The sequence below is a fragment of the Hymenobacter sp. UV11 genome, from assembly GCF_004684095.1.
GTDB lineage: Bacteria > Bacteroidota > Bacteroidia > Cytophagales > Hymenobacteraceae > Hymenobacter.
Genome location: NZ_SRII01000001.1, coordinates 57,672 through 115,342, shown reverse-complemented (window position 1 = coordinate 115,342; position 57,671 = coordinate 57,672). Strand labels below are relative to the sequence as shown.

45 protein-coding genes (2 of these 45 cut by a window edge) are annotated in these 57,671 nt (G+C 61.0%); 25 read left to right on the top strand and 20 right to left on the bottom strand.

The features are described from left to right. The 3 genes from E4631_RS00455 to E4631_RS00445 form a co-directional block, all read left to right on the top strand. Positions 1-778, top strand: the 3' portion of a protein-coding gene (locus E4631_RS00455) for a RagB/SusD family nutrient uptake outer membrane protein (RefSeq protein ID WP_133658143.1). The gene continues 638 nt to the left of window position 1, outside the view; the window shows 778 of its 1,416 coding nt (coding positions 639-1,416); its start codon lies beyond the left edge, outside the window; its stop codon occupies positions 776-778. Between the two features lie 322 nt (positions 779-1,100). Further along, entirely contained in the window at positions 1,101-4,169 is a 3,069-nt protein-coding gene (locus tag E4631_RS00450; RefSeq protein ID WP_133658142.1) for a TonB-dependent receptor, read from the top strand. Between the two features lie 21 nt (positions 4,170-4,190). Then, on the top strand, positions 4,191-5,606 hold the full coding sequence (locus tag E4631_RS00445; RefSeq protein ID WP_133658141.1) for a RagB/SusD family nutrient uptake outer membrane protein: 1,416 nt from the start codon (positions 4,191-4,193) through the stop codon (positions 5,604-5,606). A 102-nt stretch (positions 5,607-5,708) separates the two neighbouring features. Here E4631_RS00445 and E4631_RS00440 read toward each other — a convergent pair whose 3' ends face one another. From E4631_RS00440 to E4631_RS00430, 3 genes are all read right to left on the bottom strand, one after another. Then, complete coding sequence (locus tag E4631_RS00440; RefSeq protein ID WP_133658140.1) at positions 5,709-6,179, bottom strand: hypothetical protein; 471 nt, start codon at positions 6,177-6,179, stop codon at positions 5,709-5,711. A gap of 71 nt (positions 6,180-6,250) precedes the next feature. Further along, entirely contained in the window at positions 6,251-8,428 is a 2,178-nt protein-coding gene (gene feoB / locus E4631_RS00435; RefSeq protein WP_133658139.1) for a ferrous iron transport protein B, read from the bottom strand. A gap of 18 nt (positions 8,429-8,446) precedes the next feature. After that, positions 8,447-8,701, bottom strand: a complete 255-nt coding sequence (locus E4631_RS00430; protein WP_133658138.1) for a FeoA family protein — start codon at positions 8,699-8,701, stop codon at positions 8,447-8,449. A 349-nt stretch (positions 8,702-9,050) separates the two neighbouring features. On the opposite strand from E4631_RS00430, the gene E4631_RS00425 reads away from it, so the two are divergent. Next, positions 9,051-9,881, top strand: a complete 831-nt coding sequence (locus E4631_RS00425) for a carboxypeptidase-like regulatory domain-containing protein (protein WP_166648125.1) — start codon at positions 9,051-9,053, stop codon at positions 9,879-9,881. A 554-nt stretch (positions 9,882-10,435) separates the two neighbouring features. Then, positions 10,436-11,335 carry a carboxypeptidase-like regulatory domain-containing protein gene (locus tag E4631_RS00420; protein ID WP_133658136.1) on the top strand — a complete coding sequence of 300 codons (900 nt, stop codon included), beginning with the start codon at positions 10,436-10,438 and terminating at the stop codon, positions 11,333-11,335. A gap of 188 nt (positions 11,336-11,523) precedes the next feature. On the opposite strand, the gene E4631_RS00415 is transcribed toward E4631_RS00420, so the two are convergent. The 3 genes from E4631_RS00415 to E4631_RS00405 all read right to left on the bottom strand — a co-directional run bounded on the left by E4631_RS00415 (position 11,524) and on the right by E4631_RS00405 (position 16,433). Continuing rightward, a complete protein-coding gene (locus tag E4631_RS00415; RefSeq protein WP_133658135.1) occupies positions 11,524-12,177 on the bottom strand; it encodes an OmpA family protein in 654 nt (217 codons plus the stop codon). 90 nt (positions 12,178-12,267) lie between these two features. Beyond that, complete coding sequence (locus E4631_RS00410; RefSeq protein ID WP_133658134.1) at positions 12,268-13,662, bottom strand: S9 family peptidase; 1,395 nt, start codon at positions 13,660-13,662, stop codon at positions 12,268-12,270. Between the two features lie 137 nt (positions 13,663-13,799). Then, a complete protein-coding gene (locus E4631_RS00405) occupies positions 13,800-16,433 on the bottom strand; it encodes a bifunctional UDP-N-acetylmuramoyl-tripeptide:D-alanyl-D-alanine ligase/alanine racemase (RefSeq protein WP_133658133.1) in 2,634 nt (877 codons plus the stop codon). 223 nt (positions 16,434-16,656) lie between these two features. Here E4631_RS00405 and E4631_RS00400 point away from each other — a divergent pair, with 223 nt between their 5' ends. Both E4631_RS00400 and E4631_RS00395 read left to right on the top strand, forming a co-directional pair. Then, entirely contained in the window at positions 16,657-17,913 is a 1,257-nt protein-coding gene (locus E4631_RS00400; RefSeq protein WP_133658132.1) for a hypothetical protein, read from the top strand. Between the two features lie 22 nt (positions 17,914-17,935). Continuing rightward, positions 17,936-18,394: a HEAT repeat domain-containing protein gene (locus E4631_RS00395; protein WP_133658131.1), complete on the top strand. Its 459-nt coding sequence runs from the start codon at positions 17,936-17,938 to the stop codon at positions 18,392-18,394. Positions 18,395-18,443: 49 nt separating this feature from the next. Here E4631_RS00395 and E4631_RS00390 read toward each other — a convergent pair whose 3' ends face one another. Then, on the bottom strand, positions 18,444-19,280 hold the full coding sequence (locus E4631_RS00390) for an oxidoreductase (RefSeq protein ID WP_133658130.1): 837 nt from the start codon (positions 19,278-19,280) through the stop codon (positions 18,444-18,446). 66 nt (positions 19,281-19,346) lie between these two features. After that, complete coding sequence (locus E4631_RS00385; protein WP_133658129.1) at positions 19,347-19,748, bottom strand: hypothetical protein; 402 nt, start codon at positions 19,746-19,748, stop codon at positions 19,347-19,349. Between the two features lie 238 nt (positions 19,749-19,986). Between E4631_RS00385 and E4631_RS00380 the strand changes: the two genes are divergently transcribed. Together E4631_RS00380 and E4631_RS00375 are read left to right on the top strand one after the other, a co-directional pair. Continuing rightward, positions 19,987-22,560, top strand: a complete 2,574-nt coding sequence (locus E4631_RS00380) for a hypothetical protein (RefSeq protein WP_133658128.1) — start codon at positions 19,987-19,989, stop codon at positions 22,558-22,560. 41 nt (positions 22,561-22,601) lie between these two features. Then, entirely contained in the window at positions 22,602-23,513 is a 912-nt protein-coding gene (locus E4631_RS00375) for a 1-aminocyclopropane-1-carboxylate deaminase/D-cysteine desulfhydrase (protein ID WP_133658127.1), read from the top strand. Between the two features lie 4 nt (positions 23,514-23,517). On the opposite strand, the gene E4631_RS00370 is transcribed toward E4631_RS00375, so the two are convergent. Beyond that, positions 23,518-24,699: a hypothetical protein gene (locus tag E4631_RS00370; protein ID WP_133658126.1), complete on the bottom strand. Its 1,182-nt coding sequence runs from the start codon at positions 24,697-24,699 to the stop codon at positions 23,518-23,520. 123 nt (positions 24,700-24,822) lie between these two features. On the opposite strand from E4631_RS00370, the gene E4631_RS00365 reads away from it, so the two are divergent. Then, positions 24,823-25,458, top strand: coding sequence for a DUF4230 domain-containing protein (locus tag E4631_RS00365; RefSeq protein ID WP_133658125.1), 636 nt, complete (start codon positions 24,823-24,825; stop codon positions 25,456-25,458). A gap of 161 nt (positions 25,459-25,619) precedes the next feature. On the opposite strand, the gene E4631_RS00360 is transcribed toward E4631_RS00365, so the two are convergent. The 4 genes from E4631_RS00360 to E4631_RS00345 form a co-directional block, all read right to left on the bottom strand. Then, positions 25,620-25,982 carry a hypothetical protein gene (locus E4631_RS00360; RefSeq protein ID WP_133658124.1) on the bottom strand — a complete coding sequence of 121 codons (363 nt, stop codon included), beginning with the start codon at positions 25,980-25,982 and terminating at the stop codon, positions 25,620-25,622. A gap of 113 nt (positions 25,983-26,095) precedes the next feature. Then, the gene (locus tag E4631_RS00355; RefSeq protein ID WP_240734553.1) at positions 26,096-26,548 is read right to left on the bottom strand and encodes a response regulator; all 453 of its coding nucleotides are present in this window, start codon (positions 26,546-26,548) and stop codon (positions 26,096-26,098) included. 3 nt (positions 26,549-26,551) lie between these two features. Next, on the bottom strand, positions 26,552-29,062 hold the full coding sequence (locus E4631_RS00350; RefSeq protein ID WP_166648124.1) for a PAS domain S-box protein: 2,511 nt from the start codon (positions 29,060-29,062) through the stop codon (positions 26,552-26,554). A gap of 278 nt (positions 29,063-29,340) precedes the next feature. Further along, the gene (locus E4631_RS00345) at positions 29,341-29,832 is read right to left on the bottom strand and encodes a regulatory protein RecX (protein WP_133658122.1); all 492 of its coding nucleotides are present in this window, start codon (positions 29,830-29,832) and stop codon (positions 29,341-29,343) included. Between the two features lie 142 nt (positions 29,833-29,974). On the opposite strand from E4631_RS00345, the gene E4631_RS00340 reads away from it, so the two are divergent. Together E4631_RS00340 and E4631_RS00335 are read left to right on the top strand one after the other, a co-directional pair. Next, entirely contained in the window at positions 29,975-30,838 is an 864-nt protein-coding gene (locus E4631_RS00340) for a DMT family transporter (protein WP_133658121.1), read from the top strand. Between the two features lie 140 nt (positions 30,839-30,978). After that, positions 30,979-33,642 carry a DUF5686 and carboxypeptidase regulatory-like domain-containing protein gene (locus E4631_RS00335; protein ID WP_133658120.1) on the top strand — a complete coding sequence of 888 codons (2,664 nt, stop codon included), beginning with the start codon at positions 30,979-30,981 and terminating at the stop codon, positions 33,640-33,642. A 263-nt stretch (positions 33,643-33,905) separates the two neighbouring features. Here the strand turns inward: E4631_RS00335 and E4631_RS00330 are convergent, their stop codons facing one another. Further along, entirely contained in the window at positions 33,906-34,208 is a 303-nt protein-coding gene (locus E4631_RS00330; protein ID WP_133658119.1) for a DUF4834 family protein, read from the bottom strand. On the opposite strand from E4631_RS00330, the gene E4631_RS00325 reads away from it, so the two are divergent. Then, the gene (locus E4631_RS00325) at positions 34,207-35,508 is read left to right on the top strand and encodes a GWxTD domain-containing protein (RefSeq protein ID WP_133658118.1); all 1,302 of its coding nucleotides are present in this window, start codon (positions 34,207-34,209) and stop codon (positions 35,506-35,508) included. The genes E4631_RS00330 and E4631_RS00325 overlap by 2 nt on opposite strands. Continuing rightward, entirely contained in the window at positions 35,481-36,494 is a 1,014-nt protein-coding gene (gene rlmB / locus E4631_RS00320; RefSeq protein WP_133658117.1) for a 23S rRNA (guanosine(2251)-2'-O)-methyltransferase RlmB, read from the top strand. Before E4631_RS00325 ends, rlmB begins: the two co-directional genes overlap by 28 nt. 91 nt (positions 36,495-36,585) lie before the next feature. Here the strand turns inward: rlmB and E4631_RS00315 are convergent, their stop codons facing one another. Together E4631_RS00315 and E4631_RS00310 are read right to left on the bottom strand one after the other, a co-directional pair. Further along, positions 36,586-37,677, bottom strand: coding sequence for a mannose-1-phosphate guanylyltransferase (locus E4631_RS00315; RefSeq protein WP_133658116.1), 1,092 nt, complete (start codon positions 37,675-37,677; stop codon positions 36,586-36,588). 192 nt (positions 37,678-37,869) lie between these two features. Further along, positions 37,870-38,655 (bottom strand): dolichyl-phosphate beta-glucosyltransferase, encoded by a 786-nt coding sequence (locus E4631_RS00310; protein WP_166648123.1) that lies wholly within the window; start codon positions 38,653-38,655, stop codon positions 37,870-37,872. Positions 38,656-38,913: 258 nt separating this feature from the next. On the opposite strand from E4631_RS00310, the gene E4631_RS00305 reads away from it, so the two are divergent. Beyond that, a complete protein-coding gene (locus tag E4631_RS00305) occupies positions 38,914-40,581 on the top strand; it encodes a hypothetical protein (RefSeq protein ID WP_133658114.1) in 1,668 nt (555 codons plus the stop codon). On the opposite strand, the gene E4631_RS00300 is transcribed toward E4631_RS00305, so the two are convergent. Further along, the gene (locus E4631_RS00300) at positions 40,541-41,548 is read right to left on the bottom strand and encodes a KpsF/GutQ family sugar-phosphate isomerase (RefSeq protein WP_240734551.1); all 1,008 of its coding nucleotides are present in this window, start codon (positions 41,546-41,548) and stop codon (positions 40,541-40,543) included. The two genes, E4631_RS00305 and E4631_RS00300, sit on opposite strands and share 41 nt — an antisense overlap. A gap of 189 nt (positions 41,549-41,737) precedes the next feature. Here E4631_RS00300 and recQ point away from each other — a divergent pair, with 189 nt between their 5' ends. Together recQ and E4631_RS00290 are read left to right on the top strand one after the other, a co-directional pair. Then, positions 41,738-43,948, top strand: a complete 2,211-nt coding sequence (gene recQ, locus E4631_RS00295) for a DNA helicase RecQ (protein WP_174805465.1) — start codon at positions 41,738-41,740, stop codon at positions 43,946-43,948. A 105-nt stretch (positions 43,949-44,053) separates the two neighbouring features. Continuing rightward, positions 44,054-44,440 carry a GxxExxY protein gene (locus E4631_RS00290; RefSeq protein ID WP_133658113.1) on the top strand — a complete coding sequence of 129 codons (387 nt, stop codon included), beginning with the start codon at positions 44,054-44,056 and terminating at the stop codon, positions 44,438-44,440. A gap of 87 nt (positions 44,441-44,527) precedes the next feature. On the opposite strand, the gene E4631_RS00285 is transcribed toward E4631_RS00290, so the two are convergent. Continuing rightward, positions 44,528-44,929, bottom strand: coding sequence for a BrxA/BrxB family bacilliredoxin (locus E4631_RS00285; protein ID WP_302476328.1), 402 nt, complete (start codon positions 44,927-44,929; stop codon positions 44,528-44,530). Between the two features lie 447 nt (positions 44,930-45,376). Here E4631_RS00285 and E4631_RS00280 point away from each other — a divergent pair, with 447 nt between their 5' ends. The 3 genes from E4631_RS00280 to E4631_RS00270 all read left to right on the top strand — a co-directional run bounded on the left by E4631_RS00280 (position 45,377) and on the right by E4631_RS00270 (position 50,444). After that, on the top strand, positions 45,377-48,862 hold the full coding sequence (locus tag E4631_RS00280) for a hybrid sensor histidine kinase/response regulator (protein WP_133658111.1): 3,486 nt from the start codon (positions 45,377-45,379) through the stop codon (positions 48,860-48,862). A gap of 114 nt (positions 48,863-48,976) precedes the next feature. Further along, positions 48,977-49,741 carry a LytTR family DNA-binding domain-containing protein gene (locus tag E4631_RS00275; protein ID WP_133658110.1) on the top strand — a complete coding sequence of 255 codons (765 nt, stop codon included), beginning with the start codon at positions 48,977-48,979 and terminating at the stop codon, positions 49,739-49,741. A gap of 46 nt (positions 49,742-49,787) precedes the next feature. Continuing rightward, positions 49,788-50,444 carry a PKD domain-containing protein gene (locus E4631_RS00270; RefSeq protein ID WP_166648122.1) on the top strand — a complete coding sequence of 219 codons (657 nt, stop codon included), beginning with the start codon at positions 49,788-49,790 and terminating at the stop codon, positions 50,442-50,444. A 22-nt stretch (positions 50,445-50,466) separates the two neighbouring features. Here the strand turns inward: E4631_RS00270 and E4631_RS25770 are convergent, their stop codons facing one another. Continuing rightward, positions 50,467-51,780 carry a hypothetical protein gene (locus tag E4631_RS25770; protein WP_167797023.1) on the bottom strand — a complete coding sequence of 438 codons (1,314 nt, stop codon included), beginning with the start codon at positions 51,778-51,780 and terminating at the stop codon, positions 50,467-50,469. 558 nt (positions 51,781-52,338) lie between these two features. Between E4631_RS25770 and E4631_RS00260 the strand changes: the two genes are divergently transcribed. The 5 genes from E4631_RS00260 to E4631_RS00240 all read left to right on the top strand — a co-directional run bounded on the left by E4631_RS00260 (position 52,339) and on the right by E4631_RS00240 (position 57,007). Next, positions 52,339-52,632: a hypothetical protein gene (locus tag E4631_RS00260; protein ID WP_133658108.1), complete on the top strand. Its 294-nt coding sequence runs from the start codon at positions 52,339-52,341 to the stop codon at positions 52,630-52,632. 253 nt (positions 52,633-52,885) lie between these two features. After that, entirely contained in the window at positions 52,886-54,445 is a 1,560-nt protein-coding gene (locus E4631_RS00255; protein WP_166648120.1) for an ABC transporter substrate-binding protein, read from the top strand. Between the two features lie 2 nt (positions 54,446-54,447). Further along, positions 54,448-55,494, top strand: coding sequence for an ABC transporter permease (locus tag E4631_RS00250; protein ID WP_133658106.1), 1,047 nt, complete (start codon positions 54,448-54,450; stop codon positions 55,492-55,494). Between the two features lie 62 nt (positions 55,495-55,556). Next, positions 55,557-56,483, top strand: coding sequence for an ABC transporter permease (locus tag E4631_RS00245; protein ID WP_166648119.1), 927 nt, complete (start codon positions 55,557-55,559; stop codon positions 56,481-56,483). A 320-nt stretch (positions 56,484-56,803) separates the two neighbouring features. Then, a complete protein-coding gene (locus tag E4631_RS00240) occupies positions 56,804-57,007 on the top strand; it encodes a hypothetical protein (RefSeq protein WP_133658104.1) in 204 nt (67 codons plus the stop codon). A gap of 217 nt (positions 57,008-57,224) precedes the next feature. Here the strand turns inward: E4631_RS00240 and E4631_RS00235 are convergent, their stop codons facing one another. Next, positions 57,225-57,671 carry the 3' end of an SDR family oxidoreductase gene (locus E4631_RS00235; protein WP_133658103.1) on the bottom strand. It continues 468 nt past the right edge of the window, so the window shows 447 of its 915 coding nt (coding positions 469-915); the start codon falls outside the window, past its right edge; its stop codon occupies positions 57,225-57,227.

Here is a 57,671-nt window from a genome sequence, read left to right as displayed (position 1 = left end):
CGGCCTCAACTCTTTTTCGGCCACGCGCTACGCTTGCGCGGCACTGCTGGCGCGGGTGTATCTGCAGCAAGGCAACTACCCTGCGGCGGCGGCCGCCGCCAACCGGGCAGTGAGCACTACCTCGCTGGCTTTGAACGGCTTTTACGGCGCAAACTTTGGCTATACTACGGCCAACGTTTCGACGTCGTCTATCCCAGCCGGCCTTACTACCAACGCGAATACGGTTGAAGATATTTTCGCTATTCAGGTTACAGCGCAGAGCGGCACCAACCAGCTGAATACGTTCTACGCCCGCAATCGCCGGGCCGACGTAACTATTCAGCCCCAGTTTCTCACCCTATTTGAAGCCGGCGACTCACGCGCCCTGCTCTATACCACACCCACGGCTACTACCCCGGCCTACACCCGCAAGTACGATGCGCTGTATGGCAACATCAAGCTTATGCGCGTGGACGAGATGCTGTTAACCCGCGCCGAAGCCAACTTCCGGGCTGGCACCACCACGGGTGCTACCCCCCTGGCCGACGTTAACGCCATTCGGGCACGGGCCGGGCTACCAGCCCTCACTACCGTTACGCTAGCTGCCATTCTGAAAGAGCGCCGCATTGAGTTGGCCTTCGAAGGCTTCCGCCTCGGCGATATTAAGCGTAACATGGAATCGACGGCCGACCCACTCACGAATGCGACTATTGCGTGGAACGCTAATCGTTTGGTGTTTCCCATTCCCTTCCGCGAAATCAACGCCAACCCCAACCTGGTACAGAACGCGGGCTACTGAGTTTGCTCCCTACCCTACCCCCCCTCAAAGGCTCGCAACCACTGGTTGCGAGCCTTTTTTTTGAAGCTAAACTTAAATTTTCCTTAACCCTGAATAAACTCAACACAGGTAGATAGAGGCTATTCTTTTCAGGGAGTTATCACGCTTCAACCTGCGACCAAGGCTTAGTATGACCTTCATTTTATAACCATTGCGTAACAAATCAGTGCAATTTTGTCTTGCAAGCGTTTTATTTGTGAGCAGCTGTCCTGCTGTTTGCTAGGTAGGGTTGACAGCACGGCTAGTCCGCTTTAATATATCTTTTTCAATCATTAATCGCATTATGAGAAAATTTTTCACTCCCATCCTTGTGGTGGCTTCCCTACCGGTGCTGGCTCAGACCCAAGTGGTCAGCGGCCGAGTGGTGGGTTCAGATGGCGGCGCCCTACCGGGGGCGACCGTAGTGGAGCGCGGCACCACCAACGGAACCAGTAGCGGGGCAGATGGCAACTTTTCGCTAACTGTGCAGCCCAATGCCACGCTGATTATCAGTTCCATTGGCTACACTACCCAGACCCTGGCCGTGGCCGGCCGCAATACCCTCAACGTGACGCTGGCCGCCAGCGCCACCGACCTGGGCGAGGCCGTGGTGGTAGGCTACGGCACCCAAAGCAAGGCTGACCTGACGGGCGCCGTGACGCAGATTGCGGGTACAACCATTCAGAACCAGCCGGTTACTAGCTTCGAGCAATCTATTCAGGGCCGCACGCCGGGGGTGGTTATCAACCAAGGCAGTGGCAAGCTGGGCCAGGGCATCAACATTCAGGTGCGCGGCACTTCGTCGGTTACGGCGTCGAACCGCCCGCTGTATGTTATTGATGGTGTGCCGATTACCTTTCAAGACCAGTCGCAGGCCGGTGCTGAGCCGCTCAATCCGCTGGCTGACCTCAACCCCAATGATATTGAGAGCATCAGCATTCTGAAAGATGCTTCTTCAACGGCTATCTATGGTTCACGCGCCTCTAACGGGGTAGTACTCATTACAACCAAGAAGGGCCGCCAGGGCCAGACCAAGGTAACGGCTGGCTACTACTATGGCACTAGTGCCCCTACCCGCCTGCGCCAGTTCCTGAACGCCGACCAGTACAAGACGCTGCTTACTGAGTCGATAAATAATGGGTTATACATTGACCCCACTGACCCCGACGCCGACTATGCTACGGTAGCCGACGCCTTTGCGGGGGAAGCGGGCATCGACTACAACTCTACCTACAACACGGCCTGGGACCGCCTGGCTTTCCGCAACAACGGCAAGTACAAGCTCTTTGGCAGCGACGCGGCGAGCGTGTCGCAGTACGACTTCAGCGCGGCGGGCGGCGATGCCAAAACCCGCTTCTTTTTAAGCGGCACGTTTAACGACCAGAAGGGCATTATTATCGGCAACCGCTTCCGGCGGGGTAGCCTGCGCCTCAACCTGGACCACAGCGTAACCGACAACCTGCGCATTGGCCTCAATGTGTCGCTGGCCCGCACGGTCAACGACCGGGTATCGGGCGACAATGAGTTCTCAAACCCTTTGCAGCTAAACGCGCTCACGCCCATGCAGCCGCAGTTTGACCCCACTACGGGGCGGCTCAACCCGGCTACTATCTATTACAACAACCTGATTGACCAGGAGTTGGGCTCGAACCGGGCCGGTACTTACCGCTCGTTTAGCTCGGGCTATGTCAACTGGACGCCCCTCAAGGGCCTGACGCTGCGCTCGGAGCTGGGCGGCGACTTTCTGAACCTGAACGAAGACCTGGTGCGCGGCGCGGGCACCCAGGACGGCGGGGCCAATGGCTACGCCTACAATGCCCAGACGCAGACCGTTAACTACACCAACACCAACACAGCCACCTACAACTTCACGCTCAACGAAGACCATCACTTCGATGCGCTGCTGGGTGAGTCGTATCAGCGTGCCGACACCAAAGTGACGGCGGCCGAGGGCCGGGGCTTCCCCACCAATGAGTTTACGCGGGTGGCCAGCGCCGCCGTGAAAACGGGTGGCAATACGTCGTTTGGCACGGGCTACTCGTTCCTCTCCTACTTTGCCCGCCTCAACTATAACTTCCAGGGTAAGTACCTGCTGTCGGGTAGTGTGCGCCGCGACGGCTCCTCGCGCTTTGGGGCCAACAACCGCTACGGCACCTTCGGGGCTGGCTCGGTCGGCTACCTCATCTCGGAAGAGAGCTTTCTGAAGGGCAACACTACCATCAACTTATTGAAGCTGCGTGCCAGCTATGGTGTGACTGGCAATGGTGAAATCGGCGATTTCAACTCGCGCCGCCTCGTGTCGGCCCTACCCTACGCCGACCAGTCGGGTATTGCCCCCGGTTATGTATCGGGCGGTGCATACGTCACTGGCCTTGGCAACCCCAACCTGAGCTGGGAAACCACCAAGCAAGTTGACCTGGGCCTGGAGTTCGGCTTTTTCGACAACCGCATTTCGGGCGAGATTGACGTGTACCAGAAGAACACGACGGGCTTGCTGCTTAATCGCCAGCTGCAGCTCGTGAGCGGCTATACTACCATTACGGAAAACGTAGGCGCCCTGCAAAACAAAGGCCTGGAGCTGGCTCTGAACGGACGCATCTTTGATGGTGACTTTAAGTGGAGCCTGGGCGGCAACATGTCGTTCAACCGCAACCTGATTACCAGCCTGCCCACGCCCATCATCCCAACGGGCAACACCCTAAGCCGAGTGCAGCAAGGACAGCCGCTGGGCGTATTCTACGGCCGACGCTACGCCGGCGTGGACCCCGACAACGGCAACGCGCTCTACTACGCCGCCGACGGCTCGAAGACCAGTAGCTACGCTGCCGCCACCGTGCAGAAAATTGGTAACCCGAACCCCAAATTCACGGGGGGCATCAATACTAATTTCAGCTTCAAAGGCTTTGACCTAAGCGCCCTGGGCCAGTTTACCTACGGCAACGATATTTACAATGCGGCCGGTGTATACCAATCGGCCAATGCTGTATACTTTGACAACCAAACCGTTGACCAGCTCAACCGTTGGCAGAAGCCGGGCGACATCACCGACGTGCCTCAGGCTCGCCTCTACGGCAATAACGGCGGCGGTGGGGCCAATGCTACTTCGCGCTGGATTCAGGATGGCTCTTTCTTCCGCGTTAAGAACGTAACCCTGGGCTACAACCTACCCGCTACCCTGGTGAAGCGCGGCTACCTGCAAACGGTCCGCATCTACCTGACGGCGCAGAACCTGGCTACCTTCACCAAGTACACTGGCTACGACCCCGAGGTGAATACCTACGGCCTGGGCACTGCTGGCTACTTGCTGGGCCACGACTTCTACACGCCGCCGCTGGCTAAAACCTTCCTATTGGGCGCGAACCTGGGCTTTTAGTAACTTGTATAGCTGTTTTATATGAAAAATAACTTTATCTGGCCAGCCTGCGCGCTGGTGCTAGGCCTGAGCCTGTCGGGTTGCAAAGACTCGCTGGATATTACGCCCCAGCAAAGCATTGATGCCGCTACTTCCTACGATACGTCGCAGAAGGTAGCTGCGGCCGTAGTGGGTACCTACGCCCGCCTCGATGACCCCCGCCTCTATGGCACCGACCTGATTCTGGTGCCCGAGCTGTTGGCCGCTAACGGCTACGTAGCCTGGGTAGGCACCTTCCAGAACTACAGCCAGATTTCGCGCCATACCCAGACCTCCACGCTATCCAACGCGCAGGGTATCTGGACGCAAGCCTACGCCGCCATCAACCAGTGCAACCTGGTGCTGGCTAACTTGGGCGCCGTTACCGACATGGGGCAGCGCACCCAGTTTGAAGGGGAAGTCAAGTTTATCCGGGGCGTTATGTACTTCGAGCTGGTGCGCCTCTACGGCCAGCAGTACAAGGTAGGCGGTAACAACACGCAGCCCGGCGTACCCATCAACCTGACGGCCGTTACGACTACCGAGCAGGCCGATGTTCAATTGCCCCGCGCCAGCGTAGAAGCTGTGTACACTCAGGTTGTCACTGACCTGCTGGACGCCATCTCGAAGCTGCCAAAGCAGAACGTAACGCGGGCATCGAAGTATTCGGCCGAGGCGATGCTTGCTCGGGTATACCTGCAGCAGGGCAACTACACGGCGGCCCGTGCTATGGCCGACGATGTCATCAAGAATAGCGGAGCGGCTTTGCAGGGCTCGGTAGGGGCCATTTTTGCCAACCGCAACAGCGCCGAGAGCCTGTTTGAGATTCAGCAGAATGACCAGAACAATGCGGGCACCAGCAACGATGGCCTGGCCACGTACTTTGCCGGCTATAGCCCGACCGGCGACCAGAGCGTGCTCTATGGCCGGGGTGACTTGTATGCCCTGCCCGCCTTTGTGAACTTATACGGCGCTACTGACTTGCGCGGCTCCGATGGCCGCCCGGCGCTTACCACTCAAAAGCTCATTTATGTGAGCGATGGCAACAGCCGCACGGGCCGCTACCGCACCATTAAGTGGCGCACTTATGGCCAGAATATCCCGGTAGCCCGCTTGGCCGAGATGTACCTTATCCGAGCCGAAGCTGACGTACGCTCGGGCAACACGACGCAAGCCCTGCTCGATGTGAATGCCATTCGCCAGCGCTCCGGGGCTACCCCCCTTACCAGCGTGGCAGTGGCCGATGTGCTATTTGAGCGTCAATTGGAACTCGCCTTCGAGGGCTTCCGCATCCACGACCTGAAGCGGACGGGCCGCCCAGTGGGAACCTTGGATTCCAATGACCCTACACTCGTACTGCCCGTTCCGCAGCGCGAAATCAACAACAACCCTAACCTGACGCAAAACCCTGGTTACTAACAGCCTGGTATTAAGATTAAAAAAAGACCCGCGCCGGTGGCGCGGGTCTTTTTTTTGGGTCCCTACCCCCCTCTTTCAACTCGAAGCGCGGGGTAGGGATGGCTATTCGTCTTCGTCGGCGGGCCGGTCGAAGTCCAGCTCGCGGGCCAGGTCTACGGCTTCCTGCTGCACCTGGGCCAGCAGGTCGGGGGCGTCGGCGTCGAGGGTGCGGGCAAAGAGGTCGAGCAGCGCTTCGCCTTCGTCGTTGACGTAGAGGTTGGTGTAAATCTGCTCGAAGAGCTTGTTTTCCTTGCCGATTTGCTTGTCTATATCCTGCGGCGACCGGGCCGTGTTGAGGGCGCGGTGCAGCACCTCAGCGGCGCGGCGGGCCTCGTCGTGGTCGCCGAGGTCGGCCAGCAGGCGCAGCAGGCTGGCGGCCACGCCCAGCCGCCACTGCTCAAACCGAAACGGCTGCTCGGCCCGGCTTGCCTGCTCAAAGGTGGGGTAGGCGGCCAGCGTAGCCGGTGTGAGGTAGTGGGCCACATCGGCGGGCGCGCGATAGGCGAGGCGCAGCAGGGTTTCGTAGGTAGTCATAAGTAATGAACAGTGAGCAATGAACAGTGCGCAATGGGTGGATGAGCTACTTGCTCACTGGTCACTGTTCATTACTTAAATACTTGCCACACCAGCAGTGAAGCCGCGTAAGCCAGGCCGGTCATGTACACGAGCTGGCCCAGGGGCCAGCGCCAGCTTTTGGTTTCGCGGTAGGTCACGGCCAGCGTGCTCATGCACTGCATGGCAAATACGTAGAACACGAGCAGCGACAGCGCCCGCACCGGCGTGAAAAACGGCTGGCCCTGGGCGTCCTTTTCGCTGGCCAGCTTCTGCTGCACGGTGCCCAGGTCGGCATCCTGGCCCACGCTGTAGATGGTGCTCATGGTGCCCACGAATACCTCGCGGGCGGCAAAGGAAGTAAGCAGCGCAATGCCGATTTTCCAGTCGAAGCCCAGCGGCCGGATGGCCGGCTCAATGACGTGCCCGAAGGCCCCGGCGTAGGAAGTTTCGAGGCGGGCCGAGGCTACGCGGCGCTCGGTTTCGGCGGCGGGCCAGCCTTGGGCGGCGGCCTGCTGCTGCACCTGCGCGGCGGCCTGCTCCTGGCGCTGGCCGGGGCCGTAGCTGGCCAGCACCCACAGCAGCACCGAGATGGCGATAATCACCTTGCCCGCTTGCATCACAAAGGTCTTGACCTTCTCCACGATGGTCAGGCCCACGTTTTTCCAGCGCGGCCAGCGGTACACCGGAAACTCCATGATGAAATAGCTGCGCTCGCGGGCCTTGAGCACCGCCTTCAGCACCAGCGCCGAGAGCAGCGCCGAGCCTAGGCCCAGCAGGTAAAGGCCCATCAGCACCAGACCGCGCATGTTGAACAGGCCCAGCCACGACTCGTCGGGCACTACCAGCGCCACCAGCACCGTGTAGACCGGAATACGCGCCGAGCACGACATGAGCGGTGTCACGAAGATGGTCAGCATCCGGTCCTTCCAGCTCTCGATGGTGCGCGCGCCCATGATGGCCGGCACTGCGCAGGCCAGCCCCGAAATGAGCGGCACCACGCTTTTGCCGCTCAGCCCAAAAGGCCGCATCAGCTTGTCCATGAGGAAGGTAACGCGGGCCATGTAGCCCGTTTCTTCCAGCACGGCTAGGAAGGCAAACAGCAAGGCAATCTGCGGAATAAAAATCAAGACGCCACCCAGGCCGGCAATCACGCCTTCGGTGAGCAGCCGCACCAACGGCCCGTGAAACCGCGCCTGAATGGCCGCGCTCAGGGCCGAAATGCCCTGGTCAATCCACTCCATCGGGTACTGCGCCCAAGCAAAAATGGCCTGAAACAGCAGAAACAGAATGGCCAGAAAAATAGCGTAGCCAAACACGCGGTGCGTCAGCACCTTATCAATGCGGTTGGAGGCCGGCTCGCGGCGCTCGGTACGCGTCACGGTTACCACCTCCAGCAGCAGCTCGTTGATGCGGGCATAGCGGGCCACCGTTTCGGCCGCCTGCTGAGCCGTCGAGTCAAACTCGTAGCGCTCAGTCAGCTCCTGCAAATACGCCCGGTCGGCTTCGCCCAAAAAGTGCAGCTGCCGAAACTGGTGCGCGTAGTGCAGCGCCAGGTAATCGTTGGGCAGGCTGAAGTGCGTCCGAATATCCGCCAGCATCGGGCGCAGCGCAGCATCGGGCTGCCAAAAGCGGCCGGCCGGCGGCGCGGCGGCCAGGCGGTCGGCCATCACGATGCGCAGCGCGGCCAGCCCTACCCCCTTGCGGGCATTCATGGGCACCACCGGCACGCCTAGCTCGCGCTCCAGCGTCACCACGTCGAGCACGATACCGCGCTCGGCGGCCACATCAGTCATGTTCAGGGCCAGAATGGCGGGTAGGCCCAGGTCGGCGAGCTGCGAAAACAGCAGCAGGCTGCGGCGCAGGTTGCTGGCATCTACCGTCACCACCACAAAATCGGGGTAGTCGGGCGAGAGCGGGTTGTAGAGCAGGTCGGCAATCACGCGCTCATCGAGGCTCTTAGGGTAGAGCGAGTACGTGCCGGGCAGGTCCACTACTTCGGCGCGGCGCTGCCCGCCCAGCTGCGCAATGCCGGTTTTGCGGTCCACCGTCACGCCGGGGAAGTTACCTACCTTCTGGTTGAGGCCCGTAAGCTGATTGAACAGCGACGTTTTGCCCGAGTTGGGGTTACCAATGAGCGCCAGGCGGGGTAGGCGCTCCAGCGTGGGGGCAACGTTTCCGGCGCCAGATTGCGGCACTACCGGCCGCACATGCTGCGTAGCACCCGCCATAGCATAAGCTTTTCTTAGTTAATCTTTTAGCTGAATCGTTACGGCCTCACTCACGCGCAGCGATAGCGTGTATTCTTCATCGCCCAGCACCAGCATCAGCGGGTCGCCGAGGGGCGCACGGCCCGCCAAGCGCACCTGCGTACCCGGAATACAGCCCATTTCGAGCAGTTTCAGGGCCATCTGCGGGTCTTTAAGGCAGCAAACGGTAGCAGTCTCACCCCGCTTCAAATCGTTGGCAGTGCGGCGGGCAGGAGCCGGCTGCGAAGCAGCCACGGAAGTAGCGGAACGGCGAAAGAAGGCCACAGGCAAGGGACTAAGGTTATTTAGATTTAGTTCAAACAAAGATACAGCCGTTTAGTTGGCGCGGCTACTCCCTACCCCCTCTTTTTTGCCCCAAAGCGCCGGATTAGTTGTAATCAATCGGCTTTTTTTGGTATGTATCTGCGATAGCTAAAGCAAGCTAACTTCTCATAGTTGGCACTTTAAAATTTCCGCCTATTTTTGTATTAGCTAGTCCAAATTCTACTTACAAATGTTAAAACGCCTACTTTATTTTGCATTATTTTTATGCACTGCTAGCGGAGTTGCGCAAGCACAAACCGCTGCCACGCCAGCTGCCAGTATGCTCGCCGGCAAAATCATCGACAAGGCCACCAAGGAGCCTTTACCCTTCACTTCGCTCAGTTTGAAGGAGGAGCAGACCGGCTCTCTTAGCAACGAGTTTGGGGTGTTTCAGCTGCCTGGGCCATCCAAAAGCGAAACCGATTCGCTCATTGTTATGGCGCTGGGCTACGAGCACCTGGCCATTGCGGTGCAGCGCGGCAAGCCCATGGCCAATATGGTGCTGGAGGTGAGCCGCCGGGCCATTGCCCTGCAAGCCGTAGTAGTAAAAGGCGGCAAGCTTAAAAACCTGGACCTGGGTGCCACCGCCAGCCGCCCTAGCGAGGGCCTGATGCAAGGCCAGCCCGGTAGCCAGTGCGCCTTTTTTGTGAAGAATGATAAGAATAAGCGCTTAGGCAACATCCGCTCGGTATCGTTTTACATCGGCGAAAACGGCTTCCCGCGCGAGCCCTTCCGGGTGCGCCTGTATAAGGCCGACGGCAACTACAACGCACCCAGCACCGACATTCTCACCGACAACGTGGTAGTATCGGCGCCCCAGGGCGGCCAGTGGTACACCGTTGACCTGACGCCCTACAACGTGGTGGCGCCGGAAGAAGGCTTCTTCGTGGCAATGGAGTGGATTGTGAGCGGCGACAAGTTCTTTAATACCAACTTTATGGACGATAGCTACACGCCCTATGGCCAGATTATGCGCCCCACCTTCGAATTTAAGGAAAGCCGCACCTGGAACTTCAGCATCGGCAAGGGCTGGACACTGCTTACGATGGCCACCTCGGCCGGCCAGCACTACAATGCCATGATTAAGGCCGAAGTTGATATGATTAAGTAAGCGCGGCGCCTTACCCAGAGATAGCAGTAATAAATAGCCCTCAGCAGCGTAGAGGCGGGAAATCAATAAGTAGTCTTAAAAAAAATAAACTATTGCTAGTAGCTATGCGCTAGCACTTTATCAACTAGTGATGCTACCCCATTATCTATCTTCGATGTCAAATAGCCGTGTTGCATTCAATTGAATTACCGTGTGAATTAACCTACTGATGGCTGCCCTGCTTCGCTGGCATGAATCAGCCGAAGCAGGGCAGCTAGTATTAGCAAGCTTGGCCCTAAAGTTGAGAAGCAGCCTCCATCAATAAGTCAATTTATAATTACTAATTATTATTACCAAAATACCATTTGTATTATCTGTTTTATGTTATAATTTTTATTGTTATTTATTTTTTAAGATTTGATAATTTATTCTACTTTCTTACACTAGTTACTCATTTACATCACCTTAAATGAGCTTATTACAGGTTTGTATTAAAAACTTTATCTTACCGCTTTGCATATACATGCTAGCGATTAAATTTGTAAACCGGAGTTTTATCCATTTTCCTCTTTTCTATGCTTAAGCGTTTACTGATACTTTTATTAGCCACAAACCTGTGGCCCGCACTTAGCTGGGCACAGCAAGAGGGCCGCATTACGGGCCGCGTAGTAGATGAAAAAACGCAGGACCCTATTCCTTTTGCCTCCATCAACCTGCGAGAGGAACAGACCGGCGCTCTGACCAATGAATACGGGTATTTTCAGCTGGCCATGCCCACCAAAGTGACCGAAGACTCGGTTATCGTGATGGCGCTGGGCTACAAGCGGACGGCCCTGTTTGTGAAGCGTGGCACCAACATGGAGGAGATTATTCTCCAACTGCCCCGCCAGGCCATTGCCCTGTCCAACGTGCAGATTGAAGCCAGCAAAGTGCGCCCCCTGACGCTGGGTGCCCACTCCAACTCGCCGGGCGCGGGCATGATTCAGGGGATGCCCGGCAGCCAGTACGCGTTCATGTGCAAGAACGAGAAGTCTAAGAAGCTCGGGGCTATCCGCTCGGTATCGTTCTACATCGGCGAAAATGGCTTTCCGCGTGAGCCCTTCCGCGTGCGTATCTACAAAGCTAACGGCAACTACAACGCTCCCAACGAGGATATGCTCACGGAGAGCGTTATCGTATCGGCGGCCCGCGGCGGTGAGTGGTTTACGGTCGACCTGTCGCCCTACAACCTGATTGCCCCGGAAGAAGGATTCTACGTGGCGATGGAGTGGATTGTGAGCGGCGATAAGTTTTACACCACCAACTTTATGGACAACTACACGCCGTACGGCCAGATTTTGCGCCCCACGTTCGAGTTCAAAGACAGCCGCACCTGGAGCTACGCCATCGGCCGGGGCTGGAACCTGGTAACACTTGCTAACAATGGCTCACGCTTCAATGCGATGATGCGGGCCGAGGTAGATGCGTACAAATAAGACCACTGATTAGCACGAATTTTAGCGGATTTCACGGATTTTGTGGATGCCCGCTAACGTGAAAAGGCCACCCAACCGGGTGGCCTTTTTTGGTTTACCTATTTAAGTATTAACCGGATATGGTAGAGCGCCGCCAGCGCCGTCCACAAAATCCGTGAAATCCGCTAAAATTCGTGCTAATCAGTGGTCTACTTGAGATGCACGGCGATTTCGACGCGGCGGTTTTCTTGGCGGCCGCTGGGGGTAGCGTTGGTAGCTACGGGCTGGTTTTCACCGAAAGCCTCGGTGCTGAGGCGGTCGGCGGCCATTTTATCGGTCGTGACGAGGTAGCTTTTTACGGCCTCGGCGCGCTGCTTGCTCAGGTCGCGGTTATAGCTCTTGTCGCCGCGGGAGTCGGCAAAACCGAGCACGCGCACGTCCTTACCAGGGTAGCGCTTATTGATAGAGGCGCTAATCTGCTTCAGCGCCTCGGCAGCGCTGGGCTTGATAACGGCTTTATCGGTATCGAAAAGCACTTTCTCATCGAGCCCATATACCTGGTAGTCTTCGTTACCGCGCACTGTCACACCCGACAGGCTTACCTCGGGCAGCTTCACATCGGCCAGCTTGGCCTTGGTTACGTCGAATGCGTCGCCGACGGCACTTCCGACTTTGCTAGCCGCGCTGTCGACCGAGTTAGCGGCGCTGGTAGCCGCATCGCCCACGGTGGCCCCTGTGCGGGCTACTACGGCAGTGTCGGCGGTGGCGTCGCCAAGGGTAGTTTTATCGTCTGATTTTTTAAGGTCGCTGCAGCTAGCAAGCAGCAAAACGGCTGCGAGCAGCGGGTAGGTTACTTTGGTCATGGGGGTAGGAAGAGCGTGAAGGCCGATAACGGCCGTGAAAGAGCGTCTTCATACGTGTGCCGGGCGGCGATGTTGGCATACAACCAGCAATCATTTGCCGACCTGCGCCATTATCCAGGCCCGGATGGCCTCTTCGGCAGCCGGCGAAAAGTTGGGCTGCGACTGGCCGCTCACGATGGGCCACTGCTCGGGGTCGGGCTGAAACAGGTGGTTTACCCCCGGCAGCTTGCGCGTCGTAACAGCTTTGTCGGTCTTCAGGGCTTTTGTGAGCGCGGACATGTTGGCGTCCACATTAAGCGTCTGGTCGGCGCTACCGTAGAGCAGCAGCACGGGGCAGGTAACGGGGACAATACCCGCCGACGGGTCGAACGATAAAAAGGAGCGGTAGCTGGTCGATACCATTTCGGTGGCCCGCGCCTGCACAGTTGCCTCGTCGAGTACGGGGTTGTCTTTGCGCAGAATATTGGCCACGATAACCCGCGCCTGACTGTTGTTAATCGTTTGCCGAATCACGTCGATTATCGACTGCTGGCGCTTGATAGCGGCGGCCAGCTGGTCTGGCATAGTTCGCAGGCTGGCCAGCGTGGCTTCCTGCCGGTGCAGGGCAATTTCGGCGCCTGGCAGGCCATATGGCGCCAGGCCCACCACAAATGCGGGCGGCTGAAGCTGCGCGGCGGCCAGCAAAGCCACGTTGCCGCCCTCGCCGTGGCCAATCAGGCCGATGTGGTTTTGGTCGAGCTCGGGGCGGCCGCGCAGAAAACTGAGGGCCGCCTGCGCATCACTCACTATCGACGCCGTGGTGGTGGCCGCCGCGCCGGTCGACTCCCCCACGCCCCGGTCGTCGAAGCGCAGCACCGCTACCCCCCGCCGGGTGAGGTAATCAGCCAGCCAGCCCATTGGCCCAAAGTCACCTACGGTGCCGTTGCGGTCCTGCGAGCCCGCGTCGCTGAGCAGCACTACCGCCGGAAACGGCCCCGGCCCGGCGGGCACGGTGAGCATACCTGCCAGGCGCGCGTTGGCCACCTGGTTATCCAGCGTCACGTTTTCTTCGCGGTAGGGCGGCGTGAGGCGCGTTTTGACCCCGGCGGCAACGGTTGGCAGCGCGCTGTATGTCAGGGTAAGGGGGGCCTTAAAGCCCGGCTGCTGCCAGGTCCCTTGCATTTGCTTTTTGTCGGGCAGCAGGCGACCGGTGAAGCGGCAGTCGGCTTCGGCCGATAGGAATATGACCGTATCGGCGCGCGTTGTAACGGTCACGGCTAGGCGGCTCACCTTCTGCATGGGCACGTCGAGGGTCGCGAAGTATTCGCCACTACTGAGTTTCACTAGGCGAAAAATTACTTCGAGCTGGCCGCCTGGTAGTTTCAGCGGGCCTTTCCAGTAGCCGTCGAGCGGCGTATCGGCCAGGAGGCCAGCACTGTGGCCCGGCAAGGCAAAGGTTACTAATAGGACTAAAAACCCGTAAAAAATAGTTCGAACAGTACTCATCTAAGTGGGTAATAAATTGCTTGGCTAAATCAGAAAGCAGTAATACCAGTACAAATTTATTCGGGAGCCGGCCAACTGCGCCCGCCTACCCCCTCCAAAGTGGGCAAGTGTGCGGTAGGCAAACAAAGGACCAATAGCTATTCGCTCACGAATACCCGCTTGACGCGCTCGCTCACGTTGGTGAGCAGCTCGTACGGAATGGTACCGATGCGTTGGGCCAGTTCACTGGTACTCAGCCCATCGCCAAAGACAATGGCCACATCGCCGGGCTGCGCCTCGGGCACGTCGGTCACGTCCACCATCACCATATCCATGCACACCGAGCCAACTACCGGCGCGCGGCGGCCGTGCAGCAGCACAACGCCCCCGCCGCTACCAAAGCGCCGGTCGTAGCCGTCGGCGTAGCCAATGGCCAGCGTAGCCACCCGGCGCTCGTGGGCAGTGGCTACGCCGCGGCGGCCGTAGCCCACGGTGGTGCCGGGGGGTAGGGTTTTTACTTGGGAGATGGTCGTTTTCAGCGTGCTCACGGGCAGTAGGTTGTGCGCATTTTCGGCGCCGGCCTCCACGCCGTAGAGGCCCACACCCAGGCGCACCATATCGAGCTGCGCCTCGGGGAAGCGCCGGATGCCGGCCGAGTTGAGCACGTGCTTACTGGCCGGATAGCCCAGCACGGCCTCGATGGCGGCGGCCATGCGCCGAAAAGTAGCCAGTTGCTGCCGGGTAAAATCGTCGTGGGCCGGGTCGTCGGCGGCGGCCAGGTGCGTCATGATGCCGGCCACCGGCAGGGCGGCGCGGTGGGCGGCCAGCAGCGCCAGCAGCTCGGGTAGCTCTTCCTCTGAAAAGCCAAGGCGGCGCATGCCGGTATCGAGCTTGAGGTGCAGGGGGGGTAGGGCGCCGACCCCGTCGGCGGTGGCTTCGCGGGCGGCTTGCAGGTAGTCGTGCAGGCGTTCCAGGGAGTAGATTTCGGGCTCCAGGCGGTAGCGGCGCAGCTGGCCGAAACTGTCGGGGCCAGGATTTAAAACCATGATGGGCAGGCTGATGCCGTTGTCGCGCAGCTGCTGGCCCTCGTCGGCGTAGGCCACGGCCAGGTAGTCGGCCCGCTGAAACTCCAGCAGGCTGGCCACCTCGTAGGAGCCGCTGCCGTAGGCAAAGGCCTTCACCATCACCATAAGCTTGGTGCCGGGCCGCAGCTGCTGGCGGTAGTACTGGAGGTTGTGGGTGAGCGCGTCGAGGTTTACTTCGAGCACCGTGCCATGCTGCGGCTGCTGCAGCGCTGCCACCACGCGCTCGAAGCCAAAGCGCCGCGCGCCCTTTATCAAGATGGTTTCGTTTTGGAAATCGCCCGGCCGCAACTCGGCCAGCAGGGCTTCGGTGGAGGGGTAGGTTTGAATAGAAAATTGAACGTCATGCTGAGCTTGTCGAAGCATCTCGTTCGCATCGTTCGGGTAATACGAGCGAGATGCTTCGACAAGCTCAGCATGACAATGCTGCGAAATCGCCTCCCCTACCCCTATCAGCCGGGTTACGCCGTGGGCCTGCACCAGCGCCGCCACGCGGGCATACAGCTCGGCACCGCTGAGGCCCGACTCCAGCACATCGCTGAGGATGAGCGTGCGGCCGCCGGGCCGGGCCTGGCGGCTCAGGGCATCGAGGGCCAGCGAGAGGCCGGCGAGGTCGTTGTTGTAGGTGTCGTCGAGGAGATAGCAGCCGTGGCGGCCGGCCTTCATTTCGAGGCGCATAGCCACCGGGTGCAGGCGCAGCAGCCGGCGCTGAATCTCGGCCGGGGCCAGGGACTTGGCGGGGTCGAGCTGACGCCACAGCAGCACGGCCAGGCAGTGCAGCGCATTCTCGACCGAGGGCTCATCGGCGAAGGGCAGCGTAAAGCGCGAGGCCGCCCGGCCGGCCAGGTGCTCGGCCGGGAAGTGGGCGGTGGCGGCCGTTTCGCCCAGCCGCACGCGCACGGTGGTAGTGCCGGCCGTGGTGGCTTTGAGCCGGAAGCGCAGGGCCGCGCCGGGCGCGTCGTGGCGCGTCCAGGCCAGGGCGGGCAGGCCGCGCGCCTGCACGGCGGCGTGCACCAGCAGCTGGTCGGCGCAGTACACCAGCAGCTCGAAGCCGGGCCGCTCGAAGAGATGCAGCTTCTCGGCCAGCTTTTCTTTTTCTGAGGCAAAGCCCGCGTCGTGGGCCGTGCCGAGGGTAGTAAAAATGCCGTGCGTGGGCCGGATGATGTCGGCCAGCTTATCCATTTCGCCGCGCTCCGAAATGCCGGCTTCGAAGATGCCCAGCGTGTGGCGGCCGGGCGCTAGCTCCCACACGCTCAGCGGCACGCCCACCTGCGAGTTGTAGCTTTTGGGCGAGCGGCAGATATCCTCATCGGGAGCCAGCAATTGCGCCAGCCATTCCTTCACGATGGTCTTGCCATTGGAGCCCGTGATGGCCCACACCGGCCCGCCAAACGTGACCCGGTGCTGCGCCGCCAACGCCTGCAACGCCACCAGCGTGTCGGCCACTTGCACGAAACCCGCACCTGCGAACGCTTCGAGACTGGCAGGGGGGTAGGCCACTACAAACAGCCGCACGCCCCGGGCATACAGCGCGGCCAGGTGCTGGTGACCATCGTGGTTAGGCCCGCGCAGGGCAAAGAACACGGCCCCTGCGGTGAGGCCCACGCGGCGGCTATCGAGCAGCAGCGTGGCCACGGCCGCATCGGTAGCGGGCGCGAGTAGCAGGGTGCCGCTGAGTAGGGCGGGCAGGTGGGAGAACAGGATAGACATAACGCCCGCAAAGGTCGGGAAGAATAAGCCCCTGGCAGGTGTGGGCTCGCAGCACTAGCAAGTGCTGGCGAGGCAGCCCGTTGGGCGGGCCTTTTGGGCTAGCAACGGCGCGGCTGCCTTAAAATTCAGTGGCAGTACTGATGCCTGTAGCTGGACGGCATAACGACATTTGAAGGGTCAATTTGATTGGTTTGCGCGCACCATTTACCCTCTCCGTAAAGCTATGTCAGACAAGCTAGTACCCAACTCTTCGCTTGCACCCGGCCAGAGTATTACGTCGCTCAACGGGCGGTATGTCTTCATTTACCAGACTGACGGTAATCTGGTACTCTACAAGCGCTACCCCAATGGCAGCCAGAAGGCGCTGTGGGCCTCGGGCACAAACGGCAAGCCCGGCCAGACGTGCATTATGCAAACGGATGGCAACCTGGTGCTATATAACAGCGCTCACAAGCCGCTGTGGTCGAGCAATACCTTCCACGATGCCGGCAGCACGCTGGTGATGCAGGACGACGGCAATGCCGTGATTTATAACGCGGCGCACAAGGCCATCTGGGCCAGTAATACGGTGCAGAAATTCGTGCCTGGTGGCCCCACCGCCACCGGCGACACGATGCGGCCGGGCCAAGTGCTGAACCCCGGCCAGAGTATTCGCTCGGCCAGTGGCAAGTTTACCTTTATCATGCAGCCGGACGGCAACCTGGTGCTGTACAAAAACCTGAGCACCGGCGGCCAGCAGGCCCGCTGGGCCTCGAACACCAACGGCCGGCCCACGCAGGTATGCATTATGCAAACGGACGGCAACCTGGTGCTGTACGATGTGGACGGCAATGCGCTGTGGTCGAGCAATACCTTTCATGACTCCGGTGCCCATTTCATAATGCAGGACGATGGCAACGGGGTGATTTACCGCACCAACAATACCGCGGCGTGGTCTACCAACACCTTTATGCAGACGGTAAACCTGCACGTGAAGATTTTGACCAATCCGAGCCGCTTCACCGTTGCGCAGATGGTGAACACGATGCGTAATATCTACATCGACGCGGGCGTCAATGTGGTGCTGCGGTCAACGGAAACGCTGAATGCCGCCAGTCCGGCCCTAGTGGCTCTTAACGATATTGATACCGGCTCCTGCACGAGCGGCAACGCCTCGGGCGAGCAGCAGGCCCTATCGAACTTTCGGGCCAACGCCGGGGCCAACGACGTGGTGGTGTACCTGTGCCGGTCGGTGTCGTACACCAGCGGCTCGCTCAATGGCTGCGCTTCCTTCCCAGCCAATCGGCCGATGGCGGTTATTGCCTCCTACTGCTCCATGTACACGATGGCGCACGAGGTAGGCCATGTGCTGGGCCTCAACCATGTGAATGACAACAACCGCCTGATGACGGGCCTCGGCACCGACCATATCACCAACCCGCCGCCAGACCTGATTGCCGCCGAAATTCAGACCATGATAAATAGTCCGTTCACCGTTTGACCCTTTTCCTACCCCGTGCATCATGGCCCATACCCGCGAAGAACTAGCCCGCCTCATCAACCTCGATGAGCCCGACTACCCTAGCATTGTCCGCCAGCTTACCCCGGACGATATTCCCCTGCTCACCCAGCTCAGCCAAGACCCTAACCCCGGCCTAGCTACCAAAGCCATCAGCTGCCTGGGCCTGATGCACAGTGAGGCCGCCATGACCGGCCTACAGGCTGCCGCTACCCACCCCGACCCCGTGTACCGCGTGGCCGCGGCCCATGCCCTGCGCAACGCGCCCACCAGCGCTACCGCCGTGCGCCTGCTCGGCAAGCTGCTCGACGACCAGGACGTGGGCGTACGTAAGCTGGCCCTCAAATCGGTCGACGTCGGCAACATTACCAGCCTGAAAGAGCAAGTGCGCCAGCTAAACCTGCGCGAGCCAAACGAAGCACTCAAGAATATGTCGCAAAACATCTTGCTAAAGCTGCGCTGAGGCAGCGGCAAGTGCGCGCTTCACGCCTTGCGCTTTCAGGGGCTGAGCACTAAAAATCCGTTGGCTCGCCGAGGTAGGCAAAGTCGTCGATTTCCTTCAGCAGGTTCTGTAATTTCTCGCGCACCAGCTTGTAGGCGAAGCCGCCGAGCAGCAAATGCACCGGCGGCTGGGGCAGGCGCACGAGCTGGTACAGAGCCTCGGCGGCCTTCACGGGGTCGCCGGCCTGGTTGCCATCGCGGCCCAGCGAGGCGGTAAGGCCCGCACCCACGGTAGCGTCGTAATCGGCAATTTTCACCTCCGTATAGGTAGCCGACTCGCCGGCCCACTTAGTGCGAAACGGCCCCGGCTCAACATTGGTCACGTGGATGCCAAGCGGCGCCAGCTGCGCGGCCAGCGACTCGCCGAGGCCTTCGAGCGCGAACTTGGAGCCATTGTAAATGCCCGCGTGCGCCATGCCAATGAAGCCGCCCACCGACGTGATATTGAGGATGTGGCCCGCCTTGCGCTCGCGCAGGTGGGGTAGCACCGCCCGCACCACGCGCAGCGGCCCCATCATGTTCACACTGAACTGGCGTATGGTTTCTTCCTCCGTAATTTCCTCGATGCTGCCCAGCGAACCGTAGCCGGCATTGTTCACCACTACATCGAGGTAGCCAAAAGCGACAATGGCGTGCGCCACGGCACCCTGTATCTGGGCTTCGTCGGTCACGTCGACCAGCACGCCCAGGCTGTGGCCGGACTTGCGTTTCGTAAATTCTTCGACCTGCTCCGATTTGCGGAAGGTGCCTACTACGCGTTCGCCCTTATCGAGCAGCACGCTGGCCAGCGCTTCGCCGAGGCCGGTCGAGGCGCCGGTAATAAACCAGGTTTTTTGGGTATCAGGCATGAGGTGCGTCTTGTGGAATGGAGGCTGTAAGACGCAGGAGGGGGTAGGATTGTTTGACGGCTTTCTCTACTGCGGTGGTAGCTCATTAGAGCTTTTACCGTGGCGCGCTTTCAAATAATACGCGTATTCCTCACCAATCATGCTTTCAGCAACATACTCATGCACCGAGGCTCCATGAGTAGCCGTAGCAAATGCCAACGCTCCTTCCACTGTATCGAATTCAGTAATGCAAGGACACTCGTCTGGGTCTAGAGGCGTAAACTCTACAATATCAAGCTCATTTTCATCATCTTCGCCAATTACTTCGCTGTAATAGACGCTGTATTCCTTTTCGTCACCGCCCTTGCTTATTGACAGCCACTTCAGAATGGTATAATCAACTTCTTGTTGGGCAGACAAAAACTGCGCGATTGGCTTCCCCAGGCTGAGCCGAGTTCTTGCTTGCACTTCTAGGAGGTGGCGGGCCATTGTTTTTTCTTTTAAACTCTTAGCGGCTTCATCCGTTTCTTCATTTGGATAAGAAGGCAGGGTGTTGCCTCACCCACTTCTTGAACCCTCGGTCGTCTCACCAGCCGGGGGTTCGCCGTTTATAGGCGACCGTGTTGGCGGGGTGTGTACCGTACGTTGGGCCAAAGATAGCGGGCCTCCCTTCCCCGCCCCGGCGCTACCTTCGGGCTTCATTTGCCTACTCGTAGTTAAGCGCCCGATGGCCGTTTCCGCTTCCCTTTCTCCTACTCCCGCGCCCTTGTGGCAGCGGGTCTGGCCGCACGTGCTGGCCGTGTTGTTCTTCGTGGTGCTGGCCGTGGCCTACTTCGCGCCCATCGTGTTTGAGCACCAAACGCTGGCGCAGCACGACATTACCCAGTTTCAGGGCGGCGCGCATGAAACGCAGCAGTGGGCCGCCGAGCACGGCCACGAGCCGCTGTGGACCAACTCCATGTTCAGTGGCATGCCCACGTTCCTGATTTCGGTACACTTTCCCGGCGACCTGTTCGTATACGTGCAGAAGTTCATTGCCCTGGGCCTGCCCGGCGTGGTGAGCAACCTGTTTGTGGCGCTGCTCTGCGGCTACGTGCTGCTGGTGGCGCTGGGCGTGCGCCCACTGGTGGCAGTGGCCGGCGCGGTGGCGCTGGGCTTTTCGAGCTACAACCTCGCCATTCTGGCGGCCGGGCACAATACCAAGTCGTGGGCGCTGGCCTACGCGCCGCTGGTGCTGGGCGGCCTGATACTCGCGCTGCGCCAGAATAAGTGGCTGGGCGCAGCGCTCTTCACCTTTGGCCTCACGATGAACGTGCGCGTTAACCACCCGCAGATTACCTATTACCTGGGTCTGCTGGCGGCCATTTATGGGTTGATTGAGCTGGTGGCGGCCATTCGGGCCGGGCGCTTGGGCGACTTTTTGGGCCGGGCCGTGCTGCTGGGGGTAGGCGCGCTGCTGGCCATTGGCGTGAGCTTTGGGCGCCTCTACACCACGTATGAGTACAGCAAATTCAGCAACCGCGCGCCCTCAGAATTAAAATCCCTACCCGCCGCGCCGGGCCAGGCCGCGCCCAGCGCCCGGCAGCAGGACCGCGACTACGCCTTCGCCTACAGCTACGGCATCGGCGAAACCATGACCCTGCTGGTACCCAACTTCTACGGCGGCAGCAGCGCCATGCCGCTGCCCAAAGATTCGCACATTGCCGCCGCCGGCCTACCCGAGGAATACCTCGCATCCATGCCAACCTACTGGGGCGACCAGAGCTACGTAGCCGGCCCGGTGTACGTGGGCGTCACAGTCTGCTTCCTGTTTGTGCTGGGCCTGTTTGTGGTCGATAAGCGCACGCGCTACTGGCTGCTTCTGGGCACGTTGGTATCGTTCATCCTGGCTTGGGGCAAGAACTTTGAGTCGGTTAATAATCTGATTTTTGATTACCTGCCGGGCTACCGCAGCTTCCGGGCCGTGAGCATGGGCCTGGTAATGGCGCAGCTGGCCATGCCGCTGCTGGCGGCGCTGGCGCTGTCGCGCATTCTGCGGCCGCGTGCGGCGCTGGCTACCGGCCCTACCCCCCCTTCGGCTACTGAGCCGCTGCACCCGGCCCTGGCCAAGGCGGCGCGGGCTGCGGCGGGCACGCCGGCCGTAGTGGTCGATTCGCCCGACAACCTCTTGCGCACTAAGCAGTTGCTCTACGCCGGGGCCATCACGGCGGGCTTTCTGCTGCTGACCTGGGTGGCCAGCCTGAGTTTCGACTACGCCTCGCCGCAGGATGCGAACCTGACCCAAAGCGGCTTTACGCCGCAGCTGCTGAGCGCCCTGCGCGCCGACCGCGCCGACCTGCTGCACAACGACATCTGGCGCGGGCTGCTGTTCGTGGGCCTCACGCTGGCGGCGCTGTACTTCTATTTAAAGGGTAAAATCGACGCCCGCGTGGCGGCGCTGGCCGTGGCGGCGCTGGTGCTGCTCGACCTCTGGACGGTGGACAAACGCTACCTCGGCGAGAAGAATTTTCAGACCGAAACCATTGTGGAAAGCTTCCAGCCCACGGCGGCCGACCAGCAGATACTCCAGGACAAGGACCTGAGCTACCGCGTGCTCAACCTGGGCAACCCATTCAACGAGGCGCGCACCTCGTACTTCCACAAGAGCATCGGTGGCTACCACGGCGCCAAGCTGCGCCGCTACCAGGACCTGATTGAGCGCCAGATTTCGCAGAACAATACCAGCGTGCTCAACATGCTGAACACGCGCTACGTCATCCTACCCCCCCAAAAGCAGGGCGAAACCGAGCAGGTACAGCGCAACCCCGGCGCGCTGGGCAACGCCTGGTTTGTGCGCGAGTTGAAGGCCGTGCAGAGCCCCGACCAGGAAATGGCCGCCCTCTCGGGCCTCAATGCCAAGCAAATGGCCGTGGTAGACGTGACCAAATTTCCGGCCGTGAAGCCATCCACGTACGCCGATTCGTCGGCCACCATTGCCCTCACCGACTATGCGCCCGACGCCCTCACCTACCGCTACTCGGCGGCCCAGCCGAGCACGGTGGTCTTCTCCGAAATCTACTACGCCGATGGCTGGCAGGCTTTGCTGGATGGCCAGCCGGTACCGCATTTCCGGGCCGATTTCGTGCTGCGGGCCATGCAGGTGCCAGCTGGCGCGCACGAAATCAAGTTCGTGTTTGAGCCCAAGGAATACAAGATTGGCAACACGGTATCGCTGCTTTCAAGCATCGGCGTGCTGCTGGCAGTGGTGGCGGCGGGCGTGTTCGGCTTCCGCCAGCGCCGGGAAGACGAGGAGGCAGCATAAAATCGTTTGTCATTGCCACGCTCCACTTCGTTGCGCTCGCAATGACAGCTGATTTTTTAACTCCCTTAAACCACCCCACCGCCCAGCGGCGCGGCGTGCGCCTGCTACTGTGGCGCGACGACCTACTGAACCCCGCCCTACCCGGCAACAAAGCCCGCAAGCTGAAACACAATATCTTGCAAGCCAAAACCGAAGGCCACACCAGGCTGCTCACCTTCGGCGGGGCCTATTCCAACCACTTGGCGGCCGTGGCCACCGCCGGCCGGCTCTATGAGTTTGAGACCATCGGCCTGGTGCGCGGCGAGGAGCATCAGCCACTCAACCCCACTCTGGCCCGCTGTGCCGCCGATGGCATGCAGCTGCACTACCTCGACCGCACCACCTATCGCCGCCGCGCCGAGCCCGGGTTTCTGGCTGAGATGCAACTTCAATTTGGCCCCGCCTACCCCCTGCCCGAGGGCGGAACGAACGCCCTTGCGCTGCGCGGCGTGGCCGAGCTTATCGGCGAACTGCGCCAGCATACTGACTTTAGCGCCGTGGCTGTGGCGGCGGGCACCGGCGGCACGCTGGCCGGCCTCACGCTGGGCCTGGCTGAAGCCGCCTACCCCGCCCGCGCCGTAGGCATAGCTGCGCTCAAAGGCGCTGACTTTCTGCGCGCTGCAGTGGATGAACTGCTGGCCGCTACCGGCTGCGTAGGCGGCCAATATGAGTTGCACACCGGCTATCACTTCGGCGGCTACGCCAAGCTGCCGGCCGAATTACGGGCGTTCATCTGGCAGTTTGAGGCCGATTATGGGGTATTGCTCGACCCGATTTATACCGGCAAGCTGCTATTTGGTGTGCTGGACTTGATTGAAAAAGGCCACTTTGCACCCGGCAGCACGGTCGTGGCCGTGCACACCGGCGGCCTACAAGCCTGGGCGGGGTTTGAAGGAATTAAGAATTTGGAATGAGGAATTATTTATGCGCTAATTCCTCATTCCAAATTCTTAATTCCAAAGCGGCTAGCGCGAACACGAAGGGCAGCACCGGGGCTAGGAAGCGCACGTCGTAGTCGTCCACGGTGAGCATGACGATGGCGGCTTGCAGCAGCGGCACGGCGGCCAGGAATGCCCGCGCCGGTAGCCACACCACCGCCCGGCGCGTACCGCGCACCGCCAGGTAGTAGAGCGGCCACAGCACCAGCACGCTCATCAGCTTATGAACCAGCGAGTAATAGGGCTTTATACTGCTAAAAAAAACGAGGAGCTTGCCCAGCATCAGCCGGGCCAGGAAGCCGGGATTATGAGCGGCGAAGTAGAGCACCCGCGACATTTGGCCGATGCCAGCGGGCGGCAGCACCAGCGGCGCGCTCGGGTGGATGGCCCACACGGGGGTAGCAAACATCAGCTCACCGCGCACATACGTTTCCACAATGAAGAAGCTAACCAGCTGATAGTTGAGCCACCACACCACCAGCGGCGCGGCCAGCACGCCGGCCCCAATAAGCCCCCAAAACAGCCGCCGCCGCGCCGCATGCAGCGCCGCCAGCCCGGCCACGCCCGCGGCGGCGGCTACTACGAAGCCATTGGGCCGCACCAGCGCCGTAGATAGCAGGCAAACTATCAGCACAACCCAGGCTTGCCAGCCGCCGCCGCGCACCCGCACCAGCGCCCAAAACGAAAACACCGACAAGCTGATAAACAGCGACTCGGTGAGCAGGTAGCAGTTAAATTGCTGCACATCGGGCCACACCACAAAAAGGCCCGTGGCCAGCACGGCGGCTCCGCGCCTACCCCCCGCCAGCCGCCGCACGCTGCCGTAGAGTGCCGCCGCCGCCAGGCCCGAAATGAGTATTTGCCCCAGCACAATGCCCCACCAGCCAGCGTGCAGCCGCAGCCACACGCTCTGGTACCAGGGGTAGAGGATGTAGCGCTGGTTGTGCACGTATTGAAAATCATCGACCAGGCTCCCCTCGGTTGGCTCCAGGTGGTAGTAGCCGTGCTGGGCCAGGTTGGTGGCGTAGCCGAGGTAGCGGGCGCTGTCGTTGGCGTAGTGCGGGCCGTGAAACTTGACTAAAAACGCGGCCTGCACTAGCAGCCACAGGCCTAGCAGCAGCCAGCGGTGTTGCGGCCAGAGGCGGCGAATGAGGGTTAACACGGCGGGCGGCAGCTTGCTTATCACTCCTCAAAGCTACGGGTGCGCCAACCCCAGCCCCACATTTGGGGTATGCCTGCTTAACGCAACCGTAAGCCGGCCCGCGGCCAGCTTTTTTTACGCCTTATGCTACCCCGTCTTATTCGTCGCCTCATTCCTCTTGTGATACTTGTGGCGCTGGGCGTGTTTTTGTGGCGCAAAATCGGCTCGACGCTGGATGGCCTGAACCCGCTGGCCCCGCGCGAGCCGCAGGTGACGGTGACGCACAACACGGTTCTGACGCAGGTAGAAGCCCTGGGCAAGCTGGAGCTAGTGCGCTACCGCTTCAAGGATGTGGTGGAGTACAAGCGCACGGCCAAATACCCGTTTTTGCCCGATGCCAAGGCGGCGCTCATCGTGGGCGGCGAGGCCGTGGGCTGCCTCGACCTGCGCAAAATCCGGCCCCAGGATGTGACGCTGGAGGGCGACTCGGTGGTGCGCATTATCCTGCCTGCGCCCGAGCTGTGCGCCTTCCAGGTCAACCACAACCAGAGCCGGGTTTTCAGCACCGAAAATGGCTTTTTTGACGATGCCAGCCTCGTGGATGAGGCTTATCGCTACGCCGAGGCCCAGGTGCGCAAGTCGGCCCTGCAATCGGGAATTCTGGCCGAAACGCAGCGCAACGCCCAGCAGATTCTGGTGCCCCTACTACACACGCTCACGGGGCGGCGCGTCATTATTGGGCAGCGGCTGGTGGCGCCAACGCCGGCGCGCAAGCTGTGAGGTAGCAGTTAAAAAGAGAACGTCATGCGGAGCTTGTCGAAGCATCTCTACCGCGCCGTTTAGGTTAGTAACCCAACGGCGCGGTAGAGATGCTTCGACAAGCTCCGCATGACGTTCTTTTTTGGTTAACAGTTTCCTGTTAAGGGAGCCCCTACCCCCCCCTACGCGGCGCGGAAGCCGGTGGCCTGGCGGATGGTGCGCTCGTTGCCGGTGGCGGCATCGGTGTAGCTGTGGTCGCTCACTTCTACCGATAGGTGCTTGCCAATCAGCTGCTTAGTGTCGAGGTCTTTGCCCTCCTGGGGTTTGATGCCCACAGCCGAGTACAGCGAGAGAATGATGGGGTGGCCGGCCGGCGAGTTGTAGAAGCGCTGGTCGACATAGCCGTCTTCGCTTTCCATGTGGGTGGCAAAAAACGGCACGTTCTGGTGCTCGCTGGTGCCTTCTTCGATGCTGGTGATGGTGACGGTATGGCGGCCATCGGGTAGGAACCCTTTGGCTTCGCCTTTTTCAACTGCGATTTTCATGTTGTCAAAAGTTAGCTGCTAGTTTTATTAGTGCTAACGTATTTGACAAGCAGAGGTTGTCGCCACCGCTGCCTTGAGCCTGCTGGCCGGGGGTAGTACCAGGTTCGTCGCCCTCAACCAAGCTGGTTGGCGGGCGGCAGGTACTGGGTAAAATAGCGCCGCAACAGCTCCAGCACTTTTTCGTGGGTCAGCGGCTTATCCAAGATATCAGTGACGGGTAGGTGCTGCATCTGCGTCAAATCCTCACTGAGCTGCGAGCTGCTAAGCAACACAAAAACGGTGGGCTGCCTGGGCAGCGCAGGCAGCTGCATGTAGGCTTCCAGAAACTCAAAGCCATTCATCACGGGCATGTTGATATCGACCAGCACCAGGGCGGGGGCGGGCCGGCCGGCCTGCCGGCGGGTTTGTAGCAGGTCTAGGGCCCGCTGGCCGTTTAGGGCCACCAGAATTTCCTGACACACCTGCAAGTCTTGCAGCAGGTGCTCATTGATAAAATTGGTGGTTGAATCATCATCAATTAGCATGATGGCGGGCAGCAGCTCCATAAGCCGGCGGGTGGCAAGCACCTGTTATTGTGGGAAATACAAGGAGAAAGTAGTGCCTACGTCCAGCTGGCTTTCTACCTCAATGCGCCCGCCGGCGTTCTCCATAATTTTTTTGACCATGTATAAGCCTACCCCCGAACCCTCTACGTGGTCGTGCAGCCGCTGAAACAGGCCAAAGAGCTTGCGTTGCCGCGCCGGGGTGAGGTGCAAGCCCAGGCCATTGTCTTGCACTTGCAGCACGGCGTAGGCGCCAGCCTCGTAGCACCGCACGCGCACCAGCGGCACCCGGCCAAGGTGCCGGTACTTCAGGGCATTGCTAAGCAGGTTGAACACCACGCTGCGCAGGTTTTTCTGGGCAAAATTTACCGTGGGCTTGCCTGCTATATCTATTTCCAGCTGCCCGTTGGTGGCAGCCAGCTGGGGGCGCAGGTCGTCGCTTACTTCTTCGATAAGCGCGGCCAGGTCGATGCTGACGATGGGCAGCTCGTAGTATTTCTCCAGCTTCACGATATCGGTCATGTGCCCGATGGTGCGCCTGAAGCGGTTTACCGACTGCTGCATCATGTCCAGCACCAGGGAGGCGCTGGCCGGGGCGGGAGCTTGCTGCAGCTCCTTGCGCAGCATCGTGAGCAGCCCCTCAATGTTGCTAATGGGCGTTTTCAGGTCGTGCGAGGCCGTGTAGATAAAATTATCCAAGTCTTGGTTGACCCGCTCCAGGTGCTGCTGCTGTAGCTGCTGCGCGTGGATATCGGTGTTGGAGCCTACCCACAGCACAATGGCGCCATCGTGGTCGTGCAGGGGCACGGCCCGCACCAGGTGCCAGCGGTAGTCGCCGGTAGCGGCCTCTTTCCAGCGGTTGCGCAGCTCGGCCAGGGGCTCCCCCGTTTGGATGGCCTGCCACCAGGCGGCCTCAGTAGGCGCCAAGTCATCGGGGTGAATGTAGTCCTGCCAGCCACCCTGCAACAGGGCTTCGGCACTAACGCCCGTGTACTCGGCCCATTGCCGATTATAATACGTGATGACACCATCGGGCCGGCTGGTCCAGGCCATGTTCGGAATAGCCTCCAGCAGCTGCGCGAAGCGCGCCCGGCTTTCTTCCAGCAGCTGCGTGCGCTGCTGCACACGCAGTTCCAGGGTCTGGCTCAGGGCATGCAGGTCTGCAGTGGTGGCGGCCAGTTGCTTATACGAGGCCTGCAGGTCGCTTTCCGCCCGTTTACGCTCGGTAATATTGTTGCCTTCGGCGAGCAAAAACAGCGTTTCGCCATTTTCTCCCTGCACGGGCTTCACCGACATGTCGAGGTGCACTTCCTGGCCATTGGTTTGGCGCAGCAACGTATCGTAGCGCACCGTGTGGCCGCGGGTGGCTTGCCGAATGGCCTGCCGCAGCCGGGGCACTACGCCCGGCAGCGTCCAGATGGGGGGTAGGCCGGCGTAGCGGCGCAGCGCGCGCCCCGTGTCCTGGGCAGCAAGCCCGGCAAAGTCCAGCGCCGTTTGGTTGGCATCCAGAAACCGGCCTTCGCCATCGAGCAAGGCCACTAGCTGGGTTGTCTGGTTAAACACCGCCTCGTATTTGCGCTGCTGGTAATAAAGCACGCGCTGCTCCTGCTGCTTGCGCGCCGTAACGTCGGCAAACGCCACAAATAGAAAGCGGTGGGCACGGGCCGCCGTCACGCGCAGCCACCGCTGGTGCGGCTCAAAGAAAAACTCCAGCTCCAGCGGCTCGCCGGTGGTCATTACGTGCTGGTAGCTGGCGAGGCGGCCGCTGGCCAGCACGCTCGGAAACAGCTCGCTCATCCAGCGGCCGGCGTCGTGGGCGGTGATGCCCACCGTTTTTTCGGCAGCGGGGTTTAGCAGCCGCAGCCGAAAGTCGCCCCCAGCCTGGCCGCCCGCCGGCTCCCACTCAAAGACATTAATGCCGTCGGGCGAGGCATCGAGGAAGGCTTGCAGCGTCACCTGCTGGTCAACAATACGGCGGCGGGCCTGCCGCGCAGCGCGGCGGCTATGGTGCAAGCGCCAGTTGGTGCAGCCCACGATGAGCAGACTCAGCGCTGTAAGGCCCAGGATAAACAGGGGTAGTACCCGGCCAAACCGCACGGCCTGGGCCTCGCGGCGCGTCAATAAGGCTTGCTCAGCGGCCTGCAAGCGGCTGGCCAAGCCCCGCAGCTGGTCGAGCTGGGCCTTGGCCTGCATGAGCGATGCCACGGCGGGAGCTTGGCGGCGGGAGCCAGCCGCGTTGCTATCTAGGCGGGCATAGTGGCGGCCCACGAGGGCGCGCAGGGTATCGAGCCGGCGCTGCTGGGTAGGGTTGTCGGCCGTGAGGCTATCAAGCGTGCGCAGCTCCGGCGGGGTTTTGCGCTGCGCCGTGCGTAGGGATGCCAGAAATACCCCTTCCCCCGTGAGCAGGTAGCCGCGCTGCGCCGTCTCGGCATCTTTTACCAGCGAAATCACATTTTCCAGCCGTAGCAGCACCACCTGCGTGTGGCTTACCCAGCGCTGGCTATCTACCAGTTGGCCAGAGCTTTGGTAAGAAAGCAACCCAACAATAACCAGTAAGGCAGCCGCCACTGCATAGCCAATAAGCGAACGTTGAGTAGGCCAGCGGAAATTCATGCCTAAAGCTAAGCACCTATGAATGAACCGCTTCGCTAAAACAGCACGAAGCGGCAACCTCCAACAATTGCCTTAGGTCAAGTTATTAACTATCAATAAAATAGCTTCAAAAATTTCCATTCCCTTATTTAGCTCTTCCTATTCAACCTGCCTGGGCGCGCTGCTGGCTACCACAGGCTTTGGCGCGAGGCAGGGGTTGCCCTTTATTCTTCGGCTAGCTCGCCCAGCGCCTCCTGTATCAGGTCCGACTCGTAGCCCTTTTGGGTGAGGTAGGCCATGAGCTTCATCTTGCGCTTTAGGGGGTGCGTTTCCTTTTCGCGGGCGTCGCGCTGGCCCAGCAGCTGCTTCAGCTTTTCGTAGTACTCATCGTTTTCCAGCTCTTTCATGCCGCTTTTGATGCAGTATTCGCTCAGGCCTTTGGCCTTGAGCTCGAGGCGGATGCGGCGGCGGCCCCAGCCGTTGGAGCGGTGCTTGCCGCGGGCGTAGGCTTGGGCGTAGCGCTCCTCATCGAGCAGCTTTTCGCGGCTGAGGCGGATGATGATTTCGCCCGCGTCGTCCTCGTCGAGGCCGTAGCTGCGCAGCTTTTCTTCCACTTCTTTCTGGGTGCGCTCCTGGTAGGCGCAGTAGGCCGCAATTTTGGGCAGCGCCTCGGCGGGCGTGTAGTTTTTGGGCGCTTTGGAGGAGTCTCTAAACATGAGGGGGGTAGGGAGTTGCGGCAAAATACGGGAACGAAGCGGCGGCCGGGCCGTTGTAAGGGGCAGGCCACCACTTTTTACCTAACGGCCGCCGGGCGCCAAATGTGCCCCCGCGCCGGGGCTACCCCCGTCTTTGCCCCGTATGCGCATCTCGCCCGGAATCCTCTACATGCTGGCCTCCACGGCCCTGCTGGCCGTCGTCAACGTGGCCGTTAAAAAGCTTGACGGTGTGCCCACGGCCGAAATCATTTTTGCCCGCTGCCTTATTTCGTTCAGCCTCACGGTGTGGCAGCTGCGGCGCACCGGCGTGCCGGTGTGGGGCCCGCCCGAGGCCCGCTTCAACCTGCTGGGGCGCGGCATTTTTGGGGCGGGCTCGCTGGTGCTGGGGTTTCTGGCGCTCAAGGTGCTACCCCTCGGCGGGGCGGTCACGCTCAGCTACCTGGCCCCGGTGGTGACGGCGGTGGCCGCCATTTGGCTGGTAGGCGAGCCGCTAAAGCCCTGGCAATGGCTGTTCTACGGGCTGGCAGTGGCGGGCGTGGTGGTGGCCAAGGGCACGGCGGGGCTGCTATCGGCGGGCGTGCTGCTGGGGGTAGGGGCGGCGGTGTCGTCGGGCCTGAGCAGCGTGTTTCTGCGGCGGGTAGGCAATAAAATTGCGCCGCTGGTGCCGGTTTTTTACTTCAACCTGGTACCGCTGGCCATTGCCTCGGTCTGGATGCTGTTCGATTTGAAAATGCCGCACGGCACCGACTGGGCCTGGCTGGTGCTGGCGGGCCTGTTTACGCACGTGGCGCTATGGTGCGTTACGCAGGCGTTCCAGGCGCACGAGGCCAATTTCGTGGCGGCCCTCGACTACCTGGGCCTTATTTACGCTACCGCGCTGGGCTACTTTGTATTTGGCGATAAGGTCAAGCTCAGCGTGTATCCTGGCATTGCGCTCATCGTGCTGGGCGTGTTGCTGAACGCGTGGTACACCAGCCGGCAGAACGAGCAGGAGAAAAAAGCCTGAGTATGGCCGCCCTACCCCCCCTTCGCACGCCTAAAGGGGGTAGGGCCGCCCGGCGGCGCAGCGGCCAACTTTTCGGCCCTGCCACGCATCTAGGTAGTGGCAGGCCTATCTTGCCCACTACTTCGGAATTGCTTTAGGTTATGCTGATTATCGCGCGTGCGTCGTTTTACTATTCGGTTATTTTATTGCTGATACTGGCGCTGGGGGTCCGCGCCGGCACCATCAGGGGCAAGGTGAGCGGGCCCGATGGCGCGGGCCTGCCCTTCGCCAACGTGGCGGTGCGCGGCTCGGCCACCAGCACCGGCTCCAACGAGCAGGGCCAGTACCAGCTGCGGCTGCCGGGCGGCAGCTACCAGCTGGTTTTCCAATACGTAGGCTATCGCCCCCGCACCGAAACCGTGCGCGTGCCAGCCGGCGACTCCACGCTGACTTTCAACATTACGCTGGCGCCCGACGCCTACAGCCTGGCCGAGGTAACGGTGCGCGGCTCCGACCGCGACCCGGCCTACGCCATCGTTCAGCACGCGCAGCAGTGGCGCGCCTACCACCAGCGCGAGGTGGCGGCCTTCCGGGCGCGCATCTACCTCAAAAGCCTGGGCCGGCTGAGCGAAACGCCAAGCAAGATTTTTGGCCTCGTAAAAGTGGGTCCCGACCTCAAGCCGGGCATTTTTTACCTCTCCGAAAGCTTGTCAGAAATTGCCTTTACCCAGCCCGACGTGGTGAAAGAGCGCATGATTTCGAGCCGCGTGAGCGGCGACTCGCACGGCATCAGCTTCAACCGGGCCAGCGCGGGCAGGGGCCTCAGCTTTTACAATAACCTGGTGAAATCGGGTTTTTCGGAGCGCGGCTTTGTGTCGCCGATTGCCTCAAATGCACTGTTATTCTACCAGTACGAGCTGGTGGGCAGCAGCCAGCAGAACGGCGAGCTGGTGCACAAAATTCGGGTGGTTCCGCGCCGGCGCTCGGACCCGGTTTTTTCGGGTTTCATCTACGTGGTAGATGGCTCGTGGCGGCTGCATTCCGTCGATTTGCGGCTCACCAAAGATGCCCAGCTCGACTATGTCGATGACCTGCACATCGAGCAGCTGTTTGCGCCCGCGCCCGGCGCGCCCCACGCCTGGATTATTCAGTCGCAGAAGCTGGCGGTGGGTTTTTCGGCCTTCGGCTTCAAGGGCACGGGCTTCGTAACGGCCGTTTTTTCGGACTACAGCCGCGTGGTGCCCACCTACCCCGCGCCGCCGGCCCCTACCCCCTCCGCCGCCGCCAATGCGCCCACCGCGCCACCCGCGATAGCGCCCGTGACCACCAAAGAGCTGACCCGCCAGATTCGGCGCGAAAAGCCCGACCTGCGCGGCCTGAATAAGCAAGTGCGCCGCCAGGTGCAGCAGGCCCGGCGCGACTCGCTGCGCAACGACCCCATTGCGCAGATGAAAAAGGGCGAGGTGCAGCTGGTCGAAAAAGGCGTGAATGAGCGCGACACCGCCTACTGGGCCCAGCTGCGCCCCGTGCCGCTGACGGAGGAGGAGAAAACCGACTACCACAAGAAGGACAGCAGCGAGGTCATCCGCAAGTCGCGCCCCTACCAGGACTCGCTCGACCGCAAGCGCAACGAGCTGGGCGTGGGCAAGCTATTGCTCACCGGCTACACCTATAGCAACACCTTCGCCAAGCGCACTTTCGCGGTGCAGCCGATATTTAACGAGCTGCAATACAATACGGTAGAGGGCTACGTGCTGAACGCCCAGGCCACTTACACCCAACGCACCGACGACCGCCGCTCGCTGAGCCTCACCCCTACCCTGCGCTACGGTTTCAGCAACCACCAGCTGCAGCCCAGCCTGACCCTAAACTGGCAGCTCGACCCGCAGAAGACGCGCCAGCTGGGCCTGGTGGCGGGCCGCACCATCGAGAATTTCGACCGCAACTCGCAGCTCACGCCCTTCATCAACTCGGTGTATTCGCTGCTGGCCAACCGCAACTATGCCAAGCTGTACCGCAGCGACGGCGCCGAGCTGAGCTACCTCTGGGAGCCGTTGAATGGCCTCACAGTGCGCGGCGCGGCCAGCTATTTCCGCCGCACCGAGCTGTATAATACCGCCGACTACCTCTGGCACGATGTGGGGGGTAGGGCCTTCACTTCCAACCAACCGGTGGCTGAGGAGGCGCCCTCCGGCACGGGCTTTGGCCAGAGCAACGCCGCCGTGCTGGGCCTCAGCCTGAGCTACCGGCCCGGCCAGCGCTACATCATGCGGCCCGAGGGCAAGTACAACCTGGGCTCGAAGTGGCCGCTCTTCAACGTGCAGGGCCGGCTGGCCGTGCCGCACCTACTGGGCGCCGACGTACGCTACCTGCTGCTGCAAGGCTCGGCGCGCTACTCGCGGCAGTTTGGGCTGCTGGGCACCTCGGCGGTGCAGCTAACGGTGGGCGGCTTCGTGGGCAAGCAGGAGGGCCTGACCTTCGCCGACTACCGCCACTTCTCGGGCAACCGTACGCTACTGGCCGCCGACTTTGCGCAGTTTCAATTGCTCGACTATTATCAGTACAGCACCCGCGCTAGCTATTTTGAGGGGCACTTCAACCACCACTTCAACGGCTTCATTTTCAACAAAGTCCCGCTGCTGCGCGCCCTCAAGTGGCAGGAAGTCGTGTCGCTCAACTACCTGCACACCGCCCAAATCGGGCACTACCTGGAGCTGGGCGCGGGGGTAGAGCACATCTTCAAAATCGTGCGGGTGGACTTTTACACCGGGCTGCAAAGCGGGCAGCGGGTAGGCACGGGGATAAGAATCGGCCTGGGCTTCTAAATCACGGATTACGCGGATTTTAGACGGATTTCACGGATTTTGTGGACGGCTTTCGGGTATCTCTGGCAATTGCCTGTTTGAGCAAAGTGCTTCTATCGCATCGGCTCCGCTGTTACCGACGAAGCACAGAAAATCGTCACAATAAAGTCTGGGGCGAGAAATGATGCACAACACAAGTTTATTGTCAGTTTCAACTTATTGTGTAGCTGGCTCCCCCTCTCCTTTTCGGAGAGGGGGCCGGGGGGTGAGGCGCGACGCCCGCGCTACTTCACCTCTTCATAGTCTACATACTCGCCGCCCCGAAATTCGTGTTTGCGCTCGGCCGCGGAGGTCGTGGGTGGCACGTAATCAACGCGTACTTGCCCCGGCTTTGTGGTTGGCTCTTGTTGTGCTTGGCCTTGGTAGCCACCGCCCGCTGGCTGGCCGGCGCCGGGGGGGTAAAAGCCGCCCTGCTGCGCTTTGTGCACCTGCTGCCGCACGAAGCCGCCGAGCACCGCGCGCAGCACTTGCGGCAGCACAAACCGTACAAGTAAGAAAAAAACGACCAGCGAAAGCGTGAAGCCCATGAGTTATCTGAAAAGTAAAGCAATTTACGGCGGGCCGGGGGCTAGGTTTTGGGTGGGCGTGCTGCTGACCGGCTTAACTGGCCTGGCCGCCGCACCGCACCTGCTCCCTACCCCCGACTTTGCGGGCCTCTACCGCCCGGTGCCCGACCGCCTGCTGCCGGTGCTGCGCCGCGAGGGCGATAGTCTCCGCATCTTCCTCAACCACAGGGCGACCGTGCCGGGTTCCGCCGCGCCGTCATTGCGCCTCACCGGCTGGGCTACCTACGAGGCCAAGCAGCCGCTGTGGCAGCAGGTGCGCGCTGCCCGGCCCTACCCCGGCTCCAACCCGGCGGCTCCGGTGCAGGTGCTCACGACGGCCGTGGCGGCGGCCAGCCTCCCGGCCGGCGCGGTGCTACAAATCAGCCTCGATACGCCCGCGCTTACCAACCAGCCACCCGGCGCCGACCAGGACCCTGCTACTACGGCCTGGCTGTGCCTCACGCCCGAGGTGCTCACCCGGCCCTTTGTGCTGCTCGATTCGGCCGGGGTGGTGCTCGACCGGCCTTATTTGAACACGGGGGAAAGAGTTGCGGTGGCCATGTTTGGCCTGAGCCAGCCGGTACGCTGGCGGCGCTACCCCACCGGCACGCCCGCCCTACCCCCCTTCACCGACCCCCGGCGGCAGGCGGCGGCTCCACGCACGCTGGGCATGCTCGACTCGTCGGCCGCGCCGGTGGTGGCGGGCAATTTGCTGCGCTTGCCGGCTCAGGGGCTGTATGCGCTGAAGGTAGGCGGCGCGGGCGGCGAGCCCGTGCACACGGTGCCGCTGCTGGTAGTGCCGGCCAGCTTTCCGGGCCAAAGCACCGCGCCCGAAGTCATCGAGCCGCTGCTGTACCTCACCACGGCCGCCGAGCGCCAGGGCCTGCTAAAAGCCGCCGAGCCTAAGCGGGCCATCGACCGGTTCTGGCTTGATGCCTCGGGCAGCGACCAAAGCCTGGCCCGCGACAAGATTCGGCGCTACTACAGCCGCGTAACAACTGCTAATGAGCTCTTTACCGGCCACAAAGCCGGCTGGCTCACCGACCAGGGCCTGCTCTACGTGGTGCTGGGCCCACCGCAGGGCGTAAGCCGCCTGCCCGACGGCACCGAGCGCTGGCATTATGACCAAGCCGGCCGCCAGGGCGAGGCCGTGGCCTTTACCTTCCGCCCCCGCCCTACTACCTTAGCACCTGCTAATTACGAATTGGTGCGCCGACCCGAGTACGAAATGCTCTGGTATGCCGCCGTAGAAAAATGGAGAAGAACGACGACCGCCCGCTAAACGACGGGTTCAGTGACGATTATGTACCGCGCCGCTTCCGCGAAGGGGCCGATAGCGGTGAGCGCCGCGCCGGCCGCCCTACCCCCGGTGGCGACCGCGACGACCGCCGCCCCGGCAGTAATGATGGTGCTAATAAGGCGCGCCCGCAGCGGCCGTTTTATGACGATAAAGGCCGGCAGGTGACCCCCAGCCGCGACCGAAATGCCACGCCGTTTTACAAGGAGCATACTACCCGCCCGACCGCCGACCGCAGCATCGACATGCTGTTTGGCCTGCGTCCCATACTGGAGGCGCTGAACGCGGGCCGCACCCTGGACAAGATTTTCCTGCTGCGCGGCACCAAGAACTCGCTCACGCAGGATATCTCGAACCTGGCCCGCGAGGCCAACGTGCCCGTGTCGCTGGTGCCGCTGGAAAAGCTGGAGAGCCTGACCCGCAAAAACCACCAGGGCGCGGTGGCCTTCGTGTCGCCCATCGACTTTGCGCCGCTCGATACGCTGCTGGCCGGCTTGTTTGAGGACGGCAAGGTGCCGTTTATCCTGCTGCTCGACCGCGTGACGGACGTGCGCAACTTCGGCGCCATTGCCCGCACCGCCGAGTGCATGGGCGTGCAGGCGCTGGTGGTGCCCGCCCACGGCGCCGCCCAAATCAACGGCGACGCGGTGAAGACCTCGGCCGGCGCGCTCAACATCTTACCCGTGTGCCGCGAGGCCGACCTGCGCCAGACCATCATCTTCTTGAAAGAGAGCGGCCTCACGGTCATTGCCTGCACCGAAAAGGCCGACGCTGATGTCGGCCACACCGCGCCGGCCAGCCTCAGCGGCCCCATCGCCGTGGTCATGGGCTCGGAGGAAGACGGCATCGCGCCCGAGTTGCTGCGCCTCTGCGACCAGCGCCTGCGCATTCCGATGAGCGGCCAGATTCAGAGCCTCAACGTGGGGGTAGCGGCTGGCATCATGCTGTTTGAAGTAGCGAAAAGCCGGTAGCACTTAGGCTGGCTGCTTCGCCAAAAAGAGAGGGGGTAGGGACGTTCAGTAACTGAACATCCCTACCCCCTCTCTTTTTGGCGAAGCGCTTTTAGTTATAGCCGGCGCCTTTCTTAGCCTTCACATCGGCCACAAATTCTTTTACGCGCTGCTCTTCGCTACGCTGGCAGATGAGGAGCACGTTGTCGTACTCGGCCACGATGTAGCCTTCGAGGCCCTGCACCACCACGAGGCGCTCGTGGGGCGTTTTGATGATGCATTCGCGGGTGTCGTAGAGGATGGCGTCGCCGTCTACCACGTTGTCCTGGTCGTCGCGGCGGTCGCTCACGCGGTGCAGCGAGTCCCAGGTGCCCAGGTCGCTCCAGCCGATGTCGGCGGGCAGCACGTACACGTTGTTGGCCTTTTCCATGATGCCAAAGTCGATGCTGATGTTGGGGCAGCGCGAGTAGGCCTGGTCGATAAATACTTGCTCCTGCGGCGTGCCCAGGCTGCTCGCTCCCTCATCAAATACTTCGGCGATATCGCTCAGCGAGTCATGGAAGGCTTTGATAATCACCTCGGCCCGCCAGATGAACAAGCCGGCATTCCACAAGAAGTCGCCACTGTCCAGGAACATGCGGGCTATCTCGGCGTTGGGCTTCTCGGTGAAGGTTTTAACCTTGCACAAGTCAGTACCGTCGAGGCGGTTAGCCTGGTCATCCAGGTACTGAATGTAGCCGTAGCCGGTGTCGGGGCGCGAGGGGTGAATGCCCAGCGTTACGAGCACATCATATTGGCGGGCGGCTACTACGGCTTCCCTAATCAGGCGCCGAAACTCTTCCTCGCGCAGCACCGCGTGGTCGGCGGGCGTCACAATAATGGTGGCCTGCGGGTCGCGCTGCGCGATGCAGTAGCTGGCGTAGGCAATGCACGGCGCTGTATTGCGCCCAATGGGCTCGCCCAGAATCTGGTGGGGCGCTAGGTCGGGCAGGTGCTCCTGCACGAGGTTTACGTAGTCGCGATTAGTGACAACGTACACGTTTTCGGGCGGGCAAATATCCCGAAAGCGGTCAACCGTAAGTTGAAGCATTGAGCGGCCTACCCCCAGTACGTCGTGAAATTGTTTGGGGTGCTTGGTGCGGCTGAAGGGCCAGAAGCGGCTACCAATGCCGCCCGCCATTACGACCAGATACGTTTGATTCATGTGAAGCTCGGGTTAGATGCACCGCGAAGATAGGGGCGGGCTTAGTCGCAAGGTGGCACGGCAGCCGCCCGCCTGCCGTAACCTAATAATAACATTTGGCTGGTGCGGCGTCTGCTGGTGCTCAGGACGTGGGCGTGCCGCCGGGATAGTCGCCTCCTTACTTGCTTATATCGGGTGGCCCCGCCTGAGTTTTTAGCTGGCCCGCGCAGCCAGAAACAGCGCGTGCGCGCGGGCCAGGGCGGCGGCATAGCGCCCCTGGCGGCTATACTGGCGCAGCAGCCACAATTCCCGAAACCCGTGCAGCCCGCCCAAAAAGCTCACTTTGCTACCGGCTACGTCGTTCCAGCGCACGGGCTGCTCGCGCAGCCGCAGCCCGGCTTGGTGCGCCAGAAAAAGTAGCTCCACATCGAACCCAAACCGGTCGAGCACGGCACCTTCCACAATGGGGCGGCACACGCTGAGCCGGAAGGCCTTGAAGCCGCACTGCGTATCGGCGTAGGGCAGGCCCGTGGCCAGGCGCACCATGCGGTTGAAAAACCGGCCGCTCTGCTCGCGCAGCCAGGGCTGGTGCCGGCCCACAAGGCCAATATTGAGTGCCCGCGAGCCAAATACCACGTCGTAATTTCCTTCCAGAATGGGTGCCAGCAGCAGCGGCAGCTCGTCAATAGGCGTCGATAGGTCGGCATCTGAAAAGACGGCTACGGCCCCTTGTGCAGCGAGCAGGCCCTGGCGCACCGCGTAGCCCTTGCCCCGGTTGGGCTGGTAGCTCAGCACGCGGGTAATAACCCGGCTGGCGCTGGCAGCGAACGCCTGGGTGGCTACCTGCGCAGTGGCATCGGCCGAGCCATCGTCTACTACCAATACCTCGCTAGGGTAGGGCTGCGCATCGAGGTAAGCCAATACTTTTTCGAGCGACTGGCCGAGCCGGGCAGCTTCATTATAGGCTGGAATAACGAGCGAAACGAAGGTATTCTGCAAAGCGATAATGGAAACGACCCGGCGAAAACGTATTTGGCAGCCTTACGGCAACGCATTTTGCTGAGCTGCTGCAAATGAAGCAGCGGATTAAGCGGGCGCGGTGCGGCGGCTTAGCAAAGGTACAAGCAGCTACCCACGGGCCGGCAACGGGGTAGCGGGCTTTTAACTTGCACCATTATCCAGCCTGGCTGGCCCTTGATTTTTGCGCCGTAAGGTGCGCCCGTTGCTTTGTTTAGCTCTTCTCTCCTGCACAGGGTATTGCCCGACCGCTATCGCCGCGCGGTTGTAGTGGCATTTTTTGGTTGTTTGCTGGCTGGCGGCCTGGGGCTGGTACGCGACTACGGGGTTTCCTTCGACGAGGGCACGCAGCGCATCCTGGGGCAGGTATCGCTGCTCTACGTTTTTCAGCAGCTGCCGGCTTCCTGGCAACAGCGCCTGATTACGCCGGATGCGGCGGCAGCGATGGCAAACCGGCCCGACCGGCAGCTCAAAACATACATCGAACGCGACCACGGGGCAGCCTTTGACCTGCCCGTGGCGGCAGCCGAGCAGGTGTTGCGCCTGCGCGATGAGCGGCAGGTGTATTTATTCCGGCACGTATGCAATTTTCTGGTTTGCTTCGCTGCCTTCATCAGCTTTTACCGCCTTGTCTTACAAAGATTTGGCAGCTGGCGCCTGGGCTTATTCGCTACCTTGCTGCTCGTGCTGACCCCCCGGCTGTTCGCCGATTATTTTTATAATGACAAGGACGCCGTTTTTTTGGCGGCCTTTGTGGTGGCTACCGGCACGGCTGTCGCGTTCATTCGGCAGCCTACGAACAAGGCGGCCGCGTGGCACGCGCTGGCCTGCGCATTGGCTATCGACGTGCGCATGATGGGGGTATTGCTACCCGCCGCTACGCTGGCCTTTTTGGCGCTGCGGGCCGGCGTGGGCGCCTACGGCCAGTCGAAAGCGCTGCTGCTGCGGGTGGTAGTGCTTTACAGCGCCTTGCTCGTTGGGCTAGCAATTATTTTCTGGCCCTTTCTGTGGGAGGCGCCCCTGCCTAATTTCTTGCTGGCTTTTCGCAACATGAGCCATTTTTACCGGTGGCGTGGGTCAGTGTTTTACCAGGGACAGCTGATACCAGGTACACATCTGCCCTGGCACTATGCGCTCGGGTGGATGGCCATTACTACCCCTCCCCTATACATCGGGCTTTTTGCGGTGGGCGCCGGGGCGGCGCTGGCCAGCCTTGTGCGCCACCGCTGGCAGCTATTGGCTGATAAAGTTGCCTGGCAAGACCTCTTTTTCCTGAGCCTGGGAGTGGCGCCGCTAGTGGCCGTTATCTTCTTTCATTCAGTACTTTATACTGGCTGGCGACAGCTTTACTTCGTTTATCCGCCACTGCTGCTGGTAGCAGTGCGGGGCTTGGTAGCGGCCTGGCACTGGCAGCCGGCCTGGGCCGCCCTGCGCCGCGGCTACCGGCCCCTGGTGGGTGCGCTGCTAGCTGCCTCGCTGGTAGCTACCACCACCAGCATGGCCCGCTTGCATCCGTACGAGCACGTGTATTTCAACGCGTTCGCGCCCACGCATCCCGAACGCTACTACGATGCCGACTACTGGTTTATGGGCACGCTCGACGGCTTGAAGTGGGTAGTGCAGCACGACTCCCGGCCCCAGGTGCGCATATACCAGCTGGGCCGAATCGAGGAAATGCTTCTCCTTAACCGCTTTATGCTGCCGCCGGCCGAGCGCGCGCGCCTGGTGCTGGAGCCCAACCTGGCCGCGGCCGACTACGTGCTGTATCCTTGTGAGTACCTGCGCCCTGCGCCCTTCCCTACCCCCTGCCACTCGGTGTATGCTGGGTCAATGCGTATTCTGGATGTTTTCTGCCTGCGGCCGGCCGCTACACCAGGCCCTCGCGCAACAAGTCGTGCAGGTGAATGAAGCCCGCGAACTGGCCGGCTTCCAGCACTACCAGCTGGGTGATGTTGCGGGCCTGCATGCGGGCCAGGGCCTCGGCGGCAAACTCGGCGATGTCGATGGTAGCCGGCTGGGGCGTGAGAATATCGCGGGCCGTGAGCTGCTCCAGGTCGGTGAGGTGGCCGCGGCCCAGCATGCGGCGCAGGTCGCCGTCGGTGATGATGCCGGCCAGCTGGCCCGCCTCGTCGAGCACGGCGGTGGCGCCGAGGCGCTTGCCCGATATTTCCAATAATACTTCCTGGAGCGAGGCGGCCAGGCCCACGTGCGGGCGCTGGTTTTGGCGGCTGAGGTCGCCCACGGTCAGGTAGAGCTTTTTGCCGAGCGTGCCGCCGGGGTGCAGGCGGGCAAAATCCTGGGCCGAAAACTGGCGGCTTTCGAGCAGGCACACGGCCAGGGCGTCGCCCAGAGCCAGGGCGGCGGTGGTGCTGGTAGTGGGCGCCAGGTCGTGGGGGCAGGCCTCGCGGCGCACGGGCGTGTGCAGCACGTAGTCGGCCTGCTGGGCCAGGTACGAGTCGGCGTTGGCAACCAGCGCGGCCAGCCCTACCCCCTTGCGGCGCAGCAACGGCACCAGCACCTTTATTTCGGGCGTGCCGCCGCTCTTGCTGATGGCAATGACAAAATCGCCGGCCTGAATCATGCCCAGGTCGCCGTGGATGGCGTCGGCGGCGTGCATAAACAGGGCGGGGCTGCCCGTGCCGTTGAGCGTGGCCACGAGCTTGGCCGCGATGTGCGCGCTCTTGCCTACCCCCGTCACCACAATGCGGCCCCGCAGCGCCAGCAGCGCGGCCACGCAGGCCGCAAAGTCGGGGGTAGCGCCCACGGCCTGAGCCACGTCGCGCAGGGCGTCGGCCTCGGTAAGCAGCACCTGGCGGGCCACGGCCAGCACATCGACGGGCACCGTGCCGGCAGAGGGAAGAGAAGTTGGTTGCACGCCCAAAAATACGCGGGCCAGCTGGCACCGGCCCGCCACCTGTTCAGGCTACCTAAAACACGGACAGGCGCCCGCCAGGAACTTTATTAAAATGTTACGTGTAGATGACGTTTTTTTCTTCAAAAAAAGTGGTTTCTGCTTATCTTCGTTTAGAACCTACACTTCCGTTGCGCCTTACTCTACTAGTTTATGCCACTGACCGCCGTCGAAGAACCAGTTGTCGCGCATCCAGAACTCAAAACCAAGCTCAAGGAAGTCTTTGGCTTTGGCCAATTTAGGGGCACCCAAGAGGCTGTTATTCAGAATATTCTAGCTGGCAACAATACCTTCGTTATCATGCCTACGGGCGCTGGCAAAAGCCTGTGCTACCAGCTGCCCGCGTTGGTGCTACCGGGCACGGCCATCGTCATTTCGCCGCTCATCGCGCTCATGAAAAACCAGGTCGACCAGCTGTCGGCCTTCGGCGTGAACGCGCAAGTGTACAATTCGACGCTGACCAAGACGGAGATGAACCGCGTCAAGAAAGACGTGATGGCGGGCACGGTTCGCCTCTTGTATGTGGCCCCGGAAAGCCTGAGCAAAGAAGACACTATTGCTTTTCTCCAAAAAACCGCCATCTCGTTCGTGGCCATCGACGAGGCGCACTGCATATCGGAATGGGGCCACGATTTCCGGCCCGAGTACCGCAAGATTCGCGGCATTATCGATAACCTGGGGGGTAGGATTCCGCTCATCGCGCTCACGGCTACGGCCACGCCCAAGGTGCAGCTCGACATCCAGAAAAACCTGCACATGGATGATGCGAGCGTGTTCAAAACCAGCTTCAACCGCACCAACCTCTACTACGAGGTGCGCGCCAAGCGCAACACCAAGAAGCAGCTTATCCAGTACGTGCAGCAGCACAAGGGCAAAGCGGGCATTATCTACTGCCTGAGCCGCAAGAAGGTGGAGGAAGTGGCCGAGTTGCTGCGCGTGAACGACGTGCGCGCCCTACCCTACCATGCCGGCCTCGACCCGCACACCCGCATGAGCAACCAGGATGCGTTCCTGAGTGAGGACTGCGACGTGATTGTGGCTACCATCGCCTTCGGCATGGGCATCGACAAGCCCGATGTGCGCTTCGTCATTCACTACGACGCGCCCAAGAGCATCGAGGGTTATTACCAGGAAACCGGCCGCGGCGGCCGCGATGGCATGGAGGGTAACTGCCTGATGTTCTACAGCTACGACGATATTCTGAAGCTCGAAAAATTCAGCAAGGACAAGCCCGTGACCGAGCGCGACAACGCCCGGCAGCTGCTGCTGGAAATGACGAACTACTCGGAAAGCGCCGTGTGCCGCCGCCGCCAGCTGCTGCACTACTTCGGTGAGCAGTTGGATAAGGACTGCGGCTTTTGCGACAATTGCCGCCACCCGAAGGAGAAATTTGAGGGCCGCGAGCACGTGGGCCTGGCCCTGCGCGCGGTGGTGCAAACCGAGGCGCGCTTCGGGCTCGACCACGTGGCGCAGGTGCTGCTGGGCCTCAGCAATCCGCACATCGAGAGCTACGGCCACACCGGCCTACCCGTGTATGGCCAGGGCAAGGCCTTGAGCGGCGACATGCAGCTGTGGCAGTCGGTGCTGCGCCAGTGCCTGCTCAACGGCTTGCTGGCCAAGGATATCGACGCCATTGGCATGGTGCATATCACGCCCAAGGGTATCGATTTTATTGAGAATCCGCAGCCTTTCACGCTTACCAAGGACCACGATTTCGAGGCCGAGAAGCAGGAGGAGGAAGACGGCGAGAAGATTCAGCAGGCTGCCGGCCACGACGAGGCACTGTTTACGCAGCTCAAGGAGCTTCGCCGGCAGCTGGCCAAGCAGAAAAACCTGCCGCCCTACGTGCTCTTCCAGGACCCGAGCCTGAAGGAGATGGCCACCACCTACCCCACTACGCTGCACGAGCTGACCCACATTGCGGGGGTAGGCCAGGGCAAGGCGCAGAAGTTTGGCGCGCCCTTCGTGGCGGCCATTAAGAAGCACGTGGAGGACAACGATATCGAGACGGCAGCCGACGTGATTATCAAGTCGACAGTGAATCGCTCGAAGCTCAAAATATACATTATCCAGCAGATTGACAAGAAGATGGACCTGCCGGGCATTGCCCGCAGCCAGGGCATCTCGATGACGGATTTGATGGAGGAGATTGAGCACATCTGCTACTCGGGCACCCGCCTCAACCTGAACTACTACATCCGCGAGGCGGTGGATGAGGACAAGCAGGCCGAGATTTTCGACTACTTCATGACGGCTACTACCGACAGCATTTCTACAGCTATGAACGAGCTCGGGGCCGATGATTTCAGCGAGGAGGAAGTGCGGCTGATGCGGATTAAGTTCCTGAGTGAAGTGGCCAACTAAAATCACGGATTACGCAGATTTTAGACGGATTTCACGGATTTTGTGGACGGCTCCTGACTTCGGTTGGGAGCCGTTTTTTTTGTCAGGGGGTATATTCGGGCTATTATGCTACTGGATACTCGCTTTAATAAGCTGACCGAAAGAGTGATTGGGTGCGCCATGCGCGTACATACTGAATTAGGCAGCGGCTTTCCAGAGCTTATTTATCAGCGCGCATTGGCAGTGGAGCTGAAGCAAGAGAGCATTAACTATCAAGGTGAGATTCACTTACCCGTATTCTACAAAGAGACAGCTATTGGGTCACGCCGAGCTGATTTCTTGATTGAAACCCACCTGCTTGTCGAACTAAAGGCGCTTAGTGAACTCGCGCCCTTAAATCATGCGCAAGTAATCAACTACCTCAAGGCATACCAGTTGGAAGTTGCTCTTCTCATCAATTTTGGAGCAGCAAGCTTACAATTCAAGCGCTTTGTCCGAAACAAAACCCGCTGACTAACGCCAAAAAAACGGCCCCTAACCAAAGTCAGGAGCCGTTCACAAAATCCGTGAAATCCATCTAAAATCCGCGTAATCCGTGATTTAGCAGTACTCTTCAAACGCGCCTTGCAGGTTGTTCACGATGCGCATTAGGTCGGAGCCTTCGATATGGTAGCGCTCAATCATGTGCACCAGCTCGCCATCTTTGAAGAGGCCGATGCAGGGCGACGAGGGGGGGTAGGGCAGCATGTGCTGACGCATTTGATTCACGGCGTCGGTTTCCATGCCGGCAAAAACGGTTACGAGCTTACCGGGCTTCTTGTCGGAACTGGCGAGGGCCAGCTTGAGGGCCGGGCGGGCCTTGCCGGCCGCGCAACCGCACACCGAGTTAACGGCCACCAGCACGGTGCCTTCTGTAGCGGCCAGGGCCGAATCGACCGCCTCGGGGGTCATAAGTTGCTCGAAGCCTGCCTCCGTCAGGTCCTGGCGGATAGGGGCAACCATGTATTCGGGATAAACAGCCATTTCTTTACAGCAAAAAATTAAAATAGAATCGCGCGGGAAACATGCCGACACGTGCAAAATTACGGCAGCCGCGACATTAGTTAGCATAAGCCCGATGAGTAGCAAAAGGTTCGGGCTGCTCATGCGTGAGCTGGCACCGGCCTCAGGCAAGCGCACACCGTAACTAAGCTGGGCTATTGGTTTGCATAATTTGTAGCCCTATGTCACGGGTGGCCCGCCAGCAGCCCGTTGCATTGCATTTGAGTAAGAAGAAACCGGTGGCCCAGCACCGCGCAAAAGCCCTATTTCGCTATGAATTCGGGGCTGCTCGGCGAGCACCAGGCACGGGTCGGCCAGAAGCTGGCTGGAAGCTGGCGCGAGCTGGTAACTTGCAGGAACTGGCTGATTTGGTCAGCTTAGCCCAATTCTTTTTTCTGCGTGGTTGCGATGTTGTTTGAGAGGCTACGGCTGTGGCGCTGGCTGCTGGTAGCGCTATTGGTGCTGCGCGCCGGGCTGGGCCACAGCCAAGCCGGCCCGCAGGCGTTCGTGCGGCACTTCGGGCCTGAGCAGGGGTTGAGCCAGCCGTTCATCTACTGCCTGCTGCAAGACCAGCAGGGCTACCTGTGGCTGGGCACCGCCGAGGGCCTGGTGCGCTACGACGGCAGCCGCTTCGTGACCCTCACTACCCGCGATGGCCTGGCCGAGAACTTCGTCACCGGCCTCTGGCAAGACCCTGCTACCGGCGTGCTCTGGGTGCTGCACGACCAGGGCGGGCGCTCGGTGCGCCTGGCGGCGGGCCAGGCTTTTCGGCCCGCGCCAGCCGGCCAGCGCGGTGGCCCGGCGCCCGGCCGCACGGGTGCCGTAGCTCCCGATACTGCCCACCTCGGCGCTTACCAGCGCCGCTACCACCTGGCCCTACCCCCCGACGCAGTGCCCACCTGCCTGCTCGAAGACCGCGAGGGCAACGCCTGGCTGGGCACCGCCGGCCAGGGCCTCTGGCAGCACGCCGACCGGTATTTGAGCCTTTGGCCTAAAACCAGCGCACCACCAAGTCTACCCGCTGGCGCCGAGATAAAACTGGCGCGGCCAGCCACCCTGGGCGGCGGCTTTTGGGTCGGCACGCCCACGGGCTTATACGCCACTCCTACCCCCGGCCAGGTGGCCCAACCCGTAACCGGCCTACCGGCCAGCCTGGGCTCGGCCGTGACGGCGCTGGCCTACGCGCCCGGCTCGGGCCTGTGGGTAGGCACCGCGGCCGATGGCATTTACTTACTACCGGCTAAAACACCAGCTGGCCCAGCGTCAGTTGCGCAGCATTTTACTACCGCCAACGGCTTGTTGCACAACAGTATTTACGCGCTGCTGGCCGACCACGCCGGCCGCGTGTGGGTAGGCACGCATAATACCGGCCTGGCCGTGTGGGAGCCTGCCACCCACCGCTTTCGCTACGAAAAGCTGACGCCCGTGGGCCTCGATGCCAGCGCCCTGGCCGAGGATGCAGCCGGCACCATCTGGGTGGGTACCGAAGGCCAAGGACTGTTTTTTCAACCCGTGGGCAGCCGCTGGCAACACCTGGCAACAGCAGCCGGCACGCTGCCCGATGACTACCTCACGGCCCTGCTGCCGCTGCCCGCGCCGCTGGCGGGCTCGCTGCTGCTGGTGCACCCGCAGGGCCTGACTTTGCTCGACGCGCGCCACCACCCTACCCCCCTCGCCGCGCCCGATGACCAGCTGGTGCGCGCCCTGCTGCCCGGTGCCGTGCTGGTTGCCGGGCCGCCGCCGTTGGCCTGGTTTGGCACCCGCGCCGGTGCGCTGCGCTACGATTTGGGCCAATTGGCGCGGGCCTGGCCTGGCACTAGCCCTACCCCCGGCCTGGCGCTCAACGGCGCCGAGGTCGATGGCGAGGCGCGTCCGGCTACTGGCCTGGGTGAGTTGCCGGCCGGCCGGCACCGCGTCAGCTTTGTGCTACAAGGCATTAGCCTGGCGCCGGGGCGCGCGGCGGGTTTGCAGTATCGCTACCGCCTGCGCGGCCTGGCCGACGAGTGGAGCCGCCCCAGCCCGGCCGGCGAGGCGCAGTTTGTGGGCCTTGGGCCGGGCCGCTACGTGCTGGAGGCGCAGGTGCGCCGCGCCGCGCCAGGCGCCAGGTGGAGCCCGGCCGCTACCAGCGCTTTCACCATTGCTACGCCCTGGTGGCGCACGCCGACGGCGCTGGCGCTGCTGGCGTTGGCGCTAGCCGGGCTGCTGGTGGCCGTGGTGCGTACCCGCGAGGGCCTGCTACGCCGCCAGAAGCTTCAGCTCGAAAACACCGTGCGGGAGCGCACCAGTGAGTTGGTGCAAAAGAACCACGCCATTGAGCAGATAAACGGGGAGCTGCTGGTAGCCCGCGATGCGGCCGAGGCCTCACGCCGGGCCAAGGCGCAATTTCTGGCTAATATGAGCCACGAGATTCGCACGCCGATGAACGCCGTTATTGGCCTCACCAACCTACTGCAACACACGCCCACTACCCCCGAGCAGAGCGAGTACCTCACGGCCATCGGCTCGTCGTCGCAGAATTTGTTGGTGATTCTCAACGACATCCTCGACTCGTCGAAGATGGAGGCCGGCAAGCTGACCCTGGAGCAGGTGCCTCTCCGGCTGCCCGAGGCGGTGCGCGGGCTGGCTACGCTGTTTCGCTACGCCGCCGACAGCAAAGGCCTGCGCCTGCGCGTGGAAGTGGCCGACGAGGTGCCGGCCGCCATCGTGGGCGACCCGGTGCGCTTGCAGCAGGTACTGGTCAACCTAGTCAGCAATGCGCTGAAATTCACCCGCCAGGGCGGCGTCACGGTGCGGGTAGCTTTAGCAGCCTCCGAGCCCGCCGCAGCGGGCCATGTGGCCTTGCGCTTCGAGGTAACGGACACCGGCATCGGCATTCCGCAGGATAAGCTGGCGGCCATTTTCGAAGACTTTTCGCAAGCCAATGCCAGCACTACCCGCGAGTTTGGCGGCACCGGCCTGGGCCTGAGCATTGCCCGCAACCTGGTGCAGCTGCACGGCGGCCAGCTGGGCGTAAACAGTGAAGAGGGGGTAGGCTCAACATTTTATTTCGAGCTGACCTACCCCGTGGCCGACCCCAGCCAGGCGCAGCCCGGTGCCGTGGCCGGGCCCCTACCCCCCTTCGAGCCGGCCTTGCGGGTGCTGGTGGCCGAAGACAACCAGCTCAACCAGCTGGTGGCTCGCAAAACGATGGAGAACTGGAACGTGCAGGTTTTCATTGCCGAGAATGGCCGCTTGGCCGTGGAGCAGGTACTGGCCGCCGCCGAGCCCTTCGACGCCGTGTTTATGGACGTGCAGATGCCCGAGCTCGACGGCTACGCCGCCACCCGCGCCCTGCGCCAGCACTTCCCCGACGCGGCCCGGCTGCCCATCATCGGCCTCACGGCCTCGGTGCTGCCCGAAGACCGCAGCCTGGCCCTGGCCGCCGGCATGAACGACCTGCTGGCCAAGCCCTTCGAGCCGGCCGTACTGTATGCGCGGCTGGCCCACTTCACCGGCCGCCTGGCGGCCCCGGCCAACGCCGGCCCCGCTCGCCCACCCGCCGCCCTACCCCCCAGCGCGCCGCCCACGCTGCACCCCAACTGGCAGCAGCTGGAAGAGCTATCGGGCGGCAATGCGGGCTTTATACGTCAGATTGTCAACACCTTTCTAACTGAGGCACCGGCCATTGAGCAGCTGCTGCTGGCGGCCTACCCCCGTGACCCCACCGGCCTAGCGGCCGCCGCGCACAAGCTCAAGGGCCAGGTGGCGTACTTTGGAGTGCCTGGCCTGCACGCCCAGCTCGACGAGCTGGAGCGCAGCGCACGCACCCCCGGCTGCCCCTACTGCGAGCCTTTGTTGCAAACGGTGCGGCAGCAGCTCGGGCAGCTCTACCCCCAGCTGCAGGAGCGAGCTTAACTCAGAAGGACAGCTATAAATCTGAACCAGGTATTTTTTGCGTACTAGGTCACTGCTACTCCGTTGGTAGCTACTATTTTTGTTCAGCTTGCACCTCTGCCTTTTCTTTTCTGCATGACTACTACTGCTGCTACCGAGCCCGATGCCGCAACCACGGCCCCACTGCGCTGCCTCATCATCGACGACGACCCGATTTCGGTGCAGATAGTGCGCGCCTGCATCGCCAACACGCCTTTTCTGGAGGCGTCGGGCGATTGCAACAGCGCCATTGAGGCAGCCGAAATATTGCGTACGCAGGCCTTTGATGTGCTGTTTCTGGACGTCGAAATGCCCCTGATGTCGGGCCTCGACCTGCTGCGCACCCTGCCCGACCCGCCGCAGGTGGTGCTCATTACCAGCAGTCAATCGTATGCAGTGCAGGCGTTTGAGTTTGCGGTGGCCGACTACTTGCTCAAGCCGCTCACCTACCCCCGGTTTTTGCAAGCGGCCCAGAAAGTGCTGAGCAACGTGACCACCCAACGCGACGCCGAAGCCGACGAGCTACCGCCCCTGGCAGCGGGCAGCAACCCCGATTTTACCTTCGTGAAGGTTGATAACAAGCTCGTGCGCGTCGATTTTGCCGATGTGTACTACGTGGAGGCCCTCGGCGACTACGTGCACCTCGTCACGGCCCGCGGCAAGCTCATTGTGTACAGCACCATGCGCGCTATTGAGGAGAAGTTTCCCACGCAGCGCTTCGTGCGCGTGCATCGGTCCTTCATTATCAACATCGACTACGTGCAGGCGCTGGAAGACAACTCGCTGCTCATCAAGGATAAATACATTCCGGTGGGCCAAACGTACATGCGCAGCCTTTCGCAGCGCCTCAATAAGCTGTAGCCTTGCCCTACCCCGCCTGCTCTCTTTCACGCTAACCTGCTCGCCGGTGCTCGTTTTTCCTACCCTTTGTGCGGCAGCCCGGCGCCGACGCAGCCTGGCCACAGTGGTGGCGCTACTTGGCTCGGCCGCTTGGGCACAGGCCCAAACCCCTACCCCCCCCAACACGGCCGATGCTCCGCAAGCCGCCGCCTGCGGCCCGCTGCAACTGGCCGAGCTATGCGTCGATTTTGACGCGACCCGCTCGGTAGACCCCGGCGCCGGCCCCCTCGAATACCGCTGGAACATGGGCGATGGCACTACTCTCACGGGCCTCACCATCACGCACTGCTACGCCAAGCGCGACCACTACCAAGTGGTGCTCGATGTGGCGGTGCCCGCCACCGGCGAGGTACGCCGCGCCGAAAAAACCTTCGACGTGGACCTGACGCGCAAGCCGGTCCTCAACTTTAGCGTGGGCCCTACCCGCACCGTGCACGTGGGCCAGGCAGTGGCCTTCGACGCGCTCGACTCGGTGCTGCCCGAGTGCCAGTCGGTGGTAGTAGTCTGGGATTTTCGCGATGGCTTTATCCAGCAGGGCCGCCGTGTGGAGCACAGCTTTCGCAAGGCCGGCCGCTTTCCGGTGCGCATGAGCCTGCGCGGCTACGGCCCCGGCGCGTGCGCCGCCAGCAACTGCGTGAGCCAGGAGGTGATTGTTGAGCCCTAGCGCCGGGCCAGCCAGCGGCTGGTTACTCAGGCTCGCCAATGGCCAGAATATCCAGCACCAGCTGCCACAGGTCTTCGTAGGGAATAATCTCTACCTCCGAATCGGCTTCGCCTACTAAAGGTGCTTTTTTTAGAATGGCCATAAAGGGCCTACCCCGCTGCGCTAGCACTACGTGGTCAAAATTGGCCTCCGGTAGCAGCAGCAGCAGGCGCAGAAAAGTGCGGCTACGCAGGGTAGCGGCGTCGCGCAGGTGGCGCTGCTGGTACTTGCGCAGGCGCTCCAGGCGCGAGAGCACCGGCTCCAGCAGCCGCTGCTGCAAGTAGTGCACCAGCTGAAAAACCAGAATAGCCACGTTGAAGCCCAGCTTGTCGCGGCTGTACTCGGGCACCGTAAGGGCGGCAAACACGGCAATCTGGCTACGCCGCTTCACCGACATGCGCTCGAAAGGCAGCATCAGTTCGGTATAGGCCGCCAGCAGCTCCCAGCGCTCCAGCGCCGCCTGCCGCTGCTTGCCGTACGAGGGGTTTTTCTGCGCGGTGTGCAGCAGCACCAGTGCCCGCTCGTATTCGCGTGCGTGCAGAGCCAGGAGAAGATAATGCTCGTAGAAGTAGAACCAGTTGCTGGAGGTAGGGTGAATGGTTTGGGCAAATTCCTTGGCTAGTACCAAGCCTTCCATGGGCCGGCGGCTGCGCAGGTGCGCATACACGTTCATAAACTGGTTGAACCGCTGGTCGAAGCGCCGCTCGTTAATGAGCCCTGCTTGCAGCATTTCGCTGGCCTCCTCCGTATCGCGGATAATGTCATCGTACTGCCCCGCCAGGCCGGCACTGGTCAGGCGCACCCGGTAGCGCGCCGAAAACGTGGTGAAGGTGGGCGCCAGCTTATACAGCTCCTCCAGCCGCGCCAGGTAATCGGGTATTCTTAGCTTAACGGCCTGGCGCTTCGAAACCGCCTGCTCCATCCCAATGAGCACGGCCAGGCGAATTTCCTCCGCTTCCTGCTCAAGGTTCAGTACCCGCCGCAGCTCCAGCAGCCGGTTGTTCATCTCATCGTATTTGGCTTGCTGGCGCTGCGAGGCGTAGATGGTGCGCAGCTTCTGCGCGGCCTGCTCTTCGTAGGTCGTAAACTCGCCCTGCACAGCCAACCGCATGCACCGGCGCAGCAGCCGCTCGTTCAAAGCATATTCACCTTCCAAGTAAAGAATAGTGCATTTATGCAGCAAGTCCAGACACTCGACTTCGTAGCGCCTCGACACCAAAAAACGCGGGTCCGAATGGTCCAGGAAAAACAGGTGATTCAGGAGCTTATCCTGAACGCGCGCACGCAGTTGGCGCATTGCGGCCTGGTTGCTCGTCGAATTTGCACCATAAAGCAATTTTGTGAGCTGAATGGCAGTTAGTTTGGGGTTTGCGGCCACTTCCTGCATCAGCCTTTCTTCTTTGCCGATGCGCGCAGCATCCAAATCAAGTAAAGGGCGGTGTCCGGCCCGACGCAATGTCACAATTCGCGCCAAATTTGCTATTTCCTCCATTGAAAAAGTGCGTTAGAAGCTTTTAAAGACATTTTTTTGCTTACTTAAAGTCAAAAACGAGCAAAACAAAAATAAGCGAATTGTCCTTGCACCGACCTAGCCCGTCTCTAAACTTTGTATCCTGAAGTAATGCGGGCTATTTTCTGGATAAGATGTCACATTTTATCTTTTTTACGCCCGGAAATGCTTGTGCTTTTTGGCACTTAATGCCCGTACACAAGTAATTGAATGTCGCTTTCTTTTTTTAATACAAAAGATACTTCATATAATTACTGTCACGCGAAACCGACTTCTTTCCTTTTGAGAGCCTGAAGAAGAGTGGAGATTTGTATCAACAATTCACCACACCTTTTCCAACTCATCATGTTTGAGCTCCTAACCCTCGCGTTCTTCCAGTTCATGACCATCACCGGCCAACCCGCTACTAAAGTAGGTGGCACGGGCTGGGGCGGTGACTACACCAACTCTTCGTCCGTAGGCGGCACAGGTTGGGGCGGCGACTATACCGGCTCTTCGGCCGTAGGCGGCACGGGCTGGGGCGGCGACTACACTGGCGCTTCTACTTCGTCGGCCGTAGGTGGCACGGGCTGGGGCGGCGACTACACCGGCGCTTCTACTTCATCGGCCGTAGGCGGCACGGGCTGGGGCGGCGACTAAACCACAGCTAGGCAGTAATAGCCTAGTCGTGCTTAACTTGCCAACGGCATTTTTTCGCCGTTGATGAATGAGATATTACTGGCTTGGCAGCTTGCTCGCTTCACTGACCAGCGCCTGTTCTACAGCTTCACCCGAGCGAGTTCAGGAAACTACCCCAATTCATATTCGCTGGGCTAACGACCCAGTGGCTCTTGACCCACTGGCAATTCCGAACCAGAACGCGTCTGATGCAGCCAGCCTGCTACATTTGGGCTTGCTTCAAGTTGACTACCAGGCCAATGTTTACGCGCCGGCCTTAGCTGAACGCCTACCCGGCGTCCAGCTGATTGGTGATTCGCTGATGCGGCTTGACTACCAGTTGCGGCCCGCCGCAACATGGGACGATGGCCGCCCGGTGCTCGCCACCGACGTAGATTTTACGCTAAAGCTCATACAATGTCCGGGTTTGCCCTACGAGGTGGCCCGCACGCAGTTCAGCTTTATTCGGCAGCTCTTACCCGACCCTACCAACCCGCGGCACTTCACCTTGGTGTGCCGCGGCCAGGGCCGGGAGCTTATTAATACGTCGGGCGATTTTCCCATTTTGCCAGAAAACGCGCTTGATGCGCAGCATACCTTGCGGCCCTTGCCCCTGGCAATGCTGCAGGGCTGGCACCCCGACAAAGCTCCTCCTGCGGTGGTAGCCGCGCTGGTGAGCCGTTACAAGCAAGCCAATAGTGCTCGCTACCCCAGTCATTTGCCCGGTTGTGGACCCTATCGGCTAGCCGAGTGGGTGCACAACCGGCATTTGCTGTTTCAGCGCAAGGCGCACTGGTGGGCCGATGACCTGCGCCCCGCACCTTTTGTGCTGCAAGCGCGGGCCCAGCTGCTCGACTACATTATTATGCCCGATGACGCGGCGGCTGTTTTGGCACTGCGGCGGCGAGAGCTGGATGTGTTTCCGCGCATGCCGGCCAGCTTATTTCAGCGGCTGCAAACCTCGGCGGCGGCGCGCAAGGAATTGGCATTTTACACCAACCCGTCATACGACCTGATTAGTGTGGGCTTCAACACCCGGCGTGCACTACTAAATAACAAGCTAACGCGACAAGCATTGGGCCGGCTGCTTGACCCCGCTGGCTTGCTCACCGCTACGCAGCTGGGGCAAGGCAGCCTCACGGTGGGCCTCGTGCCGCCCGACAGTCAATTTTACAACGATAGCCTACCCGCACTAGCGTATGACCCAACACAAACGCTGGCGCTGCTGCACCAAGCCGGCTGGCAAAAGCAGTCCAATGGGAGCTGGTACCACTCCATCATTGCGCAACCGCTAGCGCTTACTCTACGCTATCGGTCCGACGAATCAGCGTTTGCTACCATTGCGCTGCAGTTTCAGGCGGCAGCGGCAAAGCTTGGCATCCCCGTTAAGGTGCTGCCGCTGGAAGCTTCGGCGCTCACTGTTGCCCTGAAAGCGGGAGATTTTGACATGTACATCCGCACGATTAAGGGTACTCCTTTTGGGTTCAACTTTTCGCCACTGCTACACACGAATGCCATTGGCATGGATAATTTCACGGGGTTTGGCCGGCCCGCTACCGACCAGCTTCTCGAAGACATTTCGATAGAGGGCAACTTGCCACGCAAGCGGCGGCTGCTTCGCCACTTTCAGGTATTGATACGCGAAGAGATGCCGCTGGTACCTTTGTTCTATCTGGCTAATCGCTTATCTGCTAGCCGGCAGCTTCGGCCCATTATTGCCTCAGGCCTCAAACCCGGCTACGCATCCGGGGCTCTTTCCTGGGCCAGCGGTTCGGCTAACGTGGCTATTCCTTAGCTATGGGACGCTGGCTACTAGCACGGCTTGGGCGGGCGGCGCTGGCGGCCTGGGGTATTGCCTCGCTGGTATTTCTGGTAAGCCGGCTGCTGCCCGCTGGCCCCGAGCAGCTAGTGCTGGGCGAGGCCGGTGAGTTGGCCTACCCCACCACCGCAGCACAGCGGCTAGCCAGCAATCAGGCTATCCGTCAGAGACTTGGGCTAGCGGAGCCCGTCTTTTATGCTACGCGCTCGCCGGGCCCGGCGGGGCACTGGCACTGGCACGGATGCCACAACCAGTATCATCAGTGGGTGAGCCAGTTGCTACGGGGCAACCTGGGCCAATCTTACGCGTCGGGGCAGCCCGTGGCAACGCTACTCGGCCAGGCCTTGGCCTGTAGCGTGCCGCTGGCGGGTAGCGCGGCGGTATTAGCTACAGCCCTGGCGGTGGGGCTGGCCTTGTATGTAGCGCGGGCACCGCAGGGGCGCTTGCGCGCGCTGGTGCAGGGCAGCCTCGCATTTTTGCAGGTGATGCCGCTTTTTTTACTGGCGCTGGCGCTGCTGCTACTGCTGGCCAATCCGGATGTCGTTAATATTCTACCGGCTTCCCGCCAGGGGGAGTCAGCCAGTGGGTTAGCCAGTCTGGTGTACTGGGCGGCACGGGCTACGCTCCCCATCCTCAGCCTGGTGCTGTCGGCGCTTCCGGCCCTGACTCTGCCCTTAGCGGCGAGCCTGCGCCACGAGTTAGGCACTGCTTATGCTACCACGGCCCGCGCCAAAGGCCTGCCCATCGGCCGGGTGTTGCGGCAGCATCTGCTGCCCAATGCGCTTCTGCCGCTTTTCACCACGCTCACTGAACTCCTACCCACTCTGGTAGCCGGCACGGTGGTAGTGGAGGTGGTATTTGCCCTGCCGGGCAGTGGCCGCCTGCTCGCTGAGGCGGCCGCCACCCACGACTACCCGGTAGTGGTAGCCGGCGTATTGCTGATTGCCGGCGTGCGCCTGCTGGGCCTGGTACTTGCCGACATTCTCTATTTTCTGGTTGACCCCCGCCTGAGTCCTTCCGCATGAAGCTGGCCCGCCGGACACCATATCACGCAAATTATTGGCTGGCTACCAGCTGGTTAGTGCTCTTGTTAGTTGTTGGTCTGCTTGCGCCCTGGCTGCTACTGCCCTACCCCGCGGCCACGCCCGATTTGTTGCACATGGCTACGCCGCCCAGCCCGCTCCACTACCTCGGCACCGACCCGCTCGGCCGTGACGTTTTGGCCGGGCTGGTAGCCGGTGCGCAGCGACTCGTATTGCTGAGCCTGCCGGCCGTGGGGCTGGCAACCCTCGTGGGGGCAATAGCAGGCAGCGCGGCCGGTTTTTGGGGCAATAAACAGCTGCGCCTGCCGCTGGCCAGCGCGGGGTGGCTGCTAGCAGCGGGCTGGTGGTTGGCCACCCTACCCGCCCGCGCCGCCGTTGTTAGCATCTTATTGGTAATCAGCATACTGTTCAGCTGGCTTTCCTCACGCCAGGCAGTGGGTAGCAGTCGGCGCACGTTTCCGCTGCCGCTCGATAGCCTGGTTCTTGGTGCTACGGCCCTGCTGGGGGCGGTGCCCCGGCTCATCCTGCTCGTGGCCCTGGCGGCTGGCCCGCCGCTCAGCTTTGTGCAGCTGCTGAGTTTGCTGGCGCTGGTGGCCTGGCCCGAAACTGCGCGCCTGGTGCGGGCGCAAATGCTGCGGGTGCGGGTGCAGCCTTTTATGGAAGCCGCGCGGGCGAGTGGGCTACCGGCCTGGCACATTTGGCTGCATCATGCCCTACCCCATGCCTGCCTGCCCTTGTTTTCGTTTGCCCCGCTTACGCTGGCTGGCTTGGTCGGACTGGAGAATACGTTGGCTTTCTTGGGTATAGGCCAAGCACCAGACCAGGTGAGTTGGGGCAGCATGTTAACCACCGTGCGCCAAGACCCCAACGCGTGGTGGGTAGTAGCGGCCCCAGGGCTGGCGCTACTTTGTACGCTTTTGGCTTTGCAACATCTAGCGCAGGCCCTTAATAAGCGCTTTAATGCAGGATAAAACAGGGGTGAAAAGTGCCTGTAGAGGAGAAGAATTGTCACAAAACAAGTTTGAGGACCATAACTTCATCTTTAAGCATTATTTCACAAGCTTCTTTCAATCAGCATTTTATTTATTTAAAAGATTGGGCATAAGTAATTTTTTTGTCTTATTCTAATTAAAATTTTGTATTTTTTCATTCAAACCTTGAAAAGTCTATGTCACAAAACTGAGGCTTGTGTCCTTTTGCACGGTTGAAAGCGTCGTTAATCTTGTATCGGATTACTGCTTAACAATACAGCACCCCCGTATACCTGCAACTCTATTTTCAACCAATTTCGATGAACGCCGCCTATTCATCTCGCCAGGATTTTTCGCACTCGGGCTCGTCCCCAGTCGATTTTGCCTCTCTCGCGGCGGGCCGCGACTTCACCACATTGGATGGCCGCTTGGTGCCTCACGCCCTTGGTGAAGCTGCTTTGCGCCAGCGCACAGCGCTCCTCGTAGGCGGCCTGCTTATCGGCGAATGGCCTGACCATTTGTAAGAAAACCAGCGATGCACCTTGAATTTACCGTATGTAACTAAACACTTACTACCAAACAGTTACCAGATGTCTCATCTGGTGCAATTTATACAAAATCAGTCCCTTTATCAGAGTCCAGTTATTTCAGAAGAAGTATTTTAGAAGCGGAAGGCTTATAGTTGAAAAGCCCGCTGGCATTGCCAGCGGGCTTTTTTGATGTCCACTTATTGGCCATTGGCTACGTGGGGCTGGGTTCTGTTTGCTGGGCCAGCAGGGCAATGCCTTCGGCAAAGGAGCGCGGCTGGTAGCCCAATTCGCGCTCGGCTTTGGCAATGTTGAAGCCGGTGCGGGCTGGCCGCTGGGCAGGCTGCGTAAACGTGCTGCTATCAACACGCTCCAACAACGAAGGGTCGAGCTGGAAAAAGCTGGCTACCTGCTGCGCCATCTGGTAGGGCGTCAGGAGTTCGCGGCCGCTGAGGTGAAAGATACCCTGGGCCGACTGCCGGGCCAGCAGCCAGCAGCCCATAGCCAGGTCTTCGGCCAGGGTAGGCGTGCGCCATTGGTCATCTACTACCTTAATTGCCTGGCCTTTGCGCAACGAGTCGCGCACCCAGAGCACGATATTGCTGCGGCTACCTGCCGTGAGCGTGCCGTATACCAGCACTGTGCGGGCAATGGACCAGCG

What these genes read in the sequence shown, in the direction of transcription:
- E4631_RS00400 (WP_133658132.1), top strand. Translation starts at nt 16,657, where the DNA reads ATGTCAGACAAGCTAGTACCCAACTCTTCGCTTGCACCCGGCCAGAGT.
- recQ (WP_174805465.1), top strand. Translation starts at nt 41,738, where the DNA reads ATGCCACTGACCGCCGTCGAAGAACCAGTTGTCGCGCATCCAGAACTC.
- E4631_RS00285 (WP_302476328.1), bottom strand. Translation starts at nt 44,929, where the DNA reads ATGGTTGCCCCTATCCGCCAGGACCTGACGGAGGCAGGCTTCGAGCAA.
- E4631_RS00260 (WP_133658108.1), top strand. Translation starts at nt 52,339, where the DNA reads ATGTTTGAGCTCCTAACCCTCGCGTTCTTCCAGTTCATGACCATCACC.
- feoB (WP_133658139.1), bottom strand. Translation starts at nt 8,428, where the DNA reads ATGGCGGGTGCTACGCAGCATGTGCGGCCGGTAGTGCCGCAATCTGGC.
- E4631_RS25770 (WP_167797023.1), bottom strand. Translation starts at nt 51,780, where the DNA reads ATGCGCCAACTGCGTGCGCGCGTTCAGGATAAGCTCCTGAATCACCTG.
- rlmB (WP_133658117.1), top strand. Translation starts at nt 35,481, where the DNA reads ATGGAGAAGAACGACGACCGCCCGCTAAACGACGGGTTCAGTGACGAT.
- E4631_RS00280 (WP_133658111.1), top strand. Translation starts at nt 45,377, where the DNA reads ATGTTGTTTGAGAGGCTACGGCTGTGGCGCTGGCTGCTGGTAGCGCTA.
- E4631_RS00335 (WP_133658120.1), top strand. Translation starts at nt 30,979, where the DNA reads ATGCTGATTATCGCGCGTGCGTCGTTTTACTATTCGGTTATTTTATTG.
- E4631_RS00375 (WP_133658127.1), top strand. Translation starts at nt 22,602, where the DNA reads ATGACAGCTGATTTTTTAACTCCCTTAAACCACCCCACCGCCCAGCGG.
- E4631_RS00345 (WP_133658122.1), bottom strand. Translation starts at nt 29,832, where the DNA reads ATGTTTAGAGACTCCTCCAAAGCGCCCAAAAACTACACGCCCGCCGAG.
- E4631_RS00315 (WP_133658116.1), bottom strand. Translation starts at nt 37,677, where the DNA reads ATGAATCAAACGTATCTGGTCGTAATGGCGGGCGGCATTGGTAGCCGC.
- E4631_RS00405 (WP_133658133.1), bottom strand. Translation starts at nt 16,433, where the DNA reads ATGTCTATCCTGTTCTCCCACCTGCCCGCCCTACTCAGCGGCACCCTG.
- E4631_RS00390 (WP_133658130.1), bottom strand. Translation starts at nt 19,280, where the DNA reads ATGCCTGATACCCAAAAAACCTGGTTTATTACCGGCGCCTCGACCGGC.
- E4631_RS00445 (WP_133658141.1), top strand. Translation starts at nt 4,191, where the DNA reads ATGAAAAATAACTTTATCTGGCCAGCCTGCGCGCTGGTGCTAGGCCTG.
- E4631_RS00440 (WP_133658140.1), bottom strand. Translation starts at nt 6,179, where the DNA reads ATGACTACCTACGAAACCCTGCTGCGCCTCGCCTATCGCGCGCCCGCC.
- E4631_RS00385 (WP_133658129.1), bottom strand. Translation starts at nt 19,748, where the DNA reads ATGGCCCGCCACCTCCTAGAAGTGCAAGCAAGAACTCGGCTCAGCCTG.
- E4631_RS00365 (WP_133658125.1), top strand. Translation starts at nt 24,823, where the DNA reads ATGCTACCCCGTCTTATTCGTCGCCTCATTCCTCTTGTGATACTTGTG.
- E4631_RS00240 (WP_133658104.1), top strand. Translation starts at nt 56,804, where the DNA reads ATGAACGCCGCCTATTCATCTCGCCAGGATTTTTCGCACTCGGGCTCG.
- E4631_RS00325 (WP_133658118.1), top strand. Translation starts at nt 34,207, where the DNA reads ATGAGTTATCTGAAAAGTAAAGCAATTTACGGCGGGCCGGGGGCTAGG.
- E4631_RS00425 (WP_166648125.1), top strand. Translation starts at nt 9,051, where the DNA reads ATGCTCGCCGGCAAAATCATCGACAAGGCCACCAAGGAGCCTTTACCC.
- E4631_RS00450 (WP_133658142.1), top strand. Translation starts at nt 1,101, where the DNA reads ATGAGAAAATTTTTCACTCCCATCCTTGTGGTGGCTTCCCTACCGGTG.
- E4631_RS00275 (WP_133658110.1), top strand. Translation starts at nt 48,977, where the DNA reads ATGACTACTACTGCTGCTACCGAGCCCGATGCCGCAACCACGGCCCCA.
- E4631_RS00340 (WP_133658121.1), top strand. Translation starts at nt 29,975, where the DNA reads ATGCGCATCTCGCCCGGAATCCTCTACATGCTGGCCTCCACGGCCCTG.
- E4631_RS00420 (WP_133658136.1), top strand. Translation starts at nt 10,436, where the DNA reads ATGCTTAAGCGTTTACTGATACTTTTATTAGCCACAAACCTGTGGCCC.
- E4631_RS00380 (WP_133658128.1), top strand. Translation starts at nt 19,987, where the DNA reads ATGGCCGTTTCCGCTTCCCTTTCTCCTACTCCCGCGCCCTTGTGGCAG.
- E4631_RS00330 (WP_133658119.1), bottom strand. Translation starts at nt 34,208, where the DNA reads ATGGGCTTCACGCTTTCGCTGGTCGTTTTTTTCTTACTTGTACGGTTT.
- E4631_RS00250 (WP_133658106.1), top strand. Translation starts at nt 54,448, where the DNA reads ATGGGACGCTGGCTACTAGCACGGCTTGGGCGGGCGGCGCTGGCGGCC.
- E4631_RS00360 (WP_133658124.1), bottom strand. Translation starts at nt 25,982, where the DNA reads ATGAAAATCGCAGTTGAAAAAGGCGAAGCCAAAGGGTTCCTACCCGAT.
- E4631_RS00290 (WP_133658113.1), top strand. Translation starts at nt 44,054, where the DNA reads ATGCTACTGGATACTCGCTTTAATAAGCTGACCGAAAGAGTGATTGGG.
- E4631_RS00395 (WP_133658131.1), top strand. Translation starts at nt 17,936, where the DNA reads ATGGCCCATACCCGCGAAGAACTAGCCCGCCTCATCAACCTCGATGAG.
- E4631_RS00415 (WP_133658135.1), bottom strand. Translation starts at nt 12,177, where the DNA reads ATGACCAAAGTAACCTACCCGCTGCTCGCAGCCGTTTTGCTGCTTGCT.
- E4631_RS00410 (WP_133658134.1), bottom strand. Translation starts at nt 13,662, where the DNA reads ATGAGTACTGTTCGAACTATTTTTTACGGGTTTTTAGTCCTATTAGTA.